General features: G+C 31.4%; 49 protein-coding genes, 2 tRNA genes and 2 rRNA genes (1 of these 53 running past the window's edge). 26 read left to right on the top strand and 27 right to left on the bottom strand.

The features are described from left to right. Window positions 1–1,525: the 5' portion of a DUF4301 family protein gene (locus ACXAHM_RS19470; protein ID WP_474963472.1), read on the bottom strand. It extends 47 nt beyond the left edge of the window; 1,525 of the gene's 1,572 nt are visible here — the first part of the coding sequence; its start codon is at window positions 1,523–1,525; its stop codon lies off the left edge, out of view. Window positions 1,526–1,752: 227 nt separating this feature from the next. Between ACXAHM_RS19470 and ACXAHM_RS19465 the strand changes: the two genes are divergently transcribed. The 4 genes from ACXAHM_RS19465 to ACXAHM_RS19450 all read left to right on the top strand — a co-directional run bounded on the left by ACXAHM_RS19465 (window position 1,753) and on the right by ACXAHM_RS19450 (window position 7,346). Next, window positions 1,753–4,734 carry a tetratricopeptide repeat protein gene (locus ACXAHM_RS19465; RefSeq protein ID WP_474963469.1) on the top strand — a complete coding sequence of 994 codons (2,982 nt, stop codon included), beginning with the start codon at window positions 1,753–1,755 and terminating at the stop codon, window positions 4,732–4,734. Window positions 4,735–4,737: 3 nt separating this feature from the next. Beyond that, window positions 4,738–5,442, top strand: a complete 705-nt coding sequence (locus tag ACXAHM_RS19460) for an ABC transporter ATP-binding protein (protein WP_474963467.1) — start codon at window positions 4,738–4,740, stop codon at window positions 5,440–5,442. 2 nt (window positions 5,443–5,444) lie between these two features. Continuing rightward, on the top strand, window positions 5,445–5,999 hold the full coding sequence (locus ACXAHM_RS19455; RefSeq protein WP_474963464.1) for a cob(I)yrinic acid a,c-diamide adenosyltransferase: 555 nt from the start codon (window positions 5,445–5,447) through the stop codon (window positions 5,997–5,999). 195 nt (window positions 6,000–6,194) lie between these two features. Continuing rightward, complete coding sequence (locus ACXAHM_RS19450) at window positions 6,195–7,346, top strand: TlpA family protein disulfide reductase (protein ID WP_474963461.1); 1,152 nt, start codon at window positions 6,195–6,197, stop codon at window positions 7,344–7,346. Window positions 7,347–7,576: 230 nt separating this feature from the next. Here ACXAHM_RS19450 and ACXAHM_RS19445 read toward each other — a convergent pair whose 3' ends face one another. From ACXAHM_RS19445 to ACXAHM_RS19430, 4 genes are all read right to left on the bottom strand, one after another. Next, the gene (locus tag ACXAHM_RS19445; protein ID WP_474963458.1) at window positions 7,577–7,990 is read right to left on the bottom strand and encodes a hypothetical protein; all 414 of its coding nucleotides are present in this window, start codon (window positions 7,988–7,990) and stop codon (window positions 7,577–7,579) included. A gap of 240 nt (window positions 7,991–8,230) precedes the next feature. After that, window positions 8,231–8,800 (bottom strand): 30S ribosomal protein S16, encoded by a 570-nt coding sequence (locus ACXAHM_RS19440; protein WP_474963453.1) that lies wholly within the window; start codon window positions 8,798–8,800, stop codon window positions 8,231–8,233. A gap of 182 nt (window positions 8,801–8,982) precedes the next feature. Then, a complete protein-coding gene (locus ACXAHM_RS19435) occupies window positions 8,983–10,011 on the bottom strand; it encodes a hypothetical protein (RefSeq protein WP_474963449.1) in 1,029 nt (342 codons plus the stop codon). 1 nt (window position 10,012) lies between these two features. Continuing rightward, a complete protein-coding gene (locus tag ACXAHM_RS19430) occupies window positions 10,013–10,759 on the bottom strand; it encodes a hypothetical protein (protein ID WP_474963445.1) in 747 nt (248 codons plus the stop codon). 284 nt (window positions 10,760–11,043) lie between these two features. Between ACXAHM_RS19430 and ACXAHM_RS19425 the strand changes: the two genes are divergently transcribed. From ACXAHM_RS19425 to gldD, 6 genes are all read left to right on the top strand, one after another. Next, complete coding sequence (locus ACXAHM_RS19425) at window positions 11,044–11,580, top strand: rhomboid family intramembrane serine protease (protein ID WP_474963442.1); 537 nt, start codon at window positions 11,044–11,046, stop codon at window positions 11,578–11,580. Then, on the top strand, window positions 11,568–12,086 hold the full coding sequence (locus ACXAHM_RS19420) for a DUF2062 domain-containing protein (protein ID WP_474963440.1): 519 nt from the start codon (window positions 11,568–11,570) through the stop codon (window positions 12,084–12,086). The genes ACXAHM_RS19425 and ACXAHM_RS19420 overlap by 13 nt, the downstream gene beginning before the upstream one ends. After that, the gene (mutY, locus tag ACXAHM_RS19415; RefSeq protein ID WP_474963438.1) at window positions 12,086–13,135 is read left to right on the top strand and encodes an A/G-specific adenine glycosylase; all 1,050 of its coding nucleotides are present in this window, start codon (window positions 12,086–12,088) and stop codon (window positions 13,133–13,135) included. The genes ACXAHM_RS19420 and mutY overlap by 1 nt, the downstream gene beginning before the upstream one ends. An 88-nt stretch (window positions 13,136–13,223) precedes the next feature. Beyond that, complete coding sequence (locus ACXAHM_RS19410; protein ID WP_474963433.1) at window positions 13,224–13,703, top strand: single-stranded DNA-binding protein; 480 nt, start codon at window positions 13,224–13,226, stop codon at window positions 13,701–13,703. A gap of 26 nt (window positions 13,704–13,729) precedes the next feature. Beyond that, the gene (gene gldE, locus ACXAHM_RS19405) at window positions 13,730–15,097 is read left to right on the top strand and encodes a gliding motility-associated protein GldE (RefSeq protein ID WP_474963429.1); all 1,368 of its coding nucleotides are present in this window, start codon (window positions 13,730–13,732) and stop codon (window positions 15,095–15,097) included. Window positions 15,098–15,119: 22 nt separating this feature from the next. Continuing rightward, the gene (gene gldD, locus ACXAHM_RS19400; RefSeq protein ID WP_474963426.1) at window positions 15,120–15,731 is read left to right on the top strand and encodes a gliding motility lipoprotein GldD; all 612 of its coding nucleotides are present in this window, start codon (window positions 15,120–15,122) and stop codon (window positions 15,729–15,731) included. On the opposite strand, the gene ACXAHM_RS19395 is transcribed toward gldD, so the two are convergent. Continuing rightward, window positions 15,732–16,133, bottom strand: a complete 402-nt coding sequence (locus tag ACXAHM_RS19395) for a response regulator (RefSeq protein ID WP_474963422.1) — start codon at window positions 16,131–16,133, stop codon at window positions 15,732–15,734. It abuts the gene before it with no gap. A gap of 191 nt (window positions 16,134–16,324) precedes the next feature. Here ACXAHM_RS19395 and ACXAHM_RS19390 point away from each other — a divergent pair, with 191 nt between their 5' ends. Then, complete coding sequence (locus tag ACXAHM_RS19390) at window positions 16,325–16,993, top strand: 2-C-methyl-D-erythritol 4-phosphate cytidylyltransferase (protein ID WP_474963420.1); 669 nt, start codon at window positions 16,325–16,327, stop codon at window positions 16,991–16,993. Between the two features lie 90 nt (window positions 16,994–17,083). Here ACXAHM_RS19390 and ACXAHM_RS19385 read toward each other — a convergent pair whose 3' ends face one another. The 3 genes from ACXAHM_RS19385 to ACXAHM_RS19375 form a co-directional block, all read right to left on the bottom strand. After that, window positions 17,084–17,305 carry a DUF2795 domain-containing protein gene (locus tag ACXAHM_RS19385; RefSeq protein ID WP_044211605.1) on the bottom strand — a complete coding sequence of 74 codons (222 nt, stop codon included), beginning with the start codon at window positions 17,303–17,305 and terminating at the stop codon, window positions 17,084–17,086. Between the two features lie 203 nt (window positions 17,306–17,508). Then, window positions 17,509–18,165: a hypothetical protein gene (locus ACXAHM_RS19380; RefSeq protein ID WP_474963418.1), complete on the bottom strand. Its 657-nt coding sequence runs from the start codon at window positions 18,163–18,165 to the stop codon at window positions 17,509–17,511. 563 nt (window positions 18,166–18,728) lie between these two features. Further along, the gene (locus tag ACXAHM_RS19375; RefSeq protein WP_474963416.1) at window positions 18,729–21,365 is read right to left on the bottom strand and encodes an OmpA family protein; all 2,637 of its coding nucleotides are present in this window, start codon (window positions 21,363–21,365) and stop codon (window positions 18,729–18,731) included. 287 nt (window positions 21,366–21,652) lie between these two features. Between ACXAHM_RS19375 and ACXAHM_RS19370 the strand changes: the two genes are divergently transcribed. From ACXAHM_RS19370 to ACXAHM_RS19360, 3 genes are all read left to right on the top strand, one after another. Then, complete coding sequence (locus ACXAHM_RS19370) at window positions 21,653–21,988, top strand: hypothetical protein (protein ID WP_474963411.1); 336 nt, start codon at window positions 21,653–21,655, stop codon at window positions 21,986–21,988. Between the two features lie 141 nt (window positions 21,989–22,129). Then, a complete protein-coding gene (locus ACXAHM_RS19365) occupies window positions 22,130–23,368 on the top strand; it encodes a nucleoside recognition domain-containing protein (protein ID WP_474963407.1) in 1,239 nt (412 codons plus the stop codon). A 140-nt stretch (window positions 23,369–23,508) separates the two neighbouring features. Continuing rightward, window positions 23,509–26,163 carry a DUF5916 domain-containing protein gene (locus ACXAHM_RS19360; protein ID WP_474963405.1) on the top strand — a complete coding sequence of 885 codons (2,655 nt, stop codon included), beginning with the start codon at window positions 23,509–23,511 and terminating at the stop codon, window positions 26,161–26,163. A gap of 1 nt (window position 26,164) precedes the next feature. Here ACXAHM_RS19360 and ACXAHM_RS19355 read toward each other — a convergent pair whose 3' ends face one another. The 6 genes from ACXAHM_RS19355 to hslV form a co-directional block, all read right to left on the bottom strand. Continuing rightward, window positions 26,165–26,986, bottom strand: a complete 822-nt coding sequence (locus tag ACXAHM_RS19355) for an alpha/beta fold hydrolase (RefSeq protein WP_474963401.1) — start codon at window positions 26,984–26,986, stop codon at window positions 26,165–26,167. Between the two features lie 106 nt (window positions 26,987–27,092). Further along, window positions 27,093–27,668, bottom strand: coding sequence for a 50S ribosomal protein L25/general stress protein Ctc (locus ACXAHM_RS19350; RefSeq protein ID WP_474963399.1), 576 nt, complete (start codon window positions 27,666–27,668; stop codon window positions 27,093–27,095). A gap of 242 nt (window positions 27,669–27,910) precedes the next feature. Continuing rightward, a complete protein-coding gene (locus ACXAHM_RS19345) occupies window positions 27,911–28,834 on the bottom strand; it encodes a ribose-phosphate pyrophosphokinase (RefSeq protein ID WP_474963397.1) in 924 nt (307 codons plus the stop codon). Window positions 28,835–29,052: 218 nt separating this feature from the next. After that, a complete protein-coding gene (locus ACXAHM_RS19340; RefSeq protein WP_474963393.1) occupies window positions 29,053–29,442 on the bottom strand; it encodes a hypothetical protein in 390 nt (129 codons plus the stop codon). Between the two features lie 197 nt (window positions 29,443–29,639). After that, window positions 29,640–30,530 carry a 1-aminocyclopropane-1-carboxylate deaminase/D-cysteine desulfhydrase gene (locus ACXAHM_RS19335; RefSeq protein WP_474963390.1) on the bottom strand — a complete coding sequence of 297 codons (891 nt, stop codon included), beginning with the start codon at window positions 30,528–30,530 and terminating at the stop codon, window positions 29,640–29,642. Window positions 30,531–30,539: 9 nt separating this feature from the next. Then, the gene (gene hslV, locus ACXAHM_RS19330; protein WP_474963388.1) at window positions 30,540–31,082 is read right to left on the bottom strand and encodes an ATP-dependent protease subunit HslV; all 543 of its coding nucleotides are present in this window, start codon (window positions 31,080–31,082) and stop codon (window positions 30,540–30,542) included. A gap of 212 nt (window positions 31,083–31,294) precedes the next feature. Between hslV and ACXAHM_RS19325 the strand changes: the two genes are divergently transcribed. Next, window positions 31,295–33,898, top strand: coding sequence for a M1 family aminopeptidase (locus tag ACXAHM_RS19325; protein ID WP_474963386.1), 2,604 nt, complete (start codon window positions 31,295–31,297; stop codon window positions 33,896–33,898). 59 nt (window positions 33,899–33,957) lie between these two features. Here the strand turns inward: ACXAHM_RS19325 and ACXAHM_RS19320 are convergent, their stop codons facing one another. Beyond that, complete coding sequence (locus tag ACXAHM_RS19320; RefSeq protein WP_474963382.1) at window positions 33,958–35,052, bottom strand: glycoside hydrolase family 73 protein; 1,095 nt, start codon at window positions 35,050–35,052, stop codon at window positions 33,958–33,960. Between the two features lie 204 nt (window positions 35,053–35,256). Between ACXAHM_RS19320 and ACXAHM_RS19315 the strand changes: the two genes are divergently transcribed. Continuing rightward, complete coding sequence (locus tag ACXAHM_RS19315; protein ID WP_474963380.1) at window positions 35,257–35,436, top strand: hypothetical protein; 180 nt, start codon at window positions 35,257–35,259, stop codon at window positions 35,434–35,436. An 86-nt stretch (window positions 35,437–35,522) separates the two neighbouring features. Here the strand turns inward: ACXAHM_RS19315 and ahcY are convergent, their stop codons facing one another. Then, window positions 35,523–36,833 (bottom strand): adenosylhomocysteinase, encoded by a 1,311-nt coding sequence (ahcY, locus tag ACXAHM_RS19310; protein ID WP_474963377.1) that lies wholly within the window; start codon window positions 36,831–36,833, stop codon window positions 35,523–35,525. Between the two features lie 298 nt (window positions 36,834–37,131). On the opposite strand from ahcY, the gene ACXAHM_RS19305 reads away from it, so the two are divergent. From ACXAHM_RS19305 to ACXAHM_RS19290, 4 genes are all read left to right on the top strand, one after another. Then, window positions 37,132–39,948: a serine hydrolase gene (locus tag ACXAHM_RS19305; RefSeq protein ID WP_474963375.1), complete on the top strand. Its 2,817-nt coding sequence runs from the start codon at window positions 37,132–37,134 to the stop codon at window positions 39,946–39,948. A gap of 104 nt (window positions 39,949–40,052) precedes the next feature. Beyond that, window positions 40,053–40,126 (top strand) — tRNA-Arg (locus tag ACXAHM_RS19300). Between the two features lie 22 nt (window positions 40,127–40,148). Continuing rightward, window positions 40,149–40,222, top strand: a tRNA-Arg gene (locus tag ACXAHM_RS19295). A gap of 110 nt (window positions 40,223–40,332) precedes the next feature. Then, window positions 40,333–40,917: a lysostaphin resistance A-like protein gene (locus tag ACXAHM_RS19290; protein ID WP_474963371.1), complete on the top strand. Its 585-nt coding sequence runs from the start codon at window positions 40,333–40,335 to the stop codon at window positions 40,915–40,917. Window positions 40,918–40,987: 70 nt separating this feature from the next. Here ACXAHM_RS19290 and tnpA read toward each other — a convergent pair whose 3' ends face one another. After that, the gene (gene tnpA / locus ACXAHM_RS19285; RefSeq protein ID WP_474963369.1) at window positions 40,988–41,422 is read right to left on the bottom strand and encodes an IS200/IS605 family transposase; all 435 of its coding nucleotides are present in this window, start codon (window positions 41,420–41,422) and stop codon (window positions 40,988–40,990) included. 300 nt (window positions 41,423–41,722) lie between these two features. On the opposite strand from tnpA, the gene ACXAHM_RS19280 reads away from it, so the two are divergent. Then, the gene (locus tag ACXAHM_RS19280) at window positions 41,723–43,336 is read left to right on the top strand and encodes an arylsulfatase (protein WP_474963367.1); all 1,614 of its coding nucleotides are present in this window, start codon (window positions 41,723–41,725) and stop codon (window positions 43,334–43,336) included. A 69-nt stretch (window positions 43,337–43,405) separates the two neighbouring features. Beyond that, window positions 43,406–44,005, top strand: coding sequence for a TetR/AcrR family transcriptional regulator (locus tag ACXAHM_RS19275; protein WP_474963365.1), 600 nt, complete (start codon window positions 43,406–43,408; stop codon window positions 44,003–44,005). Window positions 44,006–44,069: 64 nt separating this feature from the next. Here the strand turns inward: ACXAHM_RS19275 and ACXAHM_RS19270 are convergent, their stop codons facing one another. From ACXAHM_RS19270 to ACXAHM_RS19260, 3 genes are all read right to left on the bottom strand, one after another. Continuing rightward, entirely contained in the window at window positions 44,070–44,327 is a 258-nt protein-coding gene (locus ACXAHM_RS19270; RefSeq protein ID WP_474963363.1) for a hypothetical protein, read from the bottom strand. Window positions 44,328–44,380: 53 nt separating this feature from the next. Further along, window positions 44,381–45,733 (bottom strand): MATE family efflux transporter, encoded by a 1,353-nt coding sequence (locus ACXAHM_RS19265; protein WP_474963361.1) that lies wholly within the window; start codon window positions 45,731–45,733, stop codon window positions 44,381–44,383. A gap of 212 nt (window positions 45,734–45,945) precedes the next feature. Beyond that, window positions 45,946–46,461, bottom strand: coding sequence for a putative adhesin (locus ACXAHM_RS19260; protein ID WP_474963359.1), 516 nt, complete (start codon window positions 46,459–46,461; stop codon window positions 45,946–45,948). Between the two features lie 237 nt (window positions 46,462–46,698). On the opposite strand from ACXAHM_RS19260, the gene ACXAHM_RS19255 reads away from it, so the two are divergent. From ACXAHM_RS19255 to ACXAHM_RS19245, 3 genes are read left to right on the top strand one after another with little or no spacing between them, the layout of a single operon-like run. Continuing rightward, on the top strand, window positions 46,699–47,247 hold the full coding sequence (locus tag ACXAHM_RS19255; RefSeq protein ID WP_474963356.1) for a hypothetical protein: 549 nt from the start codon (window positions 46,699–46,701) through the stop codon (window positions 47,245–47,247). A 4-nt stretch (window positions 47,248–47,251) separates the two neighbouring features. Then, window positions 47,252–49,051 (top strand): sensor histidine kinase, encoded by a 1,800-nt coding sequence (locus tag ACXAHM_RS19250; RefSeq protein WP_474963352.1) that lies wholly within the window; start codon window positions 47,252–47,254, stop codon window positions 49,049–49,051. Then, entirely contained in the window at window positions 49,035–49,763 is a 729-nt protein-coding gene (locus ACXAHM_RS19245; protein ID WP_474963348.1) for a LytR/AlgR family response regulator transcription factor, read from the top strand. The genes ACXAHM_RS19250 and ACXAHM_RS19245 overlap by 17 nt, the downstream gene beginning before the upstream one ends. Window positions 49,764–50,602: 839 nt before the next feature. On the opposite strand, the gene ACXAHM_RS19240 is transcribed toward ACXAHM_RS19245, so the two are convergent. Further along, the gene (locus ACXAHM_RS19240; RefSeq protein WP_474963344.1) at window positions 50,603–50,827 is read right to left on the bottom strand and encodes a hypothetical protein; all 225 of its coding nucleotides are present in this window, start codon (window positions 50,825–50,827) and stop codon (window positions 50,603–50,605) included. A gap of 87 nt (window positions 50,828–50,914) precedes the next feature. Here ACXAHM_RS19240 and ACXAHM_RS19235 point away from each other — a divergent pair, with 87 nt between their 5' ends. Beyond that, on the top strand, window positions 50,915–53,437 hold the full coding sequence (locus tag ACXAHM_RS19235; protein WP_474963340.1) for a CHAT domain-containing protein: 2,523 nt from the start codon (window positions 50,915–50,917) through the stop codon (window positions 53,435–53,437). On the opposite strand, the gene ACXAHM_RS19230 is transcribed toward ACXAHM_RS19235, so the two are convergent. The 5 genes from ACXAHM_RS19230 to ACXAHM_RS19210 form a co-directional block, all read right to left on the bottom strand. Further along, the gene (locus ACXAHM_RS19230; protein ID WP_474963337.1) at window positions 53,408–53,920 is read right to left on the bottom strand and encodes a hypothetical protein; all 513 of its coding nucleotides are present in this window, start codon (window positions 53,918–53,920) and stop codon (window positions 53,408–53,410) included. The two genes, ACXAHM_RS19235 and ACXAHM_RS19230, sit on opposite strands and share 30 nt — an antisense overlap. Window positions 53,921–53,983: 63 nt before the next feature. Continuing rightward, window positions 53,984–54,625 carry an RNA polymerase sigma factor gene (locus tag ACXAHM_RS19225; protein ID WP_474963333.1) on the bottom strand — a complete coding sequence of 214 codons (642 nt, stop codon included), beginning with the start codon at window positions 54,623–54,625 and terminating at the stop codon, window positions 53,984–53,986. Window positions 54,626–55,058: 433 nt separating this feature from the next. Further along, on the bottom strand, window positions 55,059–56,447 hold the full coding sequence (locus ACXAHM_RS19220; protein WP_474963330.1) for an alanine/glycine:cation symporter family protein: 1,389 nt from the start codon (window positions 56,445–56,447) through the stop codon (window positions 55,059–55,061). A gap of 327 nt (window positions 56,448–56,774) precedes the next feature. Continuing rightward, a 5S ribosomal RNA gene (gene rrf / locus ACXAHM_RS19215) occupies window positions 56,775–56,886 on the bottom strand. Window positions 56,887–57,003: 117 nt separating this feature from the next. After that, window positions 57,004–57,671, bottom strand: a 23S ribosomal RNA gene (locus ACXAHM_RS19210); the annotation flags it as partial.

Below are 57,671 nucleotides of genomic sequence, written 5' to 3'. Positions count from 1 at the left end.
TAAATGTAGAAACTGGTACTTCTACAAATAAAGTAGTCCAATACGCCATTGAACCATTCCATAAACCAGGTAGTTCAATTGCTTGAATTTCCTGACCATCTCTTGATTTATGTGTAATAAAACCTGCATTTTCATTACGATAGTCAAGTAAATCAAACTTCTCACCCTTATAGTTTTTAACACCACATACTAAATCTACAGGGTTAAAGTGCGTTGCTGCATTTGCAATTTCTCTTCTTACAGGATTTGCAAAGTTGATTTGTGCACTTTCTACGATTTGAAGTGATCTATGATTTCCTTCTTTTAACCAGAATGGGCCACCACCTGGCTCTCCTTCATTTTTCACCATTCCGCAAACACGAATTGGACGATTTAATTTATCGAAGAAGTACTTTTCAATTTCTTCAGAAGAAAGACCACTTAGTTCTTCACCTAAACTCCAACCAAGACGCTTCATACAGAATTCAATTACTTCTGAAGTAAACTCATCACTTGATTCTCCAGCTTCATGTCTTTTTAAGAATGAGAAGATTTTATTTTGAGTTTCAACAAGAATACTTGCTAAAGCTTTTTTGTATTTATAAGTATCTTCTTTTAATCTATCTGTTGTTACGTTATCAATATTTTTAATAAAGATAATATCAGCATCAATATCATTTAAGTTTTCCAATAATGCACCGTGACCACCTGGTCTAAACAACAATTGACCATCTTCTTTTCTGAAAGGTTCATTCTTTGCAGTTGCTGCAATTGTATCTGTTGAAGACTTCTGCGTAGAGAACGAGATATTGAAATCAGATGCATATCGTTTACTGTATACTTCTTTATATACATCTGTAAGCTCTTGGAATTGCTCTAAGTGTTCAGGAGAAACTGTAAAGTGAATATTTACTTTTCCATCTGAATCTTTAGCATAGTTAGCACCTTCAATCATATGTTCTTGTACAGGTGTTCTAACTTCTCCATTGTATTTATGGAAACCAATTAAACCTTTAGGACGATTTGCTAAATGTAAACGGTTACTTGAGAATGTAGCTTGAAGAATACTCTTATACTCTTTATTCGCTACTAATACATCTAAGTTTCCTAATTTTTGAGCTACTTCAGAATAAATTTCAGTATATAAAGGAAAATGGATTATATTATTAAAGAAATCAGCTACTAATCCTTTACTTTTTTCAAGGTCAGGTTCAGCAAATGAATCTTTTGCTTCTAAGTCATTTTTAAATTCTAGTAAAGCTTTAAACATACGTGTTGCTGCACCTGATGCTGGTACAAACTTTACTAGGTCTTTACCATTTATTGCAGCCTCATATTCATTTACAAAAGCTTCAATTTCACTATCTTGTAATTTTATGATACCGTCTCCAATTGTAGCAGGGCGAATAATATTTGCATATTCAAAGCCTGTACTAAAGTAATTTAATTGTTTTTCTACTACTTCTTGAGAGATCTCTTTTTCATTCATTAATTCGAGATCCTCAGGACGGAATTTTGTTGTTATTGACATTTCTATTGTTTCCAAGGTTATAGACGTTTTATTTTATAATTGTTAGTATAATTTTTGGCTGTTATTTTTTCTTTTAATAAAAGGAATAAATTAAGAACGGCACTACACTTACTTTTTCAACTACAAAGAAACTAAAAAAGGAATTAAAAACGAAACCGATTGCATTACTTAACTTAATTTCAAATAAAAATGAATGGATATTGAATATTTTGTACTTTTGAGTTTAACTAATGTACAGACAAATGAATTTTTTTGTAAAAAAAGAAAGCCCTACCCTTAAATCAATAGGCTTAATCACCTTATTTTCAATACTAATCTTATCATCCTACTTTTTATTTTTTGATATTACAGATAGAATTGGGTGGGAAATTACTGGCTATGTAGAAGCTTTAAAAACTCCTTTATTTTCGTTTGAAAAATGGAGAACTGCCTTCGATATACAGACTGATTCATTCTTAATTCTAGAATATTTTAAGGGTAATGAAATTCATCTAAAATCAGAGTATTCAATATTATATGGTTGTGTTTTAATCATAGGCTTTTCTATTTATTTAAGTAGCATAAGTGGCCTTACAAGATTGTGGCATGCTATATCATTTGGAGTGTTTGCCATTTTGATTGGTACACTACATTTAGAAAACCTACATTTCTTATCCAATATCCATGATAAAGCATTTACTAGTTTAGTTTTACTCACCTATGTTGGGATTAGTTTCTACTTTCATTTCAATTCATATATTTCATTAATTGTACGTTTTGTTACTTATCTAGCAGTCAGTATTGGATTGGTTTTTCTAATTCAGAACTTTTCTGTAAATCCTTATTGGTATGTAGAAAGTATAAGTTATTCTTTTTCTAGCCTTACAATAATTTCATTTCTTTTTATTGTTTTTATTTCGCTTTCAATACCTTTTGGAATATTATTCATAACTACTTTCAAAAATGTAGGTCAAGGTGGAGATAGCTTAAAACACTTCTATGTTTTTTACATTATTTATATAGCTAATTTAGTGTATGTCTATCTACATACTTTTCATCAAGTAGATCTAGATTTATACTATTTAAATCCTTCAATTCTATTTATCATTAGTACATTGATTGGGTTATGGCTAATTAATCAACAAGATGAACTCTTTGATTCTGTTTCAAGGCAAGATGATACTTTGTTCTGGATTTATTTAGGAAGTAGTATTATTGCTTCAGCAACATACGTTTATCATCAAGCTATTTTTGACACTTCGTTTGTTATTGCATTTGAAGAAACTATTTCAATTTGTTTCCTTGGGTTCGGCTCATTAATGCTATTTTATATTTCGTATAATTTCTATGAGATATTTAAACAAAACCTCCCTGTTTATAAAATTGCATTCAAGCCTCATAATGTTGACTTTTTATCTTCATGGGGTGTAGGTTTCTTTATTACTGCAGGATTATTTTTTATAAATGAATTTACAACCTACAGATCGGTTTGGGCATCTTATTATAATAGTTTAGGAGACTCAGAATATTTTAATGGACAAACATATTTAGCTGAAGAAAGATATGGAATGGCAAAAATGTATAGCATCTCTAATCTTCATTCTAATTATATGCTTGCCAAAATTGCATTAGAAAATAAAAGAGAAGATGTTGCTCATTTGGCTTATGAGAAAACAACACTATTTGAATCTAGTGCTCAAAGCTATATTCAAATGTCTCTTATTGATGAAAAAAATAAAAATTACATTGAGTCAATAATGAATCTAAAAGAAGGTATAAAACATTTCCCTTCTTCAAAAGAAATCTATAATAACTTAGCCTTGGCCTTCTATAAAATCGGTCAAGTGGATAGCACACTTCATTATTTAGATCAAGGTATAAAAGTAAGTAATAACGACGCTCCAATTCTAGAAAGTAATTATCTAGCAATCTCTGCATTATCCAAAATACCAATTGATGATCAAAGTAAATATCTAAATCCTATCAATGAAAATACACCTCTGAATGAGTCTGTAAATCATTTAGCTTACTTGAATGAAAATCTTATCCAAACGACTAGTTCTTTTGAGGAAGATTTTGTGAAAGACTCTATTTTGAATGGAAATCAAGTTAGTTACATTTATAATTACAGTTTGAATACAATTAATAAGGATAGTAGTAAGAATATCAACACTAAGATCAACTCTTTATTAAATTCAGACAATAATTTAGATTACAAAGAGCAACTTCTATTTGCTTCTTATGTAAATCACCATAGCCATCAAGAGTATTTATCTGGAAGACATAATTTATTGGAATTAAATGACCGTTTTGGAAAAATGAACGGCTATTACCTTTTCTTATTAGGGTTAGAGGCTCTAAAGAATAATCAATTTGAACTTGCAACAGAACAACTGAATAATGCATTTAAGTTAGGTCAAAAATCTGCTGCATATCCTCTTGCTTTAGCTGCTTCTCAGTTAGAGGATAAATCTTTATCTAAGAGAACATGGGCATTCGTTTTTAAATTGAATATTTTATCAAAAGAAGATCAAGAAATTATTTCTCATTATTTAGATAATAAACAATTGAGAAATTTTGGTGAAGATGAATATTATTTCCAGGTTCTTTTAAATCATCCTACATTAAGTATTCAAGAAAAATATGACGGTATAATGAATACTAGTGGTCTACTTCAAGATGATTTACTAGAAGTTACTTTAGATTATTACATTAAAACGAAAGAAAAAGAAAAAGCTAAACAGTTTATTAAAAAGTTAAGTCGTCTTAATCTAAGTCAAAAAAGTAAAGCAAAAGTAATCCAAACAGATTATTTATTAGATTTAGATACTGAAATTAAAAACCTTTGGGTTGATCAATTAGATATTAATTCAGAAGAAGGTAAATTGTATAATGATATTTATAAAGACACTAAATTCTTGAATGAAAAAGATGCTGAAAAACTATTTTTCAATAAAGCATATGTCAAATATCACACACAAAAATTAATGAAGGAGGAAAATACAGAAGAGGCTTTTAAATTTATTTCTAGTCAACTACAATTGAATCCTTATTCAGAAATTATTACGAACAGTTACTTAGAAACATGCTTCTCATTGGGATTAAAAGATTTTGCGAGTTCTAAAAAAATTGAAGCTGAATACCTTTTATCTGATGATGCTGTGAAAAGAATCAATACATTATATGCATCTCTTTTAGAAGGCTATAATCAAAAAATTAACCAATGGGATACACTAACAGAATAACTTATGTCAAAAGAGGTAATTAAAACACAAGGCATCTCCAGAATTTATCATATGGGTGATGAGGTCATTAGAGCACTAAAAACAATTGATATTTCAATCAACAGAGGAGAATATGTTGCATTTATGGGACCTTCTGGGTCTGGTAAATCTACTTTGATGAATATTATTGGATGTCTTGACACACCAAGCGAAGGTCAATATTGGTTGAGTGACCAAGATGTAAGTGATATGACCGAAAATGAGCTTGCAGCTGTTAGAAATAAAGAAATCGGTTTTGTCTTCCAATCATTTAATCTTCTTCCAAGATCTACTATTCTTGATAATGTCGCCCTGCCACTAGTATATGCAGGCGTTGGTAAAGAAGAAAGAATTGAAAGAGCACAAGCATCACTTGATGCCGTTGGCTTAGGAAACAGAGTTTCACACAAACCTAATGAACTTTCAGGTGGACAAAGGCAAAGGGTAGCTATTGCAAGGGCATTAGTTAATAAACCAAGTATAATATTAGCCGATGAACCAACTGGTGCCTTGGATACAAAAACTTCTTACGAAATCATGGCTATTTTTGATCAACTACATCAAAATGGCAACACAATTATCATGGTAACACACGAAGAAGATATTGCTAACTATGCACATAGAGTCATTCGATTGAGAGATGGATTAGTAGAGCGAGATGAAATCAATGAAAATATTACGAAAGTGTAGTTATGAAAGTATATACTAAAACTGGTGACAAAGGAGAAACTTCATTATTTGGAGGAAAAAGAGTTTCAAAAACTCACCCTAGAATTGAAGCTTATGGAACGATAGATGAATTAAACTCATATGTTGGTTTAATCAGAGATCAAGATGTGAATATTCCAAGAGCAGCTGTTTTAAAAGAAATTCAAGATCGATTGTTTACAATTGGAGCTGAGTTAGCAGCAGATCCTGACAAACCTCAGTTGAAAAAACCTGATTTATATGAATCAGATATCGAATATCTTGAAAATGCCATTGATGAGATGGAAAAAGATCTTCCTCCATTAAAATATTTCGTACTTCCAGGTGGTCATACTTCTGTTTCTTTTTGTCATTTGGGAAGAACAGTATGTAGAAGAGCAGAGAGATTAGCCATTTCATTAGATGAAGAAGATGGTTTATCAGATTATATTATTGTTAGATATTTGAATAGATTATCTGATTACCTATTTGTATTATCAAGAAAAATGGCAACTGATTTAAAGGTTGAAGAAAACTATTGGATTCCTAGAAAAAGCTAGTTTTACTATCTTCAAAATATATAAAGGAAGAGTCTTTGAATAGGCTTTTCCTTTTTTTTATTTCTAACAACAACTCCTATACATTACATAGTGTCAAGATTAAAGAAGTAAGATTTAATCTATAAATTATCTACACTTTTATATCAATCATCATTTAATGCCAGTGATGACTACCAATTATTAAACTTATTATTAATGAAATTTTCCAGTTTACTGTTACTTTCCCTAATTTTTATAGGTATTGGTTGTTCTTTTTCATCTAACAAACCTAATGTAATCGTCAATTTTGATGAACCTAATCAAAAAGGATTAAAAGTTTACTCCTATATCGATTTGAACGACACTATTAATTATCGTATTAAGAATAATTCATCCATTATAAATATTCCACAGGAACAATTCTTACAAATAAAACACAATGAGCATCTGTATAATTTTTATGCTTCTCCTGGAAATACTATTGATGTAAAGATAAATCCTCAAGGAGATATTTACTTCAATGGAGATCTTGCTGAAATAAATAACACTTTAACAAAAATAGATAAAAAATACCCTTTGAATATTCCTTCAATACACACCTCTGATCCACAAGAAATAATGAGTATGGGTGATTCTATTGAAAAGGAAATACTTTCATTAATTCCTGATAATTTATCTAACGATGAAAAATCATTTCTAAAGAATTTGATAGTAAAACGAGTGTTTTTAGATGAATATATCAACTTCTTATTTAATAATTGTTTTCCTCAAGGTTTTAATACTCTACAACAAGAAATCATCAATGAGGATGAATATGTAAAACAAAAATTCCTTCCTAGTCATGTAGCTTTAGAGTTATATAAAAACTTATCTCTTTATAAAAAGCAGATTCAATTAAATGTCGAAATGGATTCTATTCTAAAAAATGAAGTTCATAATTCATATAATCTAGAGTTACTTGAAAGTCGTATATTAAAGGACTCTATCATGATGGAAGGAAATTCATATTTAGCATTGAAAAGCATCTCCAAATTCCAATCAAAATATCCAAATTCTATATACACTCCCTCAATTATTAAAGCTTCAAATGTTAAAGAATTAATTGCAAAAGGGCAATCAGCAAAAGATATAGCTGTTATTGATAAAATGGGAATTGAAAAAAATATTCTCAAAGACTCACATGAAATTATAGTTATTGATATTTGGGCTACTTGGTGTAAACCTTGTATAGAGGCATTACCTAAATTTATTTCTTTAGAAGAAAAATATAAAAATGAACAAATTTCATTTATAAAAATCTCCATTGATGATGATAAGAATAAATGGAAGCAGTTTAATGCTATTCCTTTTTCAATGATTCATACATAGCCAAAAACAAAAAACTCTTTAGAGAAAATTATCAGGTTTATGCTATTCCTCATTATGTAGTCATAAAAGATAAAAAGATCAATGAGGCTAAAGCTGATTTTGAAGATCTAGAAACTATTATTAATGCTCATATTTAAAAATTATCAAGGTAAATTTCCTAGATCAAGATTAGTTCAAATTATATAAGCCTTAAAAAGAAAAACCTCTTGTAGCTTTTTCTACAAGAGGTTTTATTCCATCGTTATATTTTTATAACCTACTTTTTGTAATTTCCTATAATGATCATTGCTATCATTAATAAGGTTTACTTTAAATGGTAGGTTTTCTAAATCAATACCATGTTCTTCAACTGATGCTTCGCAAAAAGTAACTCTGACTTGTTCAGAATTTATCTCTTTGATAAGTTCAATTGTATCAGCATTCTCAGCTAAACTTTTAACGGCTTCCCCACAAACGATTAATTCCGCTCTATTAAGTTTAATTTGATGATTTTCAGTTAATGAATCCGCTACAGTTAATGCTTGTTCAAGGTGCTTAGGATTATCAATATGTAAAACGAAGTTATCTTCTCCATACATACCATACACTAAAGTCATAAGCATAAAAACAGAGGCAAGAACAACAGCAATAATGTTCCTTTCCATAGTTGTTTTCTTCGATAAATTTGAGTGTTATTCTTATTTATCTACGAAATACACAGAAAAAGTTTACATGTGTTTGGGATTGTTTAATATATATTTGTTTGAACAATATTTCAGAGATAAAAAAAGTCCTACTCTTGGGAGGAGTAGGACCATATATTTTCGATTTGGGGCTTACAATAAACCTAGTTTACGGGGTAAATACAACGGTATTCACCTTCGACTTAAGATTTGTGCTGGGAATTACTCAGCAGCTTCTTCAGTTGACTCTTCTGAAGCGTCCTCAGCAGGAGCTTCTTCTGCAGCAGCCTCAGCAGCAGCAGCTTCCTCAGCAGCTTTAGCAGCAGCTAATTTTTCAGCTTCAGCTTTTTTCTCAGCTTCTTCTGCAGCTTTACGAGCAGCAATACCTGCTTCTAACTCAGCTTTAACAGCAGCTTCAGCAGCAGCTTTCTTAGCCTCTAAGTCTGCAGCATAAGCTGAAGATCTTTCAGACATCCAAGCGTCAAATAATTTGTCAGCCTCTTCTTGTGTTTTTGCACCTTTGTTAACACCTACTTGAAGGTGTTTCTTGTACATCGCACCAGCTTTAGAAAGAACCATACGAGCTGTATCAGTTGGTTGAGCACCATCTAATAACCACTTAGCAGCTGCTGCAGGATCGATATCGATAGTTGCAGGATCAGTGTTAGGGTTAAAAGTACCTAATTTCTCGATGAAACGACCGTCACGTGGAGCTCTAGCGTCTGCTACTACTACGTTGTAAATAGGTCTTCTCTTACGGCCACGACGTGCCAAACGGATTTTTACTGCCATTTTTTTAAGCAATTTGTGTGTTGGAAAGGAACTCGTCCTTTATGACACAGTTAAACATTGAGGAAACACGTTCCCCATTAAGCGGTTGCAAATATACTATAAGCTTCTGAATTCTACTACTTAAAAGCTTAAATAAACAATAATATTTCTTTATAAGTCTCTGATTATGTGCTAAAATGTATTTAAAGCTTTCTTGGAAACTCCTCTATTAATTGTTCAATGTGTTTCTTTTTTAGGTAATAAGAAGTAAATCCCATTCCAGGAATTAAATGTCGATATACTACTTTTCCAGTTTTAGTATTTGAAATTAAAATTATTTTCTCTCGTGTATTAAGGGTAAAAAATGAAAAATAATATTCGTCTTTATTTTCTAGCATTAGACTTTCTATCTCTTTTTTTGATATTATCTTCGTTTCAAAAGGATAATCTTCAAAAAGTTTAATTATTTGCTCCTGGTTAGATAGATCATTTCTATTTTTTCCAGCTACATCGTATATAAAAAGTGTTTTAGTAGAAAGCGCTAATAAATCAGGATTAACAATGTGTAAATCAGGTATCCTACTTTTAGTAAATAGCTGATAATTGTTTAAATCCTTGTTCAATCTTTGTATATAATTTTTAAAGTGACCTAACGAAAAATTGTAACATATATCTTTCTTATACAAATCTTTAATATCATCCTCAAAACCATTGAAACTGCCATCTGTAGCAAGAAAAATTTTCAACCACTCATAGTTATTATTTTTGACGGCATATTCTATTTTTTCTTCCTTTTTCGAATCCTTTATCTTCTTTTTGTTGATATTTTTAATTTTTGAAGGAAGCTTTTCACTAAAGGTCCTTAATGTAAGATAGGTTTGAAAACCTACACGAGTTGATGAGCCATTCTCATTCCTTTTGTATACTTTTAGTAAGGCAAGATCAAAAACAACAAATTCTCCACTTATATAATTTTCTACATTATAAGCTTCTGCAGGAATTACCTTGAATTCATTGAAAGTCCAATACTCTTCAAGTATTGAATGATAATGTTGAGGCTCGATAAAAGTTGGTAATACAAAAATTGTAGTCCTCTTTTTCAATTCATCAATTTTTTCAATGTAATTATTCAGCTCTTCTTGATTATGAGGTCTTATATATGAAGGCATATATTGAGCTATTGCATATATACTTACAAAATTTAGTAGAAGTATAAATAAAATCTTTTTCATCTTAATTACCTTTTATAAAATTGATATTCATAATAAACCTAAGTTCTAAATAAGAAGGATTAAAGCTATCATTAAAACTTTCTTGATAAAAGCCTTCTTCAAAATAGATTTCTTTTTCTGGTAAGTAGTGATAATGTAATGACATTTGGTAAAAACCGAAATTAATTCCGAATTCAGGTGAAATGCCTATAGATGAATAATCGTAATAATCAGAATTGTAACTATAATGACCAATACCTAGAGCCACATGAGTTCTCATTCTCTTTTTTCCTAAAAAGTATTTTCCTTTTAATGAATATGAAGAAATATTGTTCTCATAATAAGTTTCTAAAAATATAATTTCAGACTCTACTCCTAATGACCATTTATCAGTTAAGTTATAATAAAAATTTCCTATTAATGGAATAGATTCTATTTCTCCTATTGGTGTATTATTAAAAGAAATTCCAATACCTAATCCTATTGTTAGTTTTTTATCATTTTTTCTTCCCTGGCTTTCTGTTTCCAAAATAAATTCCTTTTTACCATTTTCATACTTAATCAAATAGACTGAACTTTTGCCCACTTTATATATAGGCCCATCCAAATTATTGTATTTTTTATAGGATATTTCATCATCATCAATGGTTATAATTTTAGTTTCGATTTCTTCTCCATTTTCAAAAACAAGAATATCTTGAGCATAAGTAAATTGTATGATAAAAAAATTACATACTATGAGAATTGAAAGTTTAGACAATAGTTTCATTAAAAAAAGTAAGATTAAAAAAAATTAATATCGAAGAGAAAATATTTTCATTACTAATAACATAATAAATTACACGAATTTAAAGTAAAATAAAAAGTATTACAAATACATTACTAGAAACTTATTAAGATTATAATTTTATTGAAAATAGTAATAGTTCAAACTGCTTATTAATTTGCATCAAAATTATACAAACAATGAATATCACTTTAATACTTATAGCTGTTAATGTAGCTATCAGCTATTATGCATGGCAAAAGCCTGAAGTTTTAAACAAACTATTAATGCAGCCTTATGCTGTACAAAGAGAAAATCAATGGTACAGGTTTATCACATCTGCATTTGTTCATGGTAGCTGGATGCATCTACTTTTTAATATGTTTACCCTTTACTTTTTTGGACCAGTAATTAATTTTTACTTGTCTGCAAAATTAGGTAGCATAGAAGCTGGTAATCTGGCTTATCTGGGACTTTTTATTGCTGGAGCTATTGTGGCAGATATACCTACTTACATTAAAAATAAAGATAATTATTACTACAGATCATTAGGAGCATCAGGTGGAGTTTCGGCAATTATTTTTGCCAGTATTATTTATTCTCCATTAAATGAAATTTGTTTATATGCTATTCTGTGTCTTCCTGGCTTTATCTGGGGTGCTATTTACCTGATTTACACTCAAACTCAAACAAAAAATTTAGATAGTAATATTAATCATTCTGCACATTTATGGGGTGCATTATTCGGAATTGCATTTGCCATTGCGATTGATCCTCATTCTGTAGAATTTTTTATTCGTAGCGTATTATCATGGAGATTATAAATAAACTAAGGTTATCAATTAAGCATACTATTACACACCGTGTATTGGTCCCTTTGAGAACCTTATTAAGACAGGGATTAACTCCTTCAAAATTAGCATGGAGTTGTGCAGTTGGATTATTAATTGGATCTTCTCCCCTTTTAGGTTTCTGTACTTGGTTATGTTTAATAGCTGCAAGTATTTTTAAATTAAATCAATTGGCAATACAGGTTGCTAATTATGCTGTATATCCATTACAGGTAATTCTTATTGTTCCATTTATTGAGCTAGGATCATCTTGGTTTGGTAATTCTGCGGAGGGTGTAACTTTTGATCAGTTACAAGCTAGTATCGAAGCTGGACTTATTAGTGGTTTAAAAGAAATTGGATTATTAATGTTACAAGGTGGAGCAGCATGGATTGTGATTGCAGCTATTCTTGTTTATCCTATCCAATATATTCTTGAGAAGATTTTTGCAAAAATGCTCAAGAGAATTCAACACGATAATACTGTAGAAACTGAATAATGGATTTTTCTACTCAACTTATTCGATGGTACGAGCATCATAAACGAGATTTACCTTGGAGGCATACTCAGGATCCGTACAAAATTTGGTTATCAGAAATTATTCTTCAGCAAACAAGGGTTCAACAAGGGCTACCTTATTATGAAAAGTTTCTAGCTAATTTTCCAACCGTAAAAGATTTCGCTGAAGCAGATATTGATAAAATTCTGCATTTATGGCAAGGATTAGGTTATTATTCTAGAGCTAGAAATATGCATGTTGCTGCTAATGAGGTAATGGATAAATGGAATGGTTCTTTTCCTTCAAACTATAAAGATTTACTTACCTTAAAAGGTGTTGGTAAATATACTGCTGCAGCCATTGCTTCTTTTGCTTTTAAAGAAAAAGTCGCCACTATTGATGGAAATGTGTATCGAGTATTATCAAGAATTTTTGATATTGATAATGACATTGCTTCAGGGAAAGGACAAAAGGTATTCAGTGAAGTGGCCAACGATTTAATATCAGAAGAATTTCCAGATACTTTTAATCAAGCATTAATGGAAATGGGAGCTATTCAATGTACTCCTAAAAATCCAAACTGTGCTGTGTGTCCTTTTACTCAATCATGCATTGCTAGACAGAATAATAGTATTGATCAACGTCCTGTAAAACTTAAAAAGGTTAAAGTGACTGATCAATATCTACAATATCTCGTAATAGAAAAAGAGGGAAAGTTTCTCTTGAAAAAAAGAGAAGGAAAAGGAATCTGGAATGGTTTGTATGATTTTCCATTAATTCAAAAAACGGAAAAATCTGAAGTATTAGAAGATATTATTAAGCACACGAAACTAGAACTTCCAAATGTAGTTCATTTCAAAAAATCTGATACATATAAGCATCTTTTATCTCATCAGAGATTATACATAGATTTTTATCATATTCATATTGAAGATGAATTACCTATTAAAAATGAGATATTTCAATACAAATGGTATGATATTCAAGCTATAAAATCAATTGGTAAGCCGATTATCATCGAGAATTATTTGTCGGAATACATTTATTAAGTATTTTGTTGTTTAGAAGAGAATCTTCAACAACATCATTAGACTTAATGATTCATATTTTATTTATTATCAAACTTTTAACAAAAAAATGGCCGGAGTTAACAAAGTCATACTAGTTGGAAACTTAGGAAGAGACCCAGAAGTGAGACACCTTGAAGGAGGTGCTAGTGTAGCAACATTCTCTATTGCTACTTCAGAAAGCTACAATGACCGTGATGGAAACAGACAAACACTTACAGAATGGCACAATGTAGTAATGTGGAGAGGACTAGCCACTATTGCTGAAAGATATTTAAAGAAAGGTAGTAAAGTTTACATCGAAGGAAAACTTACTACTCGTAGTTATGAAAAAGATGGTATAACTCGTTATACTACTGAAGTTGTAGCCCGTGATATGGTTATGCTTGACAATCGACCTGAGGGTCAAGATGGTGGTTACATGCCTCCAACTGCTGCAGATGCTCCTGTCGCAGCAAGTACACCTGCTTCACCAAGTTCTACTGTATCTTCAACTCCAACACCGGATTTGAGTACTTCGGAAGGCGGAAATGATGATCTACCTTTCTAATTTATTTTTGAACTAAAAATTTATTCATGGAAGGTGATCCATTTATACCACTATTAGCGATGACATTAAGCGATATTCCTTTAGGTCCATCGCTAATAGTGGTGCTTTTACTTATTACTTCAGGCTTGATTTCTGGTTCTGAAGTTGCATTTTTTTCCTTAACACCCGATCAAGTCAAAGCCTGTAAAGAAGAGGGTGATGACATTGGCAAGAAGGTGTTTAATCTTTTACAACATCCCCAAGAGCTTTTAGCAACCATCCTAATTTGCAATAACTTTGTCAATGTAGCGGTAGTAATGATCTCTACTTTTATTGCATGGCAAATTGCAGATCATGTTGGCGTATCTCGTAATGGAGCTGAAGTTTTTGTTGCATTGACATTTATCGTAACTGCTCTTGTTGTCTTTATTGGTGAGATTGTTCCTAAGATCTATGCAACCAAAAATAGTTTAGTATTCGCTAAAAAAATGGTTGTATTTTGGGTTGTAGCCATAAAAATATTCAAGCCATTTGCCTTTATGCTTACAAGTATGGGTAATTACATGGAAAAAGCCCTTGCAAAAAGAAATTATAACCTTGAAGTTTCAGTACAAGAAATTGATCAAGCAGTAAATTTAGCCACTGATCAGTCAGATGATAAAGCCACTGAAATGTTAAAAGGTATTATTCGTTTTGGTTCTAAAACTGTAAAACAAATTATGGTATCTAGAACCGATATGAATGCTTTAGATAAAGCTATTAATTTTCATGAATTAATGGATACCATCAATAAATCAAGTTATTCAAGACTTCCTGTTTACAAAGATACAATTGACTCTTTGGTTGGTATTTTATACATCAAAGATTTACTTCCTTATCTAGACAAAAATGAACACTTCGAATGGCAAAGAATCGTTCGAAAGGATATTTATTATGTTCCCGAATCAAAGAAAATTGATGAACTCTTGAGAGATTTTCAAGAGCGTCGTGTACATATGGCTATTATTGTTGATGAATATGGAGGAACAACAGGCTTAGTCACACTTGAAGATATAATAGAGGAAATTGTAGGTGAAATCAATGATGAATTTGACCCTGATTTATTAGAAAATTTCCAAAGTGAAGATGCTAGTTTTATATTTGACGGTAAAACTTCATTAATTGACTTCGAAAGAATGGTATTATTAGATCCCGATTATTTTGATAAAGTAAAAGGTGAATCTGAATCATTGGGTGGTTTAATGCTCGAATTACTCCAAGAAATGCCTTCTTCAGGTAAGGTTGTACATTACAAAGACATTACTTTTACTATCAAAGCTGTCGATAAGAAGAGAATCAAAACAGTACATGTTAGATTCAATAATGAAGAGCATATCAGAAGAATTCAAGATGAATTCAAAGACGAAGAACAATAAATAAACTGAACTTACGACCATTATGAAATCGATTTTTCGACTTACCCTACTTCTTTTTATACCGATTTTAATAATTAGTTGTGGAACAAACTCTGAGGAAGCTTATTTTCCTAAACCAAGAGGGTTTCATAGAATAGATTTACCAGAACATCAGTATCAAGATAATCTTTTTGGTAAAGGTGAATTAAAAGAATATCCTTATTTATTTGAGGTAGCAAATAATGCAGTAATTGTACCTGACAAATCTTTTATGTCAGAGCCTTATTGGATTGAAGTACAATACCCGACATTAAATGCAACTATTGATATTTCTTATAAAAAATTACCCAACTTTGATTCATTAGTCGGGTATATTAATACCTCTAATACATTGACATTTAAGCACAATGTTAGGGCATCAGCTATTGATGAGTACACAACTACTACAGATAAAGGGTACGCAGCTGTGATGTATGAGATTGAAGGTGATGTACCAAGTCAATTTCAATTTTTTGTAACAGATTCTACACAGCATTTTTTTAGAGCGGCACTGTATTTTCCTACATCGACTCAAAATGATTCATTGGCACCAATCATTGATTATGTCAAAAAGGATATGTTACATATGATGAATACACTCGAATGGTCAAAATGATCAATGGAACTTATATTCATGACTGATGAGGTAACAGGCTATTTGAATTGTTTTTTGAAGGTATTTCAAACAACCATCACTCTTAACAATATAATTAAAAATACCTTGATCTTGTAGATCAGCAATAATTTCAATATCCTCTTGAGCAGAGATGACGATGACTTTTACATTTTCATCGATTTCCTGTAATTGGAAGATTAATTCTTTTCCATGAAAATCAGGTAACATTAAATCTGCGACAACTACATCTGAGGGCTCTTTAATATATTGACTTAATAAATCAGTACCATTCTCAAAGAATGTTACTTCTACATTATTTATTTGTTGCAATGCTAGTTTCATTAGCATTGTTTCTGTTGGGTTATCTTCTACAAAGTAAACCTTAAATAGATTTTCTTCCATGTAATTAATGATCTTGTAGTGGGTAATCCTGTTAATTATTGGGTGTTCATAAAGGGTACTACAAGATACAAATTTTAGTCATCACAATAATTATAACATTTTGTGATATTTATGTATTCTTTCTTTGTTTCCTTTTATAGGATCAAGAATCCCTCTTTTTTTGTAAAGTCAATCAATCGAAATATATAGAAATGAAAAAATATAGTATTATAGTAGCAGGTGGAAAAGGAACTCGTATGCAAAGTTCTACTCCAAAACAATTTATTGAAATGAATGGTCTTCCTATTTTAATGCATACTATCAATAAATTTAAAGCCGCTGATAATTCAATTCAAGTTATTGTTGCCCTGCCAAAAGATCAAATTTCTACTTGGAAGGAACTGATCTCTACTCATAATTATACTACTCCTCATCAGATTGTCACAGGAGGAGATTCTAGATTTCAATCTGTAGATAATGCACTTCAATATATTCCTAACCAAGGTGATTGTTTAATAGCAGTACATGATGGTGTAAGACCTTTAGTTGATAAGGAAGTTATTAATCAAAGTTATATTCAAGCAGAAGAATTTGGCTCAGCCATTCCAACTGTAGCGATCAAAGAGTCTATTCGAAAAGTTTCTGATAATAAAAATGAAATGGAGAATAGAGATAATTATAAATTAGTACAAACTCCTCAAACATTTAGAGGAGATGTCATTTTTTCAGCCTTTGAAAATGGATATATTCCTTCATTCACAGATGATGCGAGTGTAGCAGAGCACTCTGGGTATACAATGCATTTATTTGAAGGAAATTATGAGAATATTAAAATTACTACACCTGAGGATTTAAAAATTGGTGAAGCATTCATTGCTTAATTATCAGATTTAGTATAACAAAAAAGCTGACCTTGATCTATTTCAAAGTCAGCTTTTTTTGTAATTTCTATAAGCTAGTAGGCTATTAGACTAGTACTCGTCTTCGTTAAAGAAGAAATCATCTTTCGTAGGGTAATCAGGCCAAATCTCCTCGATACTTTCGTAAGGCTCACCATCATCCTCAAGCTCTTGAAGGTTTTCAATCACTTCTACTGGAGCACCTGTACGATCTGAATAATCGATTAACTCATCTTTTGTTGCTGGCCATGGAGCATCTTCTAAATAAGAAGCCAATTCTAAAGTCCAATACATATTAAAATATTAATTTAAAGTCTTACATTGATAATGCATCGCACCCTAAATGCTAACAGCAAGTGTTCAGTATTTTAAGGTCAATTATAATTCTTGCGAAAATACATTATTTTTTCAATTTGTCAATTTCACAATAGAATTTATATCTCTTATTACTAAAATCATATAAAAAAGGTTACATTTTTAGTAGAGAAAGCTATAAATTAATTGACAAAAACGATTCTTGATTTATAAACACCATTAAGGTCGCATCCTTTCACTTCTAATGGAATAAATCCTGAACCGACTTTTCTAAAGTGTTTCTTTCTCCAAGATCCATCTGCCTTTTGAAGGTACATAGTTACTTCCACTTTTTCACCTTTAGGAGTAAAAACCTCTCCTTGCTTGAAATAAGTTCCCACTTCTCCATTTTCACAATCCTTGAATGGAAATTTTTCAGTAATTCTAAACTTAGGACTTTTACCTTGGCTTTCGTGCTTTTCTTTTACTTGTGTAATGCTAGGCATTCTTTTTCCTGCATTATATGAGTAATCTGCCAATGCATAATAGTTACCAGTATAATTACAAGATGAAAGGTCTAATTTTACAACACCACCACCTTTTCTTTTGAATTCTTGTTTTACCCAAGTTCCATCATAGTTTTGAAGGTAAATATATACATCTACATATTCATTGGCATTTGCTGATCGAACAATGCCTTCAATAAGATGTACACCTCCTAAAGGACAAGATTTAGGCACAGCTTGTTTTATTACAGTAAATGTGGGACGATCGCCTTGATCTTCCTCCGAAAAAATTTCGTTCCACGTATTAAAAAACAAAAAGGTGAGTATTGAAAGAGTATATAATATAGTCTGCATGATAAAAATATCAATCAAGTTTTTATGCAAAGTTAGCTCAATGACTATTGATTCGCTATTTAGAGAGATTCAAAAAAACAGAGTAATCAATAAGAGTAATGAACACACTAATATAATCAAAAGTATAGATAAAAACCTATTCAAAAACTATACTTAGTTGAACCTTTATTAATAAAAATCATATCTTTTTTTTATAATTCTATTAGCTCGCAATACTTTAAAAAGTACATAATATCATTAACACCCTTGTTAATATTTAAAATACATAAAAAATAAAACAACTGATTTACAACGAATTAATAGTTTAGTTGTAAATGAATGTTATTGAAATTGTTAATAAATTTGCACTTTTTAACTAAATAAGTTTAAATTTACATTATATAAAAACAGCGAAACTGATTTTTGAAACACTCATTACTTTCTACATGATATTAATGGTAGGTTGTAAAAGACCTACAGTTGTTTGTTCACCCTTACTCGCTATTTACTCATTGTTACTTTTTTACTATGAAAAAATAACTTGCTACTATCTATGAGGCACTTAATTTAATAAGTGCCTCTTTTTATTTTATAATAGTGAATACAACTCTTCTGTTATCTTGCCTTCCCTGTTTTGTTTTATTAGAAGTCATAGGTCTTTCTTCTCCAAAACCATATGCATCTAATCGAGAAGCATGAATCCCTTTATTTTCAAGGTATGTTTTTACTGAATTGGCACGGGCCTTTGATAATTGAATATTATATTCTTTAGAATCAACATTATCTGTATGTCCTTCAATCACTAAAATCCATAGTTTATTTCTTTCCATCATGACTGCAAGGCGATCAAGATCAAAGAATGATTCAGATCGAATATCAGCTGAATTAGTATCGAAATTTAAACTTGTCATAATGAATGATGCATCTTCTGATGTATCTTTCAAATCAACAGTTTCCATAGGTTGTAATAAAAGGTTATGATCAGGATCCACATCATCTTTTACTTCAATACTACTTCCTATATAATCTTCATCATCTACGTAAACAAGATATTCTCCTCCTTCCGGTACTGCGATTTGAAATTCACCATTATCAGAAGTTTTCTTTTTTACTACTTCCTCTCCATCAATAGTTACAATTTTAATAGCGACTTCAGAAATACCTTCTCCAGAATCATCAACTACTTTACCATGTGCAAAAATCATTGGTAATGGTCTTACTCCTTCAGGAATTTCTAATTCATAAATATCATCCCTACCATAATTTTCTTTTGCTTTACTTGAAACTACCAAGGCTTTGTTACCTATCGAGGTAAGATAAAAAGCATCATCATCTACACCATTTACCGAAAGCCCTAGATTGACGGGTTCACTCCACTTATCCCAGCGATTTGGGTCCAGTCTTTTTGACATAAAAATATCATAACCGCCAAAACCATGATGTCCGTCTGAGCAAAAATATAGTGTTTCTTTATCGGGATGTAAATAGGGATTTTTTTCTGCAAAAGGTGTATTAATGGTTTCTCCTAAATTAATAGGTTCTCCCCATTCTCCATTTTCATCTTTGACACTTACATATAAATCTGTATTAAATTCTCCAGATCCATGAAAGTATAAACCATCTTCAGGGTAATTAGGATTGTACTCTCCAACACTACCAGGTCTATCTGAAGTGAAAAAGGCTAAATCTCCATCTAATGATAAACTTAACCCTGCCTCATAGTAAGGAGTATTTATTGGATATTTAAATACATTGACACCACTCCATTTACCGTTCTTCATTTTTTTTGAATAGTAAAAATCTCCTTTTCCAAGTTTACTTTCTGTATTTCGAACATATGAAAATCGTTTTATTTTACTGTAGTTTCCATACAAAAGTAAAGTCCGGCCATCTCCACTTACACCTACAGGAACTTCATGCGATTCTGTATTTACTTCAAACACTTCTTGTGCTAAGGACCAATTACCTGTAATATGATCTTTCTTTGATACATAAACATCTTCTCCAGATTTGGCTGTTTTTCTTGCAAAGTATAAGTATTCTTCATCTAGAGTAATTACAGGCTGATATTCTCTAGTTATTGTATTTATATTTTTTCCAAGATTTACTAAATACCTTGGAGCATCATCATTCGAAAGGTCCTCTAATATCTTATTAAAATAATCTTGTTGATCTGGAAATAATGGTTGATAAGTAGCATAAATTTCTCTGACTTTTTTAAAATCATGTGCCTTGAAAGGTTCTACTGTCATTCTTTTGACAGCAATAAGCGCAATATCCATTGGAGCCATTTGCCTAATGAAACGATCATAAAGGCCTATACTTGATTCCTCACAACCTCTATCATGTATATTTAATTGGCATAAGACTTCTAGCATACTGAGGTTTTCACTCTCTGCAAATGCTTTTAACTTGCTATATCCTTCTGACTTATATTTATTCTGATTTGTAAATCCATATTCCTTACCATAATAGAGGGGTAAAATATGTTTTAATTCTTCTTTCGGATATAACTCTATAATTTCATGACAATACCTTTCATACATCATTCCTGATCTATTTCCGTACTGTCTTAAAGAAACATTGCTTAAATATTCTTTTAATACCCCTTTTCTAAGTTCATTTACTTTCTTTAAATAAGGAGAATTAGGATAGTCACTAATATAACCTGCACATTGCTGAATAAAGATCTCTCTTAGTGCCATTAATGTATCTCCTTCTATTATTCTATTGTAAACCTCAGTACGGTACAATTGATTTGTGGGTCTACGATAAGGTGCTCTATTCAAAAACTCATAAGCTTCTGATTGTATTCTTGAAGTAAGATAGCCTGTCACCTCATCACCAGCCACAGAAAGGGTTTGTCTGATTTTCTTTTGTTCCTCCTCATCTAATTTTTTGTAATTTTCTGAAGCAACTAAAGACCATTCATACGCTTCTTTTAAATCTTTAAAATACCCATCCATATTTCGAAATCGGATATTTATTCGTTCTGCTTTTTCTTGGGCTTCTACTTTTTCGAATAATTGATTGGCAATACCAAACTGGGACAATACAGAATTTGAATCTACTTCTAATGAACCTCTAAAGTCCACAATAGATCCTTCTATATCACCTGCAAATATTTTTTTTATTGCTTCTTTCTCATATGAATTTTGTGCATTACTCCCATTTGATAAAAAGTAAAAAACAAAAAGAGATAATACTAGTTTTCTTAGCATCTATAATGTCGTTTTATAATGATATAACGTGCAAAAAAATCATACCGTATATCTTGTTTTCAACCCATTAAAATTTATTCATTAAAATAATTAATAAACTAACACAATTCTATATGTTTTTTTTTAATTATTTTATGTAATTTTAAAGGAATGAAATTTTAAGTGTGAATTATACGTATACACATTATAAGTTTATTGATCAAATTTTGATTCTCAACTTAACAGCTATCGTCAAGAATTTTTGAGAATAATCAGCTACTAACATTTTAATAACAGAATAGAGTATTATGAGAACATTAACTTTTATCGCCATCGTTGGGGTTTTTATCCCTTCGTTACTTTCTCTTTTTAGGAAAAATGATCGTTTACCTCTGATTGACCGAGTAGTTAACTCATTAGCACGAATGGTAAAACTTTCCTTGATTGTTGGATTTGGTTTTGGTGCAGTAGGATTAGGAGCCGCTGTTGTATATTATGTAGCTCCATTATTAAACTTTACTGTTCAAGCTGATACAATAGAGCTATCAAGTGTTGCATTAAAATATTACGCTGTAATTGGTGTACTATTTCCAGTCCTAGGAATTTTGGTAGGCTCAATGTTAACCAATAAACAATCTGCATAATTTTCTCAAGCTAAAAGTACTAACAAAAAAGGTCCCTCACTTTAAAAATTGGTGAGGGATTTTTTATTTTAAAGACATTATTGGAATCTTTAAAAAGAAGGTCAATATTTATCTTCTCAAGGATAACTTACAAAGAACCGTATGGCATTAAATTATATCTGGATTTTTTTTATTCTTGGAGCATTTGTCGTCGCTCTAGGAAAATGGTTTCTCACTGGAGATGCCGAAACTTTTTCATTAATTATTGATAGTACATTTAGTATGTCAAAAACAGCATTTGAGATATCTATTGGCTTAACCGGTACTTTAGCTTTGTGGATGGGATTGATGAGTGTAGGTGAAAAAGGTGGCGCTGTACAGGTTATGACACGATTAGTAAGTCCTTTTTTCTCTAGGATTTTTCCAGATGTACCCAAAAACCACCCTGCTATCTCATCAATGATGATGAACTTTTCAGCGAATATGTTAGGCTTAGATAATGCAGCAACACCATTAGGTTTAAAAGCTATGAAAGAGTTGCAATCTTTAAATGATAAAAAAGATACAGCGTCTAATCCTATGATCATGTTCTTGGTATTAAATACTTCAGGGCTCACACTAATACCAATTACTGTGATGATGTACAGGGCTGAATTTCATGCAGCTAATCCGACAGATGTCTTTATTCCTATACTATTAGCTACAAGTATATCTTCATTAGGTGGATTATTAATTGTTTCTATATATCAAAAAATTAATCTTTTTGACAAAGTCATACTTGCCTATTTAGGAGGACTAATAACATTAATAGTAGGAACTATTTATTTGATTTTCAATCTTTCTCCAGAAGATGCAAATACGGTATCTTCTATTGCAGGAAATCTTATATTACTAAGCATCATCTGTTCTTTTGTAGGCCTTGCTGCTTATAAAAAAATCAATGCATACGATGCATTTATCGAGGGAGCTAAAGAAGGATTTTCAACTGCAATTTCTATCATTCCTTATCTAGTGGCCATTTTAGTTGCTATTGGAATGTTCAGAGCTTCAGGTGCCTTAGGTTATATTATTGATGGAATTAAATGGTTATTCAATAGTTTACTTGGGTTAAATGCAGACTTTGTGGATGCACTACCTGTAGCCTTTATGAAACCTCTAAGTGGTAGTGGTGCAAGAGCAGCAATGATTGATATCTTTAAATCTGCACCAGATGCTGTGGATTCTTTTGCAGGAAAACTAGCATCAATGATGCAAGGTGCTACTGATACAACATTTTACATCATCGCTGTATATTTTGGATCAGTAAATATAAAAAAAACACGCTATGCGATAACTTGTGGTTTATTTGCTGACTTTATTGGCGTAGTGGCAGCAATCTTTTTGGCTTATCTTTTCTTCTAAAAGAGAGATAAGTCATCATTTTTTTTACCTTAGAAATAAAAATCACTACCTTTATTAACGAATATTTAAAAGACTGAATCTAGCTTCTATTACTCAGCTAGAATCGCTCATCTTCTACTATCATTCAAAGCTATACTCCATTGAAATTAACCAAACTCTACCCATTGATTTGGTGGTTTATAACACTACCAATCATTGCTAATTGTCAAATTAATTCTACTACTCACGAAGAAAAGAAAAACTACTTTACATCTTCTCTTCATGATCAAAAAATTACAATAGATGGAAAATTTGATGATCCTGCCTGGCAATCTGTTGATTGGGAAGGCGACTTTACGCAACGTACTCCAATAGATGGTGCTCCACCTTCACAAAAAACTGCATTCAAGGTAATGTACGATGCGAAGTACATTTATTTTGCCATTAAAGCATATGACACTTCTCCAGACAGTATTGTAAGAAGAATGTCGAGAAGAGATGGTTTTGAAGGCGATTTTGTTGAAGTTAACATTGATTCCTACCATGATTTAACCAATGCTTTTTCATTTACCGTTAGTGTTTCAGGTGTCTTGGGAGACGAAGCTATTACAAATAATGGTAATAATTGGGACTCTAATTGGGATGCAATTTGGTGGGCTAAAACAAGTATTGATAAAGATGGATGGAATGCTGAAATTCGAATTCCTCTTTCTCAATTAAGGTTTACAAATTCTGAAAATCTCACTTGGGGACTTCAAGTTACACGTCGTTTATTTAGAAACAATGAAAGGTCTTATTGGCAATATATTCCTCAAGATTCACCTGGATGGGTTCATTTATTTGGGGAATTAAAAGGTTTAAAAGGTATCAAACCTCAAAAGCAATTGGAAGTAGCTCCATTTGTTCTTGCAAGGAATGATAGAGGTCCAAAAGAAGAAGGTAATCCTTATCAAACAGGGTCAGAATACTCCTTTAATGCCGGTGTTGATGGTAAAATTGGCATCACAAGTGATATCACATTAGATTTTACCATTAATCCTGATTTTGGTCAAGTTGAAGCTGATCCTTCTCAATTAAACTTATCAACTTTTGAAATTTTTCTGAGAGAAAGAAGGCCATTCTTTATAGAAGGGCGAAATACTTTATCTTTCCCAGGAACGAGATCTTTCGCAGGCGGAAGTTTTTCTAGAGATAATTTAGTGTATACCAGAAGAATTGGCCGAAAGCCAAGTTATCGACCTAATGTAGAAGAGGGACAATATCTTGATCAGCCAAAAGTAGTTCCTATTCTAGGTGCATTTAAATTGACTGGTAAAAACAAAAATGGTTTTGCTTTTGGAGTAATGAATAACATTACTAAAACTACAAGTGCTGAGATTGATACAAATGGCAATAAATCCAAAGAAACTGTAGAACCTTTTACCAACTACCTTGTAGCAAGAGCAACGCAAGACATTAATCAAGGTAATTCTGTAATAGGTGCTGTTTTTACTGCTACGAATAGAAATATTGAATCTGAAAATTTAAACTTTTTACATAAAGAAGCATATACAGGAGGTATAGATTTTTTACATCAATGGAAAGATCGTTCTTATTATGTTCAAGGCAATTTCATGTTTAGCCATATTGAAGGAAGTACTGAATCTATTACTCAAACACAAGAATCAGGAAGGCACTTTTTTCAAAGACCTGATGCTAATTATGTTAATGTGGACACCTCTGCTACTTCAATGACAGGTACAGGAGGTTATCTTAAGATTGGAAGAAACGGTGGAAGTCCATGGCGTTATGAAATTGGTGGAACTTGGAGATCTCCTCAATTTGAGATTAATGATGTTGGGTTTATGAATGCTGCTGATTTAATCGATCAGTGGTCTACCATAGGTTATAGAACATTGAAGCCAGTCTCAATATTTAGAAGAGTAAATGCTAATCTTAGACAATACGCTTATTTTGACTATGGTGGTAATATGACCTATTTTGGAATTCATGGAAACCTCAATTTAGAATTTAATAATTTCTGGGAGTTTTCAACTGGAGGCTCCATTCAAAGACAACGTCTAAGTAATTTTATGTTAAGAGGAGGACCTGCATTTTTAAGGCCTAACCGAAATTTAATTTGGTACAATATCGAAAGTGATGATCGTAAAAAACTATCCATTGAATTTGGTAATGAATACGCCTTAACACAAGATAATGCAGGAATGAACTTTGATGCTTGGTTTGGCTTAAATTATAGACCAATAAATGCATTAGAAATTTCAGCTACTCCATTCTTTTCATACAATCAAGATCAATTACAATACGTTACTACTGAAACAAATAATGAGGGAGATAATTATGTCTTAGGTCGAATAGAACAACATACTGTTGGGGTTACTCTTCGTGCGAATTTAATATTAAGACCTAATTTATCATTGCAATACTATGCTCAACCTTTTGCTTCAAGAGGAGATTATTTTGATTTCAAAAAAGTAATGGATCCTAAGGCAAAAAATTATAACAATAGAGTACATACTTACACGACGGATGAAATAAGTTATAGTGAAGAAAACGAAGAGTACACAGTCTTCAATGCCAATGGTAATTATTCATTTGGTAAACCTGATTTTGACTTTATTGATTTTAATTCAAATATGGTGTTAAGATGGGAATATAAACCAGGATGTACTTTCTTTTTGGTATGGTCTCAAGGAAGAGGTGATTTAGCACAACCATTCAGACAATTCTCATTTTCAGAGATTGTAAATGGTATTTTTGATTCTCCTTCAGAAGATGTATTTATAGCAAAATTGACTTATCGATTTAGAAAATAGATTATTTATTTTCTTTCATTAATTGGCAAAGGTCTTCATCTATTAATAGGTGACCCTTTGCTAATTTATAAAACCTCACATTATCTAAAAGTTTAGAGAAGCGTTCTGCACCATCCATTAATATAACTTCATCCCTTTCTCCAAAATACATATCAACAGGTATTTGATAATTATTTATCTGAGTAGCAATTTTTTTCAAATTTGGTTTCATATACCTTGAAGAAGTTGCCACGCCAAAAAATCGTCTTCTTTGTTCTTTCGTTTCAAAATGATTCATAAAGAAATCGTATAAAAACTTCGAAAGAAAACCTCTTCTATGCATCCAACCTGCAAATTTGAACATCATTTTTGGAAACCTCATAAATAGCATCATCAATTCTAAATACCAACGAGGTACTTTGGAAACATCATATAGAATGTGTGTTTTTAGTCCATCAGATGCACATAATATCAACTTTTCTATTTTATCACTATAATATTTTTGTAAACAATACATTGTGATCTTTCCTCCCATACTATAACCTAATATCGAGAAAGTACTCTTTTGGTATTTCTTGAGAATCGCATCAATAACTTCTCTTATATTTCTTGAAGAAAAATGAGAAGGTAACCACTCCGTTTTACCATGATAAGGTAATGAGAAAGCCACAACCGTATGATCTTCTTCCCATGCAGGAGCGATAGATCGAAATAGATTTACACTATCTCCAAATCCATGAATGCAGATAAGTAATTTTTCTCCTTCACCAAATTGGAGACATTCTATATTTCCTTTTTCTAATGGTATAAAGAATTGTTTAGGTGTGTTAGATGAGATGGTCATTAGTAAGTGATTATTTATTCATTTACTATTTACAAAAAAAATAAGGTAAAAAAAAGAGGTACAGAAATTACTGTACCTCTCTTCTTTATGTTCAAACAGTTGCGGATTACTCTGCAGCTGCGTCCATTGCTGAACGTAATGTTCTTGGAATAGCGATAGAAGCTACTGTTACTGAATCGTTATAAAGGATCTCATAGTTCTCTGGAGTAATTGATCCGATACGTACTGATTTACCAAGCTCTAAACCTTCGATAGAAACTTCTACAGTCTCAGGCATGTTAGCAGGAAGTGCTTTAACTTTGATTTTACGAAGTTTAGCAACAAGCTTACCACCAGTTTGAAGACCTGGAGAGTTACCTACGAATGAAACTGGAACGTCCATTTTGATTGGAGAATCTTCTTTTAACTCTAAGAAGTCAACGTGAAGTAATACTTCCGATACTGGATGTAATTGGAAATCTTGAACGATAGCAGTTTTCTCTACACCTTCGATGTTGATTTTTACGAAACAAACTTCTGGAGTATAGATAATGTCTCTGAACAAGATCATTGGAACTGCAAAGTGAATTGGTTGCTCACCACCATAAATTACACATGGTGCTAAACCTTCTTTTCTTAAATCTTTGGCAGCTTTCTTACCAACAGTCTCACGGTTATAACCGATGATTTCAACAGTTTTCATCTGATTTTTTAAAATAATAAGTAAAACATGTATTAACGCTTTGGTACTTGATCATTCTTTACTCGAAAGGTGGACCCCATCCCAAAACATGCTTAACGATTTCTATTACTAGAAATAGGCTCGCAAAGGTACTCATTTTCTTCTTAAATATGAAAGAAACATTATACCTTATTAATTAAAAAAGGCTATCTTCCAACGAGTTACGTTAAAAAATAGCCTTTTTATATTTATTTCTTTAATTCTTAGATAAATAAAGAACTAATTGATTCGTGATCTTGAATCTTTCTGATTGCTTTTGCAAAAAGTTCAGCAACTGAAAGAACATTGATTTTCTCTCTGTTTTCAACAGGAAGGGTATCAGTAACCACTAATTCTTCTAATACAGAAGCTGCTACTCTATCGTAGGCAGGACCTGAAAGTACACCGTGAGTACAGATAGCTCTCACAGATTTAGCTCCTTTCTCCATGATGATCTCTGCTGCATTACATAAAGTACCTGCAGTATCAACAAGGTCGTCAATTAGAATTACATTTTTGTCTTTTACATCACCAATAACTTGCATCGATGCTACTTCATTTGCTCTCTCACGATGCTTATCACACATTACGATATCAGCTTTGAAGTGTTTGGCATAAGATCTCGCTCTTTTAGCACCTCCTACGTCAGGAGAAGCGAAAGTAAGATTTTCTAATCCTAAGCTCTCAATGTAAGGAACAAAGATTGGTGAACTTTGTAAGTGAACTACAGGGATATCGAAGAATCCTTGGATTTGATCTGCATGTAATTCACAAGTTACAACACGTGTTGCTCCTGATGCAGTTAATAAGTTGGCAATTAATTTCGCACCAATACCTACTCTTGGCTTGTCTTTTCTATCTTGACGTGCATATCCGAAATAAGGAAGAAGAACTGTTACAGTAGAAGCTGAAGCTCTTTTTGCCGCATCAATTAGTAAAAGAAGTTCGAGTAAGTTATCTGCTGGAGGACATGTGGATTGAATGATAAAAACATCACAACCTCTTACTGATTCATTGAAGTGTGTAGAAATTTCTCCATCAGAGAAACGTTGTAAAACTACATCTCCTAAAGATTTTCCATAAGAGTGTGCTATTTTGCTCGCGAGATATTCTGTTCCCGAAGCTGAAAAGATTTTAACTGAAGACATCAGTATTGTATTTTTGGTACGCTATCTATAATTCCAAAACATGACTTCGAGAAAAGGAAGTATTAAAAGTATAATATTATCACATTTCCCTTTGTCACTACAAATGTATAAGAATCAATACAATGTTGCTTAATTCATTAGAAATAATTTATAATAAAAAAGACAACCTTTGTTAAGGTTGCCTTTAAAATGGTCAAATTGTTATATTTTTTAATGTATTAGTCTCTTAATACATAATAGTACGTACCATCACTATTCATCAATAAATCCGCTTTTTGTGAGATTTGATCTAAATCAACATCATGCACTTCTCCATTGTGATAGTGAATTAGTCTAAAATCTTCTGCACTGTAAACATATACTTCAGCTACTCGAGTGCTTTCTTCGTGCAAGGCATCATGCTCTTCATCATGTTGAGCTAATCCCCAATCAAGATCCGTTAGTGTAAGTTCTAAACTACTTAAATATTGTGGCCCTAAGGATTCTAAAACCGAATATTCTGCATGAGTATATTCTTCTTCATTAATTTTCTTAATTTCTTCTGTTTGAGCGAAAACAGTTGCTGAAGTAAATGCAAATAGTATTGCAATGAATGATAATTTTTTCATAACGATAGTTTTTGGTGATTGAATGTGTAAACAGTATTACGAGTGTGTTACTCAATAGGATTTTTTCCTAGCAGTATTTTGATGTAATATTCTTCTAACTTTTTGACACTTTTAAAATATGTTAAAATAAGGAAAAAGTCAATATTAAAGTGTATTATTTACATTTAAATGATCAGAATCATCATTTATTGGATTATTTATCGATTAATCTGTAATCCTCCTGAATGTAAAACAATGATTTTCTTTCCTTTATTAAAATATCCTTTTTGTATTAAATCAAAAACTCCAAACATCATTTTTCCAGTATAAATACGCTCTAGTTCAATGTTATATTTTTCTTTAAATTCATCAATAAATGAAATTAATTCAGGTTTTCTCTTAGCATAACCACCAAAATGATATTCTGTTTCTAGTTTCCAATTTTTATTCTCTACATCATTTTTTAGAAATACATTAATATCATCATATAAAAAATCTCCTCCTTTTAAGGCTGGAAATCCAACAATTTTCACTCCTTCTTTTAGTGATGAAATTAACCCTGCCAAAGTTCCTCCTGTCCCACAAGCAGCACAAACATAATCACCTTCATCTAATACTTTATTTAATTCTTCTCCTAACTCTGATACTCCTTTTAGGGCCAAGTCATTTGAGCCCCCTATAGGAGCCATATAAAATTCTCCTAATTCTTTTTTTAGTTGTGGTATATGATCTTGATAATTTCGGAATGATGTTCTATCCAAATAAGTTAAATGCATTCCTTGTGAAACAGCAAAAGCTAAAGTTGGATTTAGAGGAAGATGTTCTTCTCCACGAATTACACCTACAGTTTCTAATCCATATAGTTTACCTGCAGCAGCAAAAGCATGGATATGATTAGAATACGCACCTCCAAAAGTAAGTATCTTAGTATATCCTTCTTCTTTAGCTTTTAATAAATTGTATTTCAGCTTTCTCCATTTATTTCCAGAAACATCTGGGTGGGTTAAATCATCTCTTTTAACAAAAAAACGAATCCCATTTTCTAAAAAAATAGGATCCGTTAGTTCTTGCAAAGGAGTATTTTCGATTGGTAATTCGAAAGAATCCATGCTAAAGTTTTATGGTTTTACTTTTTCAATTACAAAGTTGTGGTTTGTATAAATACAAATATCAGCAGCAATGCTCAAACCTTCACGTACCATTTCTTCTGCTGACATTTCACTAGCATGTTTCTTTAATGCCAATGCTGCAGATTGAGCATACATACTACCAGAGCCAATTGCAGCAATATCATGATCTGGCTCAATAACATCACCAGTACCTGAAATAATCAATACATCATTAATGTCAGCAACAATCATCATTGCCTCTAATTTTCTTAAATATCTATCCATGCGCCAATCTTTCGCAAGATCAATAGCAGCACGTTTCATATTTCCATTAAAAGCGTTTAATTTTTCTTCAAAACGCTCCATCAAAGTAAATGCATCAGCTGTAGAACCAGCAAAACCACAAACGATTTTACCTCCCATTAATGTTCTTACTTTTTTTACATTACTCTTTGCTACAGTATTTCCAAAGGTAGCTTGTCCATCAGCACCTAATGCTACTTCTCCATCTTTCTTGATGGCAAGGACGGTTGTTGATCTAAATTTTTCCATATTTTCTTTTTTGGTATGATTAACCAATAAGTGACCCATGAATGGAATCATCGACAAATTGTCAGTATTGGGTAGATTGACCGGTTAATTTTACTATTAAGTTATACAAATCTGACGAATTTGTCATATTCTTATGTAATATCCTTACTTCTCTCATTTTTCTGAGTTAATTTCATAACTGAAAAATAAATTTTATCGATCTCCAGTAATTTATGCTATACAAATTTAAAAGAGCGGCATCACTAATATTTATTATTGGTAGTTTGAATGCTTGTAAGACATCTCAAACTCCTTCTCAAGAAAATTTAGATATCGTTGTTTCTCCAGAAACGCCTGAAGCTCCTGAAATAAACCTTATACCTTCTCAAGAAATTGAAGAAGTTGCTCCGGATTGGGTAGTTCCTGAAGGACCTTATCACGCTTCGTTTAATACCGCTTATAATTTAATACATACACAATTAAAAGTAAGCTTTGATTGGGAAAAACAAAGAATGAAAGGTGATGCAATTTTAACTTTGCAACCTCACTTTTATCCTCAAAGTCAAATTGTATTAGATGCCAAAAATTTTGATATCCACAAAGTTGAGTTAACGGATAAACAAAAGAAAGTCATCAAAACTTTGGAATATAGCTATGATAGTCTTCAGTTGACAATAGCTTTGGATAAAAAATACACTAGAAAAGACATTTTTGGTATTCATATAGATTATACTGCAAAACCTAATGAGAGACAGACTTCAGGAAGTGAAGCAATTACTAGTGATAAAGGGCTTTATTTTATAAATCCTCTAGGTGATGAAATCGGAAAACCTCAACAAATTTGGACTCAAGGTGAAACAAGTGCAAACTCTTGTTGGTTCCCAACTTTTGATCATCCCAACGTAAAAATGAAACAAGATATTTATATGACTGTTCAGGATAAGTATGTGACTTTATCGAATGGTCGTTTAATGTCTCAGAAAAAAAACGGAAATGGTACTAGAACGGATCATTGGAAACAAGAACTTCCTCATTCTGTTTATTTAGCTATGATGGCAGTAGGTAACTTTGCTGTAGTTAAAGATGAATGGAGAGGAAAAGAAGTGAGTTATTATGTAGAACCTGAATATGAGAAATATGCAAGAACAATTTTTGGAAATACTCCAGAAATGATGGAATTCTTCTCAAAGAAATTTCAATATGATTTTCCTTGGGCTAAATATTCACAAGTAATCATCCGTGATTTTGTTTCAGGTGCTATGGAAAATACTACAGCATCTACATTTATGGAATCTGTACAGGTTGATGATAGAGAAAAACTAGATCAAGATTGGGATTTCATTGTTGCACATGAACTTTTCCACCATTGGTTTGGTGATTTAGTTACAACTGAGTCTTGGGCGAATTTACCATTAAATGAATCTTGGGCTAACTACAGTGAGTATTTATGGAGAGAATACAAACATGGAAAAGATGAAGCTGATTATAACCTTCAAAATGAACTTGATTCTTATTTGGCTGAATCAGAAGTAAAACAAGTACCTCTTATCAGATATCATTATCAAAATAAAGAGGATATGTTTGATAGTCACTCCTATGCAAAAGGTGGATATATCTTAAACTTATTGAGACATACAATTGGAGATGATGCCTTCTTTGAAGGAGCAGCCTTATATCTTAAAGAAAATGCTTTCGAAGCTGCTGAAATTGCTCAGTTAAGAATGGCTTTCGAAGAAGTCACAGGTGAAGATCTAAATTGGTTTTTTAATCAATGGTTTATGGCTTCTGGTCACCCTGATATTTTTATTTTAGAAAAGTTTAATGGAAATACGCTTGAACTTTTAGTTCAACAAAGACAAGATCCTGAATATACTCCAATTTATAGAATCCCTACTACAGTTGAATTCTACTGGAAAGATGGTAAAAAAGAGGAAAGGTCAATTGTACTTGATCAATCTCAACAAACTTTCTCTTTCATGTTTGATACTGTTCCAGACCTAGTGATTTTTGATAAAGAGCATATCATTCCTGGAATTATAACACATGGTAAATCAATTGAGGCTTATCAGTTGCAAGCTGAAAAATCTTCTAATATCATGCATAGAATTGAGGCTTTAGAAATGATAGGGCAGTCAATTACAGCAAACCCAGATCTAATTCCGTCTATCAACAATTATCTTAAAGATCCTTTTTGGGGAGTTAGAGAAACTGCTGCAGCTTTGCTTGAAGGTTACCAAGGTACTGGTGATTTAACACAAACAAAAGTAATACTTAGAGACTTAGTGAAAAATGATAATAACTCATCAGTTAGAGCAACAGCTTTAAGTACACTTAGTTCAATTGATGAAAATTTCCTTCCTGTAGCTCAAGCTGCTATGCAAGATAGTTCTTATTTGGTAATAGCAACCGCATTATATACTGCTTCAACCCTTCAAGGGCCATCAATTGTCACCACTATTGACAAATTTAATGATGTTAAAAACCCAAATGTAGTATTTGTCTCATCTATGATTTATGGAGAATTAGGTACTAAAGGAAAACTTGATTGGTATGATAAAAAGTTGGCTGAGATGAATGATCAATTCCGTCAGTATATGTTTAGAACAATGACGGGCTATATCATTAATTTGACCACTGAAGAAGAGAAACAACAAGCAACAGACATTATCCTTAAATACGCAACAAACAGTGGAGCGAGTGCAGAAACTAAAGTTGCTGCTTACCAAGCGATAAGTCCATTACTTGAAGATGAAAACATTAGTAAGAGAGTTAGTGAGGCATTATCGAAAGAGAAGGATAATGCTGTATTAGATGCTTTAAAACAACAAGGCTACTAAAAACTATCTCTTCTAAGATTTTAATGAGGAACTTCTATCAAAGAGGTTCCTCATTTTTTTTAATAATCCAATAATTCCAAGTGATAACGCTTAATTATTTTTTTCAGAAGTTCTCCATATAAAGGTGAAGTTGCATAACCTACTCCCCCATATTTTGTAGAGCCAATCATATTTGCCCATGATGCATAATCTCTTCCTTGAGCAAACAATGGAGCATATCTCTTTTGTTTATTAAGAAATAAAGAATGAGCTCTAAATGACTCCCAAGGCGATTTATATTCTGCAAACGAATCTTTTACAATGCATTTATAAAGTACTTTACCATTTCTTTTTACTTTCTGAGAAGATACTATAATGTGTTTATTTTTTTGATATTCATTTTTAGTATAATACTCTGTCGTTGTAATTGGTTTTGTCTTTCCTGTTTTATCTTTGACACCAAAATAATTATTCCCAATTACTCTTTTTCCATACCCCGTTTCTAAAGCTGCCTGTGCAAGAGTGATGGATGCAGGGACATGGTATTTTGCCTGTTCCATCAATGCTGTTTCGATCTTTTTCAGAGGAGCTGATGAAGTGAAGAATGCATAAACATGTGGAGGTGCTTGCATTTGATCAAGAATATGGACTTTAAACAAATCTGCAATTTTAGCATTCAAGTCGATTAAAGATTCACTTTTAAGCTGATCTACCCTAGTTACCTTCTCTTCTATCAAAAAGTCAGTAACCAATAACTGTCGTTCTATTTGGAATCGATCGATTGATGAAGCCACAGTATTTAGTTTTTCTTCTTTGTACTGAGAAGAGATACTTGCAGTTTGATGAACAGGAATAATAGTCGTGCTTGATTTTTCAGCATTTTCTATATTTATCCCAAAATCTTCAATAAATTCATCCATGGTAGGTTCATTATTTCCATAGTGATATTGAATTGGTGCTTGTACAAAAATTACTTTTTCATCAGGACTTGAAAACAATTGTACCACCAAAAGAATTAATAAAAGTGCAATTGTAGTTAGTATCAGTTTTGGGTTAATGATAAATGTAAATATGTTTCCTCTATACCTTAGATAGAAATTATTAGGAAACTTCATTCCAATTGATAGATTTTTAGATGAAACAGCTAACTCAGATTGATTTTTCAGAAAATACATGACAACAAAACTTTACCTTTGAGAAATTAATTATTAAACAATCCATATCAATAAAATTGGCGAGTGTTTTAAAAGACGTTAGATTATATATGACTCACTTTTATTATTGATTACGATGTAAAATTAGTTTAAATTTTAAACATTGTCAATATTTTAAACAATAAATATAAAAAATAACTCAAAATGTCCATTAGCATTAATACAATGAGGGTTGGAAGAACCTATAAGCTTATCAATTACGGCGAAGTGTTTATATTTGAAACATTATCGATTGATAAAAATGATGACTTTTTAATCAAAATTATAGATACGCTAGAGCAATGCTATTTGAGTGAATTATATCAGTTTGGGAAAGGAAGAGATTTTATGATTGATGAAGTTTAATTGAGTTTCAAAATATAGAACATAAAAAAGCTAGTCCATATAAATGAACTAGCTCAATATTTTTACAGACTTTGTCTAATGTTTTTCTAGTAACGGTAGTGCTCCACTTTGTAAGGACCATCTACTTTCACACCGATGTAGTCGGCTTGCTCATCAGTAAGTGTTTCTAACTCAACACCAATCTTAGCTAAATGAAGTCTAGCCACCTTCTCATCTAAATGCTTAGGTAACATGTAGACTTTATTTTCATACTGATCAGTATTTTGCCATAACTCTAATTGAGCTAAAGTTTGGTTTGTGAAAGAGTTAGACATTACGAATGAAGGGTGTCCAGTTGCACAACCTAAGTTCACTAATCTACCTTCCGCTAAGATGATTACATCATTACCTGAAGCAACAGTATATTTGTCAACTTGAGGTTTGATGTTCACTTTAGTATCACCATACTTTTCGTTTAACCAAGCCATATCGATTTCGTTATCGAAGTGACCAATGTTACAAACGATAGCTTTGTCTTTTACTTTTTCGAAGTGACGACCAACAACGATATCTTTGTTACCAGTAGTTGTTACTACGATATCACCTTCTAAGATCGCATCGTCCATTTTCTTCACTTCAAAACCGTCCATTGCAGCTTGTAAAGCACAGATTGGATCGATTTCAGTAACGATAACACGAGCACCTGCACCTCTTAAAGAAGCAGCTGAACCTTTACCTACATCACCGTAACCAGCAACAACTGCTACTTTACCAGCAATCATTACGTCAGTAGCACGGCGGATACCGTCTACTAATGATTCTTTACAACCATATTTGTTATCAAACTTAGACTTAGTTACTGAGTCATTGATGTTGATAGCAGGAATTGGTAAAGTACCATTTTTCTCACGGTCGTGTAATCTTAAAACACCAGTAGTAGTTTCTTCAGATAAACCTTTGATACCTTCTACTAGTTGTGGGTAACGATCAAATACCATGTTTGTAAGATCTCCACCATCATCAAGAATCATGTTTAATGGCTTACCATCTTCAAATGCATGAAGTGTTTGCTCGATACACCAATCAAATTCTTCTTCATTAAGACCTTTCCAAGCAAATACTGGAATACCAGCTGCTGCAATAGCTGCTGCTGCTTGATCTTGAGTTGAGAAGATGTTACAAGATGACCAAGTTACTTCAGCACCTAACTCCACAAGAGTTTCAATTAAAACTGCTGTTTGGATAGTCATATGAAGACACCCAGCAATTCTTGCACCTTTTAAAGGTTTAGAAGGTCCGAACTCTTTTCTCAATGACATTAAGCCTGGCATCTCTGCTTCAGCTAATTCAATTTCTTTACGTCCCCAGTCCGCTAAAGAGATATCTTTAACTTTATATTTAACTGCTGTACTTTCCACGTTAAAATTATTTTTTTGTTTTCAGAATACAAATCTAATACATTTTTGTGGATTAGATTTTATACTTAGTTAATAAGTACCTACATAACACCTTTTTATAAGGAAATTGTTTATTTTTTATCCTTTTTTTTGACGTCTCTTTTTTTTTCTGAAAGAATCAGAGATTCATTTAAATTTTATCAAAGTATCATGTAAATTCAGATATAGATACTAAATTTATTTTTACGGCAAACTAATTGCAGTTTGTTGTTTACAACGATGCATTTACTATTACACATTTGTGTACTCTAAAAACCGAATGATCCTAAATAAATATATATATATAATTTTTGCCTTTCTTTTCATCAATTTAATTGCTCTCCCAAAAGAAATTTGGGCAGCGGAGAATGATAGCATTTTTGTGCAATTAAGTTTAGAAGAAAAAATAGGTCAATTGATTATTGCCCTGCCTCAACAGAATGATAAAGAAATAAAGATTTTAGGACGCGAAAATAAGTTAGGTGGTGTGATTTTTAATAAATACTGCTCTAAGAATACTTACACTTATTTCAAAAACCTAAACAAACTTCCAAACAAAGTTCCTGTATTATTGGGGGCTAATTCCCAAGATGCTATCAACTGTTTAGATAGTTATTATAATACACTTCCAGATAAATATCATTTAAGTGCAATTAGCAGTAATATTTTCACTTATAATACTTACCATGAAATTGGTAAAATAAGTAAGAAATTGAATGTCGATTTTTATTTATCAGAAACCCTTTCTATTGAACATCAAAATGGAATTAAAAAGTATGGTTTTGGAAGTGACCCTAACAATGTAAGAGATAAAAACCATGCAGCTTTAAAGGGGCTACATCAAGCTGATATTTTAGTAGGAACTACCCTTCCTGTAGATATAGATTTTAATAAAACACTTGATGAAAATGAAAAAGTAGTTCTTCAGCAATTACTGAAAGATAGCTTGAACATCATTTCTCCATCTGATGTCTTATTTGATGTATCACTATTTCATACAAGTTTTATTACCTATCTCAATGATACATTAAATTATGACGGACTCATCTTTAGTGGTGATTTAGCTTCTGCTTCTAGTATAACCAAAACACAAAAAAATGCTGTTGAAGCACTGTTGAGAGGACATGATGTGTTGGTTTTATCTGATCATTTCCAAGAAGTAATAAAAGGAATTAAAACAGCGATAAAACAAGGCGTCTTACCAGAAGAAATTATTGAAGAAAAATTTCAAAAAATTAAAATGCACAAAGAGTTAAAGGATAATCACATTATCACTTATTCTAATCAAAATGATTTAGACGCTATCAGTGCTGAGACTTATGAAAAATCAATCACCGTATTGGCTGATCTTGATTCACTTATTCCTTTACAAAGTCTAAATGATAAAGAGTATCAATTAATAAGTATTGGTACTAGAAAATACAATGATGTTTTTGCGAATACCCTTCGTAATTTTATCGACTTTGACTATCATCAAATTGAACATTCTAGTTTTTCTACTGCTCAAGTAAACCTATTATTAGAAACTTGTAAGAAAAAAGATATTGTAATAATCAATGTAATCTGTCATCAAGAAACTTCTAAACATCGTTTCGGTGTAAGCTATGCTACAGAACAGTTGATTGAACAATTACAGAGGAAGACAAAGGTTATTGTTGTTCTAAATGGAAATCCAAAAGGACTAAAATATTTATCAAAAGCGAGAAATATTGTTATCAATTATTCTACTTCTTCAGCTGCTCAAGTAGCAAATGCACAAATGATTGCTGGTGCATTACCAGCTTCGGGTAAATTACCTTTAGCTATCAATACTACATTTCAAGTAAATCAAGGGTTAAAAATTAAAAACTTTGGTAGACTAGGTTATGGTAAACCTGAACAAGTAGGACTTAATAGTGAAATATTAAATCATACCATAGACAGTATCGCTAATCAAGCAATTCATATGGAAGCCACTCCAGGCTGTCAAGTAGTTATTGCTAAAAATGGGAAAATTGTATTTGAAAAAGCATACGGTTATTTCACTTATGAAAAAGAAATTCCTGTAACAAATGAAACCGTTTATGATATTGCTTCGGTTACGAAGGTCGCTGCAACTACACAAGCACTAATGATGCTTGATTACCAGGATAAAATTAATGTCAATAATCGACTAAAAGATTACATAGCAGGAACAGATACGACCAACAAAGGAAATATTAGATTAATTCAATTCTTAACACATTCAGCGCCTTTAAGAGGTGGTTATTATTTCTGGGGGCATGCTTACGATAAAGAAACAAAAAAATATAATCCTACTTACTTAAGTCCTATCAAGAAAGATGGGTTTTCTGTACAAGTAACTCCCAATTTATATGCTACTGATAGTATTAAATATTTTATGTGGAAATGGCTATTAGAAGCCCCTATCTCAACAAGAAGACGATATACAACAGAAGTCTATAGATATTGGTATAGTGATCTAGGTTATTACTTTTTACAAAGAGTAATTGAAGAAGAAACAAATATGTCTGAAGATAAATACCTTGAGAATAACCTTTATAAACCTCTAGGTACAAGAACATTGGGATACAATCCTTTGGAAAGGGTAAGTATCGCTAGGATTCCTCCTACAGAAATGGATGTAAATTATCGTCAGTCATTGATAAAAGGACAAGTTCACGATCCCTCAGCAGGTTTAATGGGAGGTGTTGGTGGTCATGCTGGTGTTTTTTCTAATGCTCATGATTTAGCTATCTTAATGCAAATGAACTTACAAGACGGTTCTTATGGTGGCAAAACATATTTCGATGAAGCCACATTGAATAAGTACAATCGTCAACCCTATAAAAGATTTAAAAATCGTAGAGCTTTAGGATGGGACAAACCACCTTTAAAAGGTGATGATGGAAATACAGCAAAAGAAGCCCCTAAAGCTACATTTGGACATACAGGTTTTACGGGTACTTGTGCATGGGTAGATCCCGAAAATCAGATTGTTTATATTTTCCTTTCTAATAGAGTTTATCCTACAGCTAGAAATAATAAATTAGCAAGAGAAAATATTAGAGAAAACATACAATCAGCAATTTATAAAGCCATGGAAAATGGAAAATAATATTACCGTTGACGTTTATTATTAATATAATGCGTATATAAATTTGCTTTGTAAAAAATATTCTTCTACTTTTGCATCGCTTTATAGGAAAAAGCACTTCAAATGGCTCCGTAGCTCAACTGAATAGAGCATCACATTACGGCTGTGAAGGTTCCAGGTTTGAATCCTGGCGGGGTCACAATCTTTTTCCAAGAGCAAATGGTTCCGTAGCTCAACTGAATAGAGCATCACATTACGGCTGTGAAGGTTCCAGGTTTGAATCCTGGCGGGATCACTAAAGGTCAATATCAAAAGATGTTGACCTTTTTTTATATCTATTCAGTACTATCTATTTCTCAAAAAATACTCAATGAATAAAGTATTAAGAGACTCTTCTAACTTTTTATGAAAACTAGCTTAAAGTATCTATTATTTTGTATTCTTTTTATTGCAATTCAGCAAACTTCAATCATGATTCTGAATATCTTTTTTGAGAATACTAAATTATCATTTTCATTAACACAAGTATTATTAATTATTACAGCTATCCTCCTCACAAAGAAAGCAGGTATCAATATCTCAATCGGATTAAAAGAAATTAATTTAGTAGAAACGGTTGTCTATTGTATTTCTGCTATCCTTTTTGCTGTAATTTTAAAATTTATTTTTGACATACCAATTATTTTCAACTTTGATAAAAATATTTACAGAATATCCACTGTTATATTCTTATCACCATTCCTAGAAGAAATAATTTTTAGAGGATTAAGCCTTGAATGGCTAAAAATGAATAACATTGACAAAACTAATAGGATATGCCTATCAGCATTAATATTTGGGTTAATGCATTTACCTATCAATTCCCTAATTAATTATCAAATTTTCTTATTTGGTATCATCAGCGCCTTAATTTATGAAAGAGAGCGAAAATTAATAAACTGCATAATCATTCATATGTCATTCAATTTCTTTATGTTTTTTACAGAGTAAACTAAACCACTCTGCACTGAAAGTGCTGAGGTTTGAATGGTAGGACTGAAAGTCCTACGCTCACTACCTCTTATTCCAACATGAAGTTGGAATTATCGTTCGTATCGCTCCTATGGTGTTCCAAATAGTCGTTGACCATTTGATCGGTTACATTACCTGTACTCCATGCTCCATAACCTCCGGCCCAAAAGTGCTTACCCCAATAACGTTTCCGTAAATTAGGAAACTCCTGTTGTAATATTCGAGACGTTCTCCCTTTCATACGTTTTAAGATATCACGCAAACTTTTGGTTGGTGGATACTCGATATGCATATGAACATGATCTTTACTTACTACTCCTTTCAAAATCTCTATACCTTCTGCCTCACAGATTTGAATCAGAAGAGATCTACAGCGTTTTTGGATATCTCCTTCCAAAACATGGTAGCGGTATTTTGTTGCGAAGACAATATGAACGGTCAACCTTGTAACTGTATGATGGCCTTTTCTATACTCTTGTGTCATAGATCACAATATGTAGTAGATTTTTTCGAAATACTAAAGTTCTGCACTGAAAGTGCAGGGTTTTAAACCCATTTCTGAGACCAATAAAAATTACTGTTCTAATAAATCTATTTTTAACTATTGTGATAATAAAATATTGAATATAAATTTTAGTATGATATTATTCTTTTCAACTGATAATTTGATACTTAAATTTAATTTTCCACCTCGCTGTACTAACTTAATTGTAATTAAATTCTTCTTTATTAATCAATAATTTAAAGTCGAATTCAAATCACCCAAAGCCTAAACTATTATTTCATGAAATTAACCTCATTAATTACAATTTTAGTATCTACATTTTTCATTTTTCTTTCGATAGATACTTTCGCACAAAAAAAAATCAAAGGCTCTAAACCCAATATTATTCTCTTAGTTAGCGATGATACGGGTTGGGGAGATTTTGGTCCTTATGGAGGAGGTAAAAATGCAGGAATTGACGCTCCTAATATCGATAGAATGGATAAAGAAGGTATGCAATTCTGGACTTTTTATGGTCAACCAAGTTGTACTCCAGGTAGAGCAGCTATGCAAACAGGTAGAATTCCTAATCGAAGTGGTATGACTACTGTTGCATTTCAAGGACAAGGTGGTGGTCTTAATGCAGCAGAATGGACTCTTGCTTCAGTTTTGAAGGAAGCTAATTACAATACTTATTTTGCTGGAAAATGGCATTTAGGAGAAAGTGACTATGCTATGCCTACTGCTCATGGTTATGATAAAATGGATAATGTAATTTTATATCATCTAAATGCATATACTTATACAATGCCTACTTTTCATCCTCAGATGACACCACAGCAGTTGGGGTATTTCTCTAAAATTACTACTGGTATTTTAGAAGGTAAAGCAGGACAAAAAGTAAATGAGATCTCAAAAGTAACTGAAGAGAATATAACAGAATTAGATGTGATGATGATGAAAAATGTACTTAATCAACTTGATGAGTACAGCAAGGATAAAAAGCCATTCTTCATGAGTATCAATTTTGCTAAAAACCATCAACCTAATTTACCCGCAAAAGATTTTAAGGGTAAAAGTAAAGCAGGCACACCATATGCAGATGCAGTTCAGGAGCTAGATTATCATATTGGGAGTGTTTTACAAAAAGTTGATGATTTAGGTATTGCCGATAATACATTGATTATCTATACTGTAGATAATGGTTCTTGGCAAGATGTTTATCCAGATTGTGGTTATACTCCTTTTAGAGGGACAAAAGGTACAGACAGAGAAGGAGGTTCTAGAGTCCCTGCCTTTGCTATTTGGAAAGATGTTATTGAGCCAAATACTGACAATTATGACATTGTAGGAGGACTTGATTTTATGGCTACATTCGCTTCTTTAGCTGGAGTAGATTTACCAAAACAAGATCGAGATAAAAAGCCTATTGTTTTTGATAGCTTTGATATGAGTCCACTATTTACAGGAGAAGGAAAATTCGAACGTGAAAATTGGTTCTATTTTACTGAGAGAGAATTAATGCCAGGTGCTGTTAGAACAGGTAGATGGAAGTTTGTTTTCAATATGAGGGGGGATAATGGTGCTACTCCAGGTAGTGATAAACCATCTCCTTTATTAGGTTGGACTGGACCAAGTATGTATGTCGCAACAGTACCTCAAGTATATGATCTTCTGACAGACCCTCAAGAAAGATACGATGTATTTATGACTACATTTACTGAAAATACATGGACTGTTCCTTTCATGTCTAAGGCTTTGACAGAACTTGCTAAATCTTATCAGGTAAATCCTCCTAGACCTGTACAATCTGAAGGTTACTCAGGACCAATGACTATTACTAGATACTTAGAATTAATGAAAATCAATTCTACGTTAGAAAAGCAAGGAGCTGATTTCAAGGTAACAGATTAATAAAAGTTTCAAGGTTAATTAAATAAAAACATACTTTACGGTATGTTTTTATTTTTTTATCTTTGCATAATGGATCAAGCATTAAAATCACAACTGACTAAACAGCTAATTCTTGATAAATCCTTTGAATTAATTTACAAGGATGGATTTAAAGCCACTAGTGTAAATCAAATTATGAAAGCTACTTCTTTAACGAAGGGAGCTTTTTATCATCACTTCAAGGATAAACAAGAAATAGGTATTGCCGTAATCGATCAATATATTTTCAATAGAGTTACGAAAGGAATGATTCTTCCTTTAAGAGAGGAAAAAGAAGTAACGCAAAAACTGAAAGATATTTTTACAAATCGTATTTTATCATTTTCTGATTTTGAAAAAGAAAATGGCTGCCCTGCCAACAATCTTATCAATGAAATTGGTAATTCTGAAGAGATATATCAAAATGCTTTGAAAAAAGTAATTGATCATTGGAAGGAAGAACTGATTCTACTTTTAGAAAGTGAAAAAAAGAAAGGAAATATCAGAGAAGAAGTAGATTCTAAAGCAGTTGCTACTTTTCTAATTTGTTCTTTTGAAGGTATTCGAGGAATCCGTAAGCTTTATAAAGAAGATAGTATGTTAGATAATTATTTAAATGCTACTTCAGCTTATATCGATCAACTAAAATAAATTATATAAAAAATGCTGACCTTCTAAGATCAGCATTTTTTATACTTGGAAACAACAAATTAGACTAACCACATGCACATGAAGGTTGCATGCTTCTTAATATTTCAAATGCTCTATTTAGTTCTTGAATAGAAGTTTCAGATAATGTTAATTTTGCTCCTTGTCCATTTTCTTGCACAAGATTTATTAGAGATTCAATATCTCCATTCATAATAACTTCTTTTTCTTCTTTTGCTAAATTAGTTGTATTAATTAAAGGTCTAGCTTGAAGTAATTCTCCAACAAAATTCTGACGTATATAACTTAGTACTTTTTGGTCCATTTTCTATTTACTTTTTGTGATTATCATTTTCATTTATGAAGTATATAATTTGCCTAAAAAGACACTAGTTCTAATTCTTTTCTTGATGAAACCAATATTTTTTTCTGTAAAATAAAATAAGCTATTGAAATAGCGATCGCTCTTAAAGTGGTACTCACAGCAATAGATAACCAAACACCATCAATACCCATCTTTAAATTATAAGCAAAGAAGTAGGCCATTGGTATACGTATTAAAGTTAAGGTTACATTAATTATTGCTGGTATTTCTGTTTTTCCTAATCCATTTACCACACCTGTTGTAATCATTTCTATACACATCAACATCTGTGATAGACCAATTATCTTTAAATAACTAACACCAATAGCAACTGTTGTAGGATCATCTAAAAACCATAAAACGAAGAACTCTGGAAAAAAGAAGAAAATAGCACCCATGATTCCTCCAAATAACATCCCAAATTTTACAGTCATTGCATACCCTTTTTCTATTCTTTTATACTTTTTAGCACCAAAGTTTTGACCTGTAAATGATAACATTGCTCCTGCCATACCATTAGTCAGCATAAATGTCATAGATTCAATCTGCAAACCAATTTTTTGTGCAGCAATGGCTTCTGCCCCCCAGTTTGCCACAATTCTAGCCATAAACATTCCAACTAAAGTAAACATGACCCTTTGTAATGATGGAGGAAATCCTAAACGCATTACTTTGACATAATCCTTTATTTTAAATGTCCATACACAATGACATCCATAAAATGCTCTAGCTCTAATACGCCAGAATACTACAAAGGCAATCATTCTTGATAAGAAAGTGGCAATTGCTGCTCCCTCTACTCCCAAGTCAAATCCAAATATGAATAATGGGTCCAAAATGATATTTAACCCCACTCCGATTGCATTTATTTTTAATGGTGTTTTAGCATCTCCTCTAGCATTACTTACACTTGTCATTTGCTGTACCATAAATGAAAAAATCATCTCTACTCCTGACCAAATCAAATAAAGTTTAGCCATCTTCTCCACCTTTGGATTATTTAGCTGGAAAAAAGAAATAATAAGATCTGATTGAGTAAATATAAACAGCATAATTAGCCCTGTGAGAGCAATCAATCCTATAAATGCTTCTTGGGCAATTTCCTGAGCACGATGATCATCTTGTCTTCCTATAGATTGAGAAACAACAATATTACTCCCAAAAAGAAATATTGAGATGATAGACCAACAAAAAGAAAGAAAAATAGCGATTGTACCAACTGCTGCAACTGCATCACTGCCCAACTGTCCAACCCATAATATATCAGCGAAATTATAAGCGAATAGCAATAAAGAGGAAGTAACAATGGGTATAACTAATTCTATTATTTTGTCTAATACTGCACCTTTGGTTAGATCTTTTTTCATCACACTATTTTTTCATTTCCATATACATTCCTATAGTGTAAGATCCTTCTAAAAAGACACATCTAGATAATCAAAAAAAAGGCACTTGTACTTCACCTAGTACAAGCACCTTTAACAACATGTTACAAAAGTGAAAAGCATTGCATATCAATTTTGCGAAAGTAAGTCTAATGTGTATTCTGAAATTTGCTTAATTAGTATTATGATTTTCGTTATTTGAAAAATAGTTTGGGGCAAAGAACGTGATTAGTCAACTTGTTGGCTGTCCAAAAACACCTAATTCTTTCGTTATTACCTTTTGCCAATCCTATCTGAACCAGCAAATTGGCAATACTAGTTTTTTTATTAATACCTAAAGTGTGAGATTGCCCAACTTGAGAAATCATCCCTTCAGGAAATGTTCGAATGTAATAATTGGGAACTAAATCCCCTTCTCTGTAAATTTTTGGATGAACTTCATACCACTCATCTTCATAATAATAACCAACAGAAGATATTTTTTCCTGCTTTTTCAATTTCTTGATTAAAGCATCAGTAATACAATAGTTTTCATCAGGTAAAAAATATAACTCTATACCTTTTGGTATTTTTACTTGTAAGTCATTTAATAGTTCATAGTTACCTGAAATTATAAAATCACCTTCCTCAGCTTGAAGAAAATCATTTTCAACTACTTCATTATTTAGTTGTGGATTTATTTGCTCATCACTATATGTTCTTTGTGACATAGTCATAATAGTTTCCTTTTTTGGTATGCCTCAAAAGTGAAGATTGATTTCCACTCACAAAAGAAAATTTGTGTGAATGGTACTATTTTTTTAGTAAATGGAATTTTTCTTGGCTTTTGGGTAAAAAGATTGCAATTTAAGTTCAGATAAACAGCACAATAGAGATGAAACAAACTTTCTTGCTAATTTTTTATGTTTATCTATTAATCTTTTTTCAAACTATTAAACTTACTGACTATGGCTGAAGTAACTTCCCAAGGCACTAAAGAGGTCACTGTTGAAGTTTCTTTATTTTGTGAAGAAATCATCAACAACTTTGACAAGATGAACACTGAAACTGGCTCACCAACTCAGCCAGTTGTCATCGATCCTTTCGTAAGAACTGATATCAGTGGTATTAAATATATCATGGGTGGAGATACAATTCGTGTTTCTATTGATTATGAAACAAAACAGAAGTTGAATGCAGAATTGATTTACCTTCAAGTACAAAATGTAACCTCTAAGTCTAAAGATATTATGGACTCCGTTGCATGGAGTAAATATTTTGATTTTTCTAAAGAGCCTGAAAATGAACTAACAACTGTAGCACCTAATGGTTGTATCTATTTTGAGCCAATAAAAAATACTGATGACATTATAGTTCATACTAGAAAAATTGATAAAAACGACAAGGATGATATTCTAATCACTTATTATGTAGTGTTATCATTTAGATTAAAAGGTGAAAAGTATTATTGTATTATAGATCCTATTGGACATATTAGTGGATCAAGAAAACCTTAACATTTTGCATAATTTTAAATACATTTTTGTATTTATTTTCATATTTATATCAATTAAGTTATCAGCACAATCTAAAGAAGAGGCTGATAGCTTAATTGACTATTTAAATGAAAATAATAGTAATTTATCAAAAGATTCATTGGCATATTATTATGATCAAATTGGCTATCATTTAAATAATCAACATAGTTTAATTTATCTTAATAAATCATTAAAATTATCTAAAGAATTAAATAATACTAAAAGTCAAATTACAACACTAGGTAATCTAGGTAATATCCACCGTTTATTAGGTAATAAAATACAGGCTATACAATACATTTTAGAAGCTTCTGAACTTAATAAACAGTTAAACGAACTTAAAAGTAGTAGTTTGAATCTTTCTCTATTAGCAGCTATATATTATACAGATAAAAATTTCGAAAAAGCCAATTATTATTATCAAAAAGCTATGGATATATATCCATCAAAGACACTTGACAGTTTTAACTACATAATGTTATACTTGAATATTGGTGATACTTTTAGAATGCAAGGGCAATTAGATAGTGCTACTTATTATTTAACGAAGAGTATTCATTTAAATGATAAATTAATAAAAGATGATATCATCTATGGATATGCATATGGTAACTTAGGTATGGCACAAACTTCTCTTAACCAAAAAAAAGAAGCTGAAAAGAATTTATTATTAGGTGTTGATTACTTACAAAAAATTGGAGATAACCTTACTGCTGAAATTTTTAATGTAGAATTAGGTAAACTTAATTTACAAAGAGGAAAAATTAAAGAGGCAGAAAAAATCTACTTACAGGCATACTCTACTTTTAAGGGTTTGCATGCAAAAGAACAAATAAAAGATATTACATCAGAGCTTTCTTTATTTTATGAAGATAGAATGCAATTTGAAAAAGCATTGTCTTTTGAAAAAGAAATGATTCTTTATAAAGATTCACTTATCAATAAAGAAGCTATTCAAAAATTAGAACAGGCTAAACATCAGTTTGAGCTTAATAAAATGGAGTTTGAGATGGAATTAATGGAGCAAAAAGCCATATTCCGTTCTTATTTATCTCTAGCAGCTGGAATCATTGCTTTAGTGTTATTAGGTATAGCTATCTATTTACATTTTGAAGCTAAAAGAAGAAAAAGAATGAATATTCTTCTATTAGAACAAAAAGAAATGATTGCTCAAAGAGAAGAAGAAAAAGCTTTATTATTAAAAGAGTTGAATCATAGAGTTAAAAATAACTTACAAATGATTTCAAGCCTTTTAAATCTTCAAAGTAGTCAATTAGGAGATCATCCTGCTGTTACTGCAATTGATTCTGGTCGTTTTAGAGTAGAAGCTATGTCTCTTATACATCAAAAGTTATATCAAAAAGATGTTCATACTGAAATTGAGATTGATACCTACATAGAAGAACTAGTACTCAACTTAATGTATAGTTTCCAAGCATCTATCACTCCTACTTTTGATATTGAAAAAGTAGATATTCATATAGATAAAGCTATTCCATTGGGACTAATCATCAATGAATTTGTTACCAATGCTATGAAATATGCTTTTGAAGGAATCCAAAATCCAGAGTTAACAATTGAATTAAAACAGATTGATAATCAAGTTATTGTTAAAGTAAAAGATAATGGTGTTGGATTAAATAACAGTGAATCTACAGGTACATCATTTGGTTTACATCTAGTTGATTCATTGGTACAACAACTTGATGGTACATTAAGATACGAAACAGAAATTGGTACTACTTGCATATTAATCATCAATAAATATGACCGAACAAATTAATATACTGATTGTCGAAGATGAAATTCTATTAGCTAAGGATCTTCAATTAAGGCTTGAAAGTAATAAACAGTACAAGACTACTATCGCTCAAAGTTTTGAAGATGCTATAAAGGTGCTAATTACAACTCCAATAGATTTTCTAATTATTGATATTACTTTAAAAGGAAATAAAACTGGAATTGATTTAGCTGAGAAAATTAATGAAAAATTTAATTTACCATTCTTGTTTTTAACTTCTCATGCAGACCAAGCTACATTTGAAAAAGCAAAAACTGTAAATCCTCATGCTTACCTGCTAAAACCTTTTAACGATAGGATGATAAGCATGTCAATTGAATTAGCATTGTCTAACTTCAATAATAATCAATTGGAAAAGGAAGAAAAGCAAGTAGAAGAAGATAAAAGTCTTTTTCTAAAAAAAGATAATACCTTCCATAAGATCAAATTATCTGATATTATTTACTTTGAAGCAGACAGTAATTATACACGCTTACATACTAAGCAAGGTCTTTTTTTTTATGCTACAGTGCTTAAAAATATTCAGGAAAAATTTACTCAGTCTATTTTTTTAAGAATACATCGTAGTTATATCATCAACTTAAACTATGTTTCTTCATTTGAAACTAACTCAGTGTTGCTTGATCAAAAATATACATTGCCTATTAGTAAAGGCTATAAAGATACTGTTTTTAAACAATTCGAAATGATTTAAAAACAGAAAGACTTTCATAATCAACTATACTTAAAGCAAACTACCTCAACTAAAAAGGCTACAGACATCTGTCCGTAGCCTTTATTACATACTTGATTTACTAAATATTAATCATTTTGTCTCTTAATTTAAGAGAACAATCTTCAGCACATAATTAGTGTGATAATTAGTAAAGTGCTAAAATCATATATATTTTTTAGTAATTAGAATAAAGCAATACAAAAGTATTAAGGCTATCTAATAGAGCTTTTAAGTTTATATTACTAAACAACTTTTAATATTATTTTTTCATGAACTTATTTAACAAAACACAATAAACAGTCTATTTTTTCTTACATATTTACATTTAATTGTAAAGTAAATTTATTCACCCATGGATGATTAAAAAGTAAAAGCCCATCCATAATAATGAATGAGCTTCCTTTACTAGAATCATTTTTTCAGCACTAAAATTTTATAAACATAATGCCCTCAGATGAGGAATAATTATTTCACTTTAATTCACCGAGAAGAAACGAAATAATCGCAAACTGTAATTCTAAAGTACTTTCTTGCTTTTTTGATAGTCTATTATTGTTATAAATACTAATTGTGTGTGTTATTTAAATAGCTGGTTTTGGGTTGATAATATCTTATTCAAGTGATAAAAAAAAGTTACAAAAGTAGTTTTTAAAAGAGGCTACAAAATATCCGTAGCCTCTATTTTTTAATTGGGTTGGTTTTTAGCGACTCATTTCAATTAAATTACTGCTTTATCACTTGTTATTTTTCAGAATACTTATTCTTACATTTCTATATTTTTTACATTACTGAATGTTGAATATTTATAAAAGTAATTTCTAATTTGCTTTTGTTTTTCTTTCTTGATTATCTACACCATCCTGTGGTAAATCTGTAAATAACTTTACCTTAGGTTTTCTTCCTAAACTATCACTTGCTACTTCATCATAAGTGAATTCAATATCTCTCTCAATTGGAGTAATGTTTTCATCATCAGTGTTTTCACAAGATGAAAGTATTGATAATATTATGAATACTAGACTAAAATACTTTAACTTTATCATGTCGATTAATTGTTGATAGTTGGATACTTACTGTTCTACCTATTAGACTTATAAAAAATAAAATGCCACCATTAAGATTAAATAAAAATGAGATTTTTTATTTTTTTAACATTTAATATCCTATTATCTTTTTTTGCCTACTCACAGTCATATAATGAGAAGGATATAAAAAAGAAGGCATATACAGCTTTTAGAGAAAAAAACTATGACTTATCTATAAAATATTTTAAACTAATTGAATCAAAAACTACTGATAAAAAAACAAGATCTTATTGCCAACACGTTCTTGGGCATTTATATGGAAAGGAGAAATTAAATTTAGACTTAGGTATTTATTGGTTAAAGAAAAATATTAATACTATAGATCATGATCCAGATAATAGATATTTCACACATGTAACTTCACACTCCTTATTGGGTGAATATTATTTATTTTTAGGTAAAAGGGATTCCGCTGAATTATATTTAAAAAAAGGAAGTAGTATTTATTTAAACAATATCGAAAAGTACAAAACAAGTTACCCTATTCTTAGACAGCTTAATACATTTTTTTATAGACGTCAAGAATATAATTTAAGTAAGGATATTTTAGATCATCTTTTAAATATCCATGTTAATTATAGTACCTTAAGCGATTATTTAAGTTTATGTATTCAAGTTGATGATATAGATTGTATCACAAATTCACTAGTTGAAATAGATAATCTTAACGAAGGTAATTTCGGACATCATTTTTATCAAATCGGTAATTATTATTTTGAAAATTCTAATTATATAGATGCAATAAAAAATTTCAAAAAATATTTATTCAAGTATAACTTTCAATTCAAACTTAACGATGATTATGTATTCAGTAATGATGAAATAATTTTAAGGCATTACTTTATAGCAAGAACATATCTAAAAATAGCTCAATGTTACCGAGAATTAAATGACCCTTCCAATCAAATTATTTATTTAAATAAAGCTGAAAAAGAAATAAAAAAAGGACTTTCATTCCCTACACAGGACATGAATGTTATGGCTGCTGAAATATATAGAGCTATCGAAATTTATAATCACGAAAACAATATTACGACTTCTATAAATTACCTAGATTCAGCTCAAAATTTAATTGATCATCAAATAAAAATTCATAAGAAAGACACCAATCAAGTTTTATTGAACCAATTGATGTTGCAAAATTTTTACACCGCAGAATATTCTAATAATCATACTGATAAAGAACATTATTATTGGCAAGCTTACCTTATGTTTAAAAAATTTATAGGTAATCAATATAACGATGACGATCAGCTCTATCAATTCAAAAGTATAAAAGAGATTCAAGATCAACTTGTCTCTTTCTATTCCAATTTATATTTAGAATCTAGAGAAAATAAATACTTATTTAAGGTTTTAGAAATAGTAGAAAACTCTAAATCGAATATTTTATACAAAAGAAGTTTAGGATTAGATAATTTGAGTTTTGAAGAATATATCAATACTAAGAATATTGACAGTTTAAAAAACCAGATCAATAGCTCCCCATTATTAACAGAAATAGAAATTAAAAATTACTTTCATAAATTTTATGAAGATAAAGGCTTTGTATCCTATTACCCTGTAGGAAAAAGTATGGTTATGGTCGGTTTTATTGATGATCATTTTTTCCTTGAAAAAAGAAATTTACCTGAAAATTGGAATGAATTAGTGAATCAAACATACAAAGAGGTTAGTAATAGTAATTTATTTATTAATCGTTCATTTAATCATCAACTTTTCCAATTAGGTAACTTCTTATTACCATCATCATTACGTTTTTCTGATGTGCAAAGGGTTGTTTTTTCACCATCAGGAAACTTAACATTTATCCCATTTGAAATACTAAAGGTTAGAAAAGGTTATTATCTTGAAAATTGGGCAATTTCTTACAGTTTCTCTTTACATCATGAATATTCTTCTTCTATTTCTGCCTCTACTGATTATGAAGAAATAAATATACTTGGTGTTGCTCCTTACAATAATATAAACCTTCCTTTTTCTTTAGAAGAAGTTAAATCTATCACGACCAACTTTATAAGTGATAAAGAAGCTACAATGAGTAATACATTAGAAAAAATAAATAATTCTAATATACTTCATTTAGCTACACATACTACTATTAACAAAACGGCTAAAGATTCTCATATTGAGTTTTATCCACTTGATACTAATAAAGTACATACATTAAGCTTTAATGAAATTGCTAACAAAGATTTATCACATCTTAAACTAGTTTCATTAAGTAGTTGTCATTCTGCTGATGGACCATATATAGATGGAGAAGGGACACTAAGTTTACAGAGAGCATTTGCCTATGCAAATGTTGATGCTGTACTCGCAAGTAAATGGGATGTGAATGATGAGGTTTCCTCAATAATTATGGCTAGCTTTTATGAATACCTGGAAGAAGGGTGGGAAAAGGATATAGCTTTACAAAAAGCAAAAAAGGATTTTTGGAAAAATAATCCTTCTATAAAAGTAAACCCCATCTACTGGGGCAATATTGTATTATATGGAGAAGCTGAAGCGATTACCTCGCCCAGCTTCCAAAAAACTTTATTTCAATATCTTCCTTTTGACTTTTAATATGTAAATATCATAAAGGAAATATTTATCAATTTGACTAAAATATAAATGTTCTTCATCACTTCTAATTTTTAAAGTCAATTGATCTACTTCACTAAAATCTTCTAATCCTAAATAAGCATTTAATAAAAACCAATCCTTATGATCAGATGCTGGCAACTTCTCTAAAGTTTCAATTGCACCATCATAGTTACTCGCATTAATTTGTTGTAACGCTATTTCTAATTGAGAAGGTTCTTTGTTAATAGCAATTTGAGAACTTCTTGTATAGTTAGTATAGCATTTATCTTCTATTAAAGTACCTGGGGTTAATTGCATTATATAGATAGAAATATATCCAAAAATCAATAAAGCAGCTGCTGATGTCCACCTTGAAGTTAGTTTTATTTGCTGGTTGCGTTTCATTTCAGCTCTAACAGCTTTTACTTCGAGAGAAATTTCTTCTATATAAAGTCTTTCTTCAATTAAATTATCTGATAACATACCACTGTTTTTTTAAGTTATACCTATTAGACTTCAACTTCTTGATTTGCCACCACTTAAAAATTATTTTTTATCAAGACATTCAGAAATATCATCCAAAAGATCACTTATATTGCCTTTTTCAATTTCTAAACCTTTCTTTAAATAGCCAATACATCTACTTTTTTTATTTCTTATAAATTTTTCAGAAGTATATTTTCCATTAAATTTCAAAAGAATTTCACTATAAGATAGTTGTTGAAAATAGAAATAACTTAATAGTTTTCTACAGTCATCTCCTATTTTTTGTAAGAGCTGTCTAAATCGTTTCTTTGAATCTAAATCATCCCCTTCTTTTAATGGTAATTCCGTGGTAAAATCTTTTTCATCTTCAATTTCAAAATCATTTTCATATGATACATCATACTTTTTTCTCTTTTTAAGAGTTGATAACCACATGTTTTTTGAAATGCTAAAAAGATATGTAGAAATATGAGCATTACCTTTAAATTGATCTTTATCAATACTCCAAATTATTTTAGCAATAGCATCTTGAAATATATCCTCAGCATCTTCTTTGGTACCATTTAACTTAAGTATTAATAGTTTAGTTTTCTCAAAATAAAGTCTATAAAGTTCTCTGATAGAATTTTCATAATCCTTTCTATGCTTTATATTATCAATAAGCTCTTGAGATGAATAGTTATTTTTTGTTTTGAAAAACATATAGTAAGATTATTGTTGTTAATTTAGAAGAAGGATAAAATAAAATTCAGGCTTAATAATTTTATCTGCTTTAAATTATTGTATTCTATCCTAAAAGACAATAAATAAATAGATCACTACACCATTTACTTTAGTTTTAATTTAAAATAAGTGATAAAAAAATAATTAAGACTAATAATAAAGAATAAACATAAATAATATCTATTGTACCATATGAGTTGATATTCGATAATAATCTTATAAAAAAATAATATCAACAGTTATTGTAGTCAATAAAACTATTAAATACATTAGCAAATATTTAGGCTTTATTTCTTACGATATTTATAATGTTTACTGCTTAGATTTTTAAACAAAAAAAAGAGTAACAATCAAAATTTTCAACAAATTCAGATAAGTACTCTTCTCTTTATTAAAATAAGATTTTAGTGTCTTATTTTGTCGATTTTTCTAAATCATCCATTCTATGGAAATAGTCAACTGCTGCTGCTTTTACCTTGGGTGATAATAATAATGCCGCAATCATAGTTGGAAATGCCATTGTTGCATAAGCACCATCAATTAAATTTAATATAGCGTCTAATTTAATTACTGAACCAACAACAATTAGAATAACATATGCATAATTAAAATAATGCTTTCTCTCTTCTCCAATTAGATAACCTAAACATTTAGATCCATAATATGAAAAAGAAAATAAGGTTGTCAATGCAAAGAATAAAACACAGATTGATAATATAATTGGACCCATTGTTGGGAAAACAGCTCTAAATGCTTCTGTAGTTAATGCTACTCCATTAACATCAGTACCCATATCAGGAGAGTAAATACCTGAAGCTAAAATACCAAATGCTGTCATCGAACAAACAACAATTGTATCAATAAAAGGTCCAATCATAGCCACTAATCCTTCTCTAACGGGCTCGGTAGTTTTTGAAGCACCATGCATCATAGGTGCTGTACCTATACCTGCTTCATTTGAAAAAGCTGCTCTCTTAGCACCAATTACTATTACTGCTCCTATTGCACCACCTGCTGCTGATTTAAAAGTAAACGCTTCTGTAATTATACTAGAAAATATTTCAGGTAATTTTTCAGCATTCAACCCAATCATTGCTAATACAGTCCCTGAATAAAGAATAACCATAATTGGAACTAATTTTCCAGCTACACTACCAATTCTTTCAATTCCCCCAAAAATTACTGCAGAAACAATAATCATTATTATTACACCAATAATAAAATTCAAAGTCATTGTATCTGCCATTGATGTAACGCTTTCAGGGAGAACTACCGTTCTAACAACTTCAGTTAGTTGATTTGCTTGGAACATTGGAGTAACTCCTAAAAGACCAGCTGCAGCAAAAAACATTGCCATTGGTTTCCATTTCTTCCCTAGACCTTCTTCAATAAAATACATTGGTCCACCTTCAGCTCGACCTTTAGAATCATGCCCTCTATACATTACTGCTAATGTACAAGTAAAGAACTTAGTAGCCATTCCCAATAAAGCAGAAACCCACATCCAGAATATTGCACCAGGTCCTCCTGTAACTAATGCCACAGCAACACCACTAATATTTCCCATACCTACGGTTGCAGCAATTGCTCCTGATAAAGCTTCATAGTGGTCAATATCACCTTCAGCATCTGGGTCATCAAACTTTCCTCTCAATACATCTATTGAATGTTTGAAATATCTAAAAGGTAAGAATTTCGAATAAATTGTAAAGAACAGACCACCACCCATTAAGAGTATTAGTAAAGGAGTTCCCCAAGCTAATGCACTAAAGGCTGCAGCAAAATTTTCAAATGCTTCCATAAAATATAGTAATTCGTATATGGTTATTTAATAAGTAGTTGATTATGAAGCTACTTAATTTAATATTTAATTCGTAAACTAATTATTAAATTCTCATTTTTATTATTGCAAGTTAGTTAGAAAACTCACATTTTAATTAAAAAGAATGTTATGAAATTAATTATTACTTTACTTAATCTTTTAACTCAAATAAATAATATTCGATTTATGATAATCGGTTCATTATATGCAAATTACAATTATTCTAACAGTTTACTTATAAAAAAGTACAGACACAAAAAAAGGTTAGTCAACATCTTGTGTTAACTAACCTTCTATATTTAATGAATGTGGCGCCGACTTACTCTCCCGGGGGTTAACCCAGTACCATCAGCACTGTAGGGCTTAACTGCTCTGTTCGGAATGGGAAGAGGTGAACACCTACGTCATTGGCACCATCAATTTCTTGATTGATCTAATGATTTCTTGAATCTAATCACTATCATGACCTCTTTTAGTCATTGACAGCGAAAAGGAAAAACTTTGCTGAGGTAGTATCGCTACTACCTCAACCGTAAAAGAAAAAGCTCTTGGGCGATTAGTACTTCTCAGCTGAATGTATCTCTACACGTACACTTGAAGCCTATCAACGTCATAATCTTTAACAACCCTTATATGGAAATCTCATCTCGAGGTGGGTTTCGCGCTTAGATGCTTTCAGCGCTTATCCGCTCCACACATAGGTACCCGGCGATGCTCCTGGCGGAACAACCGGTACGCCAGAGGTGTGTCCAACTCGGTCCTCTCGTACTAAAGTCAGAGCCTCTCAAATTTCCTACGCCCGCAACAGATAGAGACCGAACTGTCTCACGACGTTCTGAACCCAGCTCGCGTGCCACTTTAATGGGCGAACAGCCCAACCCTTGGGACCTTCTCCAGCCCCAGGACGTGACGAGCCGACATCGAGGTGCCAAACCTCCCCGTCGATTTGAGCTCTTGGGGGAGATCAGCCTGTTATCCCCAGAGTACCTTTTATCCTTTGAGCGATGGCCCTTCCATGCGGTACCACCGGATCACTATGTCCCACTTTCGTGCCTGGTCGAGATGTCTCTCTCGCAGTCAGGCTCCCTTATGCCATTGCGCTCTTCCGACGATTGCCGACCGTCGTGAGGGAACCTTGGAAAGCCTCCGTTACTCTTTTGGAGGCGACCACCCCAGTCAAACTACCCACCAAACAATGTCCGG

The organism is Flammeovirga sp. AWQ4_249, assembly GCF_056161045.1.
This window is presented reverse-complemented; position numbering and strand designations above follow the sequence as displayed.

Excerpts from the sequence above, each read along its gene's own strand:
- ACXAHM_RS19455 (WP_474963464.1), top strand. The coding sequence starts at position 5,445 with ATGAAAGTATATACTAAAACTGGTGACAAAGGAGAAACTTCATTATTT.
- ACXAHM_RS19275 (WP_474963365.1), top strand. The coding sequence starts at position 43,406 with ATGGATCAAGCATTAAAATCACAACTGACTAAACAGCTAATTCTTGAT.
- hslV (WP_474963388.1), bottom strand. The coding sequence starts at position 31,082 with ATGGAAAAATTTAGATCAACAACCGTCCTTGCCATCAAGAAAGATGGA.
- ACXAHM_RS19445 (WP_474963458.1), bottom strand. The coding sequence starts at position 7,990 with ATGGAAAGGAACATTATTGCTGTTGTTCTTGCCTCTGTTTTTATGCTT.
- ACXAHM_RS19270 (WP_474963363.1), bottom strand. The coding sequence starts at position 44,327 with ATGGACCAAAAAGTACTAAGTTATATACGTCAGAATTTTGTTGGAGAA.
- ACXAHM_RS19230 (WP_474963337.1), bottom strand. The coding sequence starts at position 53,920 with ATGTTATCAGATAATTTAATTGAAGAAAGACTTTATATAGAAGAAATT.
- ACXAHM_RS19220 (WP_474963330.1), bottom strand. The coding sequence starts at position 56,447 with ATGGAAGCATTTGAAAATTTTGCTGCAGCCTTTAGTGCATTAGCTTGG.
- ACXAHM_RS19315 (WP_474963380.1), top strand. The coding sequence starts at position 35,257 with ATGAGGGTTGGAAGAACCTATAAGCTTATCAATTACGGCGAAGTGTTT.
- ACXAHM_RS19370 (WP_474963411.1), top strand. The coding sequence starts at position 21,653 with ATGAGAACATTAACTTTTATCGCCATCGTTGGGGTTTTTATCCCTTCG.
- ACXAHM_RS19430 (WP_474963445.1), bottom strand. The coding sequence starts at position 10,759 with ATGAAACTATTGTCTAAACTTTCAATTCTCATAGTATGTAATTTTTTT.
- ACXAHM_RS19325 (WP_474963386.1), top strand. The coding sequence starts at position 31,295 with ATGCTATACAAATTTAAAAGAGCGGCATCACTAATATTTATTATTGGT.
- ACXAHM_RS19290 (WP_474963371.1), top strand. The coding sequence starts at position 40,333 with ATGAAAACTAGCTTAAAGTATCTATTATTTTGTATTCTTTTTATTGCA.
- ACXAHM_RS19255 (WP_474963356.1), top strand. The coding sequence starts at position 46,699 with ATGGCTGAAGTAACTTCCCAAGGCACTAAAGAGGTCACTGTTGAAGTT.
- ACXAHM_RS19435 (WP_474963449.1), bottom strand. The coding sequence starts at position 10,011 with ATGAAAAAGATTTTATTTATACTTCTACTAAATTTTGTAAGTATATAT.
- ACXAHM_RS19420 (WP_474963440.1), top strand. The coding sequence starts at position 11,568 with ATGGAGATTATAAATAAACTAAGGTTATCAATTAAGCATACTATTACA.
- ACXAHM_RS19265 (WP_474963361.1), bottom strand. The coding sequence starts at position 45,733 with ATGAAAAAAGATCTAACCAAAGGTGCAGTATTAGACAAAATAATAGAA.
- ACXAHM_RS19235 (WP_474963340.1), top strand. The coding sequence starts at position 50,915 with ATGAGATTTTTTATTTTTTTAACATTTAATATCCTATTATCTTTTTTT.
- ACXAHM_RS19305 (WP_474963375.1), top strand. The coding sequence starts at position 37,132 with ATGATCCTAAATAAATATATATATATAATTTTTGCCTTTCTTTTCATC.
- ACXAHM_RS19390 (WP_474963420.1), top strand. The coding sequence starts at position 16,325 with ATGAAAAAATATAGTATTATAGTAGCAGGTGGAAAAGGAACTCGTATG.
- ACXAHM_RS19345 (WP_474963397.1), bottom strand. The coding sequence starts at position 28,834 with ATGTCTTCAGTTAAAATCTTTTCAGCTTCGGGAACAGAATATCTCGCG.
- ACXAHM_RS19260 (WP_474963359.1), bottom strand. The coding sequence starts at position 46,461 with ATGTCACAAAGAACATATAGTGATGAGCAAATAAATCCACAACTAAAT.
- ACXAHM_RS19365 (WP_474963407.1), top strand. The coding sequence starts at position 22,130 with ATGGCATTAAATTATATCTGGATTTTTTTTATTCTTGGAGCATTTGTC.
- ACXAHM_RS19450 (WP_474963461.1), top strand. The coding sequence starts at position 6,195 with ATGAAATTTTCCAGTTTACTGTTACTTTCCCTAATTTTTATAGGTATT.
- ACXAHM_RS19245 (WP_474963348.1), top strand. The coding sequence starts at position 49,035 with ATGACCGAACAAATTAATATACTGATTGTCGAAGATGAAATTCTATTA.
- ACXAHM_RS19280 (WP_474963367.1), top strand. The coding sequence starts at position 41,723 with ATGAAATTAACCTCATTAATTACAATTTTAGTATCTACATTTTTCATT.
- ACXAHM_RS19425 (WP_474963442.1), top strand. The coding sequence starts at position 11,044 with ATGCAGCCTTATGCTGTACAAAGAGAAAATCAATGGTACAGGTTTATC.
- ACXAHM_RS19340 (WP_474963393.1), bottom strand. The coding sequence starts at position 29,442 with ATGAAAAAATTATCATTCATTGCAATACTATTTGCATTTACTTCAGCA.
- ACXAHM_RS19410 (WP_474963433.1), top strand. The coding sequence starts at position 13,224 with ATGGCCGGAGTTAACAAAGTCATACTAGTTGGAAACTTAGGAAGAGAC.
- ACXAHM_RS19355 (WP_474963401.1), bottom strand. The coding sequence starts at position 26,986 with ATGACCATCTCATCTAACACACCTAAACAATTCTTTATACCATTAGAA.
- ACXAHM_RS19375 (WP_474963416.1), bottom strand. The coding sequence starts at position 21,365 with ATGCTAAGAAAACTAGTATTATCTCTTTTTGTTTTTTACTTTTTATCA.
- mutY (WP_474963438.1), top strand. The coding sequence starts at position 12,086 with ATGGATTTTTCTACTCAACTTATTCGATGGTACGAGCATCATAAACGA.
- gldD (WP_474963426.1), top strand. The coding sequence starts at position 15,120 with ATGAAATCGATTTTTCGACTTACCCTACTTCTTTTTATACCGATTTTA.
- ACXAHM_RS19440 (WP_474963453.1), bottom strand. The coding sequence starts at position 8,800 with ATGGCAGTAAAAATCCGTTTGGCACGTCGTGGCCGTAAGAGAAGACCT.
- ACXAHM_RS19240 (WP_474963344.1), bottom strand. The coding sequence starts at position 50,827 with ATGATAAAGTTAAAGTATTTTAGTCTAGTATTCATAATATTATCAATA.
- ACXAHM_RS19350 (WP_474963399.1), bottom strand. The coding sequence starts at position 27,668 with ATGAAAACTGTTGAAATCATCGGTTATAACCGTGAGACTGTTGGTAAG.
- ACXAHM_RS19320 (WP_474963382.1), bottom strand. The coding sequence starts at position 35,052 with ATGTATTTTCTGAAAAATCAATCTGAGTTAGCTGTTTCATCTAAAAAT.
- ACXAHM_RS19225 (WP_474963333.1), bottom strand. The coding sequence starts at position 54,625 with ATGTTTTTCAAAACAAAAAATAACTATTCATCTCAAGAGCTTATTGAT.
- ACXAHM_RS19335 (WP_474963390.1), bottom strand. The coding sequence starts at position 30,530 with ATGGATTCTTTCGAATTACCAATCGAAAATACTCCTTTGCAAGAACTA.
- ACXAHM_RS19380 (WP_474963418.1), bottom strand. The coding sequence starts at position 18,165 with ATGCAGACTATATTATATACTCTTTCAATACTCACCTTTTTGTTTTTT.
- ACXAHM_RS19465 (WP_474963469.1), top strand. The coding sequence starts at position 1,753 with ATGAATTTTTTTGTAAAAAAAGAAAGCCCTACCCTTAAATCAATAGGC.
- tnpA (WP_474963369.1), bottom strand. The coding sequence starts at position 41,422 with ATGACACAAGAGTATAGAAAAGGCCATCATACAGTTACAAGGTTGACC.
- ACXAHM_RS19395 (WP_474963422.1), bottom strand. The coding sequence starts at position 16,133 with ATGGAAGAAAATCTATTTAAGGTTTACTTTGTAGAAGATAACCCAACA.
- ACXAHM_RS19385 (WP_044211605.1), bottom strand. The coding sequence starts at position 17,305 with ATGTATTGGACTTTAGAATTGGCTTCTTATTTAGAAGATGCTCCATGG.
- gldE (WP_474963429.1), top strand. The coding sequence starts at position 13,730 with ATGGAAGGTGATCCATTTATACCACTATTAGCGATGACATTAAGCGAT.
- ACXAHM_RS19460 (WP_474963467.1), top strand. The coding sequence starts at position 4,738 with ATGTCAAAAGAGGTAATTAAAACACAAGGCATCTCCAGAATTTATCAT.